This window comes from Frigoribacterium sp. UYMn621 (genome assembly GCF_040549525.1).
In the GTDB taxonomy this organism is placed as follows: Bacteria; Actinomycetota; Actinomycetes; order Actinomycetales; family Microbacteriaceae; genus Lacisediminihabitans.
In genome coordinates this window covers 168,171-215,160 of record NZ_JBEPTM010000006.1, presented here as the reverse complement: position 1 = coordinate 215,160, position 46,990 = coordinate 168,171, and the positions used below count along the sequence as shown (strand labels likewise).

General features: G+C 67.5%; 42 protein-coding genes and 1 tRNA gene (1 of these 43 running past the window's edge). 17 read left to right on the top strand and 26 right to left on the bottom strand.

The window, feature by feature from the left end; all coding sequences use genetic code 11:
- Positions 1-1,126, top strand: a 1,126-nt coding sequence (locus ABIB54_RS12220; protein ID WP_354575790.1) for an SPX domain-containing protein, incomplete at its 5' end; no start/stop codon positions are given.
- Between the two features lie 210 nt (positions 1,127-1,336).
- Here the strand turns inward: ABIB54_RS12220 and ABIB54_RS12215 are convergent.
- From ABIB54_RS12215 to ABIB54_RS12205, 3 genes are all read right to left on the bottom strand, one after another.
- A tRNA-Met gene (locus tag ABIB54_RS12215) sits at positions 1,337-1,410 on the bottom strand.
- Positions 1,411-1,448: 38 nt separating this feature from the next.
- A complete protein-coding gene (locus ABIB54_RS12210; protein ID WP_502917126.1) occupies positions 1,449-4,370 on the bottom strand; it encodes a UPF0182 family membrane protein in 2,922 nt (973 codons plus the stop codon).
- 74 nt (positions 4,371-4,444) lie between these two features.
- Entirely contained in the window at positions 4,445-5,563 is a 1,119-nt protein-coding gene (locus ABIB54_RS12205; protein ID WP_354575788.1) for a YlbL family protein, read from the bottom strand.
- A gap of 104 nt (positions 5,564-5,667) precedes the next feature.
- Here ABIB54_RS12205 and ABIB54_RS12200 point away from each other — a divergent pair, with 104 nt between their 5' ends.
- Positions 5,668-7,047, top strand: a complete 1,380-nt coding sequence (locus ABIB54_RS12200) for a zinc-dependent metalloprotease (RefSeq protein ID WP_354575787.1) — start codon at positions 5,668-5,670, stop codon at positions 7,045-7,047.
- Positions 7,048-7,108: 61 nt separating this feature from the next.
- Entirely contained in the window at positions 7,109-7,903 is a 795-nt protein-coding gene (locus ABIB54_RS12195; RefSeq protein ID WP_354575786.1) for a hypothetical protein, read from the top strand.
- On the opposite strand, the gene ABIB54_RS12190 is transcribed toward ABIB54_RS12195, so the two are convergent.
- From ABIB54_RS12190 to nudC, 3 genes are read right to left on the bottom strand one after another with little or no spacing between them, the layout of a single operon-like run.
- The gene (locus ABIB54_RS12190; protein WP_354575785.1) at positions 7,867-9,291 is read right to left on the bottom strand and encodes an MFS transporter; all 1,425 of its coding nucleotides are present in this window, start codon (positions 9,289-9,291) and stop codon (positions 7,867-7,869) included. The two genes, ABIB54_RS12195 and ABIB54_RS12190, sit on opposite strands and share 37 nt — an antisense overlap.
- Positions 9,288-10,979 (bottom strand): ATP-dependent helicase, encoded by a 1,692-nt coding sequence (locus tag ABIB54_RS12185; protein ID WP_354575784.1) that lies wholly within the window; start codon positions 10,977-10,979, stop codon positions 9,288-9,290. The genes ABIB54_RS12190 and ABIB54_RS12185 overlap by 4 nt, the downstream gene beginning before the upstream one ends.
- Complete coding sequence (nudC, locus tag ABIB54_RS12180; protein ID WP_354575783.1) at positions 10,973-11,956, bottom strand: NAD(+) diphosphatase; 984 nt, start codon at positions 11,954-11,956, stop codon at positions 10,973-10,975. The genes ABIB54_RS12185 and nudC overlap by 7 nt, the downstream gene beginning before the upstream one ends.
- A gap of 79 nt (positions 11,957-12,035) precedes the next feature.
- Here nudC and ABIB54_RS12175 point away from each other — a divergent pair, with 79 nt between their 5' ends.
- Entirely contained in the window at positions 12,036-13,031 is a 996-nt protein-coding gene (locus tag ABIB54_RS12175) for a phosphotransferase (RefSeq protein WP_354575782.1), read from the top strand.
- Between the two features lie 202 nt (positions 13,032-13,233).
- On the opposite strand, the gene ABIB54_RS12170 is transcribed toward ABIB54_RS12175, so the two are convergent.
- From ABIB54_RS12170 to ABIB54_RS12150, 5 genes are all read right to left on the bottom strand, one after another.
- Positions 13,234-13,794 (bottom strand): hypothetical protein, encoded by a 561-nt coding sequence (locus tag ABIB54_RS12170; protein WP_354575781.1) that lies wholly within the window; start codon positions 13,792-13,794, stop codon positions 13,234-13,236.
- Between the two features lie 36 nt (positions 13,795-13,830).
- The gene (locus ABIB54_RS12165) at positions 13,831-15,027 is read right to left on the bottom strand and encodes an ABC transporter permease (protein ID WP_354575780.1); all 1,197 of its coding nucleotides are present in this window, start codon (positions 15,025-15,027) and stop codon (positions 13,831-13,833) included.
- Positions 15,024-15,761 (bottom strand): ABC transporter ATP-binding protein, encoded by a 738-nt coding sequence (locus ABIB54_RS12160; RefSeq protein WP_354575779.1) that lies wholly within the window; start codon positions 15,759-15,761, stop codon positions 15,024-15,026. The genes ABIB54_RS12165 and ABIB54_RS12160 overlap by 4 nt, the downstream gene beginning before the upstream one ends.
- A complete protein-coding gene (locus tag ABIB54_RS12155) occupies positions 15,761-17,044 on the bottom strand; it encodes an efflux RND transporter periplasmic adaptor subunit (protein WP_354575778.1) in 1,284 nt (427 codons plus the stop codon). The genes ABIB54_RS12160 and ABIB54_RS12155 overlap by 1 nt, the downstream gene beginning before the upstream one ends.
- A 121-nt stretch (positions 17,045-17,165) precedes the next feature.
- Entirely contained in the window at positions 17,166-18,500 is a 1,335-nt protein-coding gene (locus ABIB54_RS12150; RefSeq protein ID WP_354575777.1) for an MFS transporter, read from the bottom strand.
- A 144-nt stretch (positions 18,501-18,644) separates the two neighbouring features.
- Here ABIB54_RS12150 and ABIB54_RS12145 point away from each other — a divergent pair, with 144 nt between their 5' ends.
- A complete protein-coding gene (locus tag ABIB54_RS12145) occupies positions 18,645-19,505 on the top strand; it encodes a LysR substrate-binding domain-containing protein (protein ID WP_354575776.1) in 861 nt (286 codons plus the stop codon).
- Positions 19,506-19,539: 34 nt separating this feature from the next.
- Here the strand turns inward: ABIB54_RS12145 and ABIB54_RS12140 are convergent, their stop codons facing one another.
- Both ABIB54_RS12140 and ABIB54_RS12135 read right to left on the bottom strand, forming a co-directional pair.
- Positions 19,540-22,728, bottom strand: a complete 3,189-nt coding sequence (locus tag ABIB54_RS12140) for an ATP-dependent helicase (RefSeq protein WP_354575775.1) — start codon at positions 22,726-22,728, stop codon at positions 19,540-19,542.
- A complete protein-coding gene (locus ABIB54_RS12135; protein ID WP_354575774.1) occupies positions 22,721-25,867 on the bottom strand; it encodes an ATP-dependent helicase in 3,147 nt (1,048 codons plus the stop codon). The genes ABIB54_RS12140 and ABIB54_RS12135 overlap by 8 nt, the downstream gene beginning before the upstream one ends.
- Before the next feature lie 110 nt (positions 25,868-25,977).
- Between ABIB54_RS12135 and ABIB54_RS12130 the strand changes: the two genes are divergently transcribed.
- Complete coding sequence (locus ABIB54_RS12130) at positions 25,978-26,202, top strand: DUF3107 domain-containing protein (protein ID WP_185201298.1); 225 nt, start codon at positions 25,978-25,980, stop codon at positions 26,200-26,202.
- Between the two features lie 3 nt (positions 26,203-26,205).
- Positions 26,206-26,496, top strand: a complete 291-nt coding sequence (locus ABIB54_RS12125; protein WP_354575773.1) for a hypothetical protein — start codon at positions 26,206-26,208, stop codon at positions 26,494-26,496.
- 17 nt (positions 26,497-26,513) lie between these two features.
- On the opposite strand, the gene ABIB54_RS12120 is transcribed toward ABIB54_RS12125, so the two are convergent.
- On the bottom strand, positions 26,514-27,233 hold the full coding sequence (locus ABIB54_RS12120; RefSeq protein WP_354575772.1) for a ferritin-like fold-containing protein: 720 nt from the start codon (positions 27,231-27,233) through the stop codon (positions 26,514-26,516).
- Between the two features lie 191 nt (positions 27,234-27,424).
- On the opposite strand from ABIB54_RS12120, the gene ABIB54_RS12115 reads away from it, so the two are divergent.
- Positions 27,425-28,891: a DEAD/DEAH box helicase gene (locus ABIB54_RS12115; protein ID WP_354575771.1), complete on the top strand. Its 1,467-nt coding sequence runs from the start codon at positions 27,425-27,427 to the stop codon at positions 28,889-28,891.
- 38 nt (positions 28,892-28,929) lie between these two features.
- Here the strand turns inward: ABIB54_RS12115 and ABIB54_RS12110 are convergent, their stop codons facing one another.
- Positions 28,930-29,781: a PHP domain-containing protein gene (locus tag ABIB54_RS12110; protein WP_354575770.1), complete on the bottom strand. Its 852-nt coding sequence runs from the start codon at positions 29,779-29,781 to the stop codon at positions 28,930-28,932.
- A gap of 33 nt (positions 29,782-29,814) precedes the next feature.
- Between ABIB54_RS12110 and ABIB54_RS12105 the strand changes: the two genes are divergently transcribed.
- Complete coding sequence (locus tag ABIB54_RS12105; protein WP_354575797.1) at positions 29,815-30,828, top strand: endonuclease/exonuclease/phosphatase family protein; 1,014 nt, start codon at positions 29,815-29,817, stop codon at positions 30,826-30,828.
- 31 nt (positions 30,829-30,859) lie between these two features.
- Here the strand turns inward: ABIB54_RS12105 and ABIB54_RS12100 are convergent, their stop codons facing one another.
- Complete coding sequence (locus ABIB54_RS12100; protein ID WP_354575769.1) at positions 30,860-31,492, bottom strand: TetR/AcrR family transcriptional regulator; 633 nt, start codon at positions 31,490-31,492, stop codon at positions 30,860-30,862.
- Between the two features lie 190 nt (positions 31,493-31,682).
- On the opposite strand from ABIB54_RS12100, the gene ABIB54_RS12095 reads away from it, so the two are divergent.
- Positions 31,683-31,907 (top strand): hypothetical protein, encoded by a 225-nt coding sequence (locus ABIB54_RS12095; RefSeq protein ID WP_354575768.1) that lies wholly within the window; start codon positions 31,683-31,685, stop codon positions 31,905-31,907.
- A gap of 62 nt (positions 31,908-31,969) precedes the next feature.
- Positions 31,970-33,442, top strand: a complete 1,473-nt coding sequence (locus ABIB54_RS12090; protein ID WP_354575767.1) for an aminopeptidase P family protein — start codon at positions 31,970-31,972, stop codon at positions 33,440-33,442.
- Positions 33,443-33,568: 126 nt separating this feature from the next.
- Here ABIB54_RS12090 and ABIB54_RS12085 read toward each other — a convergent pair whose 3' ends face one another.
- The gene (locus tag ABIB54_RS12085; RefSeq protein ID WP_354575766.1) at positions 33,569-34,054 is read right to left on the bottom strand and encodes a YflT domain-containing protein; all 486 of its coding nucleotides are present in this window, start codon (positions 34,052-34,054) and stop codon (positions 33,569-33,571) included.
- 46 nt (positions 34,055-34,100) lie between these two features.
- Between ABIB54_RS12085 and ABIB54_RS12080 the strand changes: the two genes are divergently transcribed.
- From ABIB54_RS12080 to ABIB54_RS12065, 4 genes are all read left to right on the top strand, one after another.
- Positions 34,101-35,417 (top strand): magnesium transporter MgtE N-terminal domain-containing protein, encoded by a 1,317-nt coding sequence (locus ABIB54_RS12080; protein WP_354575765.1) that lies wholly within the window; start codon positions 34,101-34,103, stop codon positions 35,415-35,417.
- A complete protein-coding gene (locus tag ABIB54_RS12075; protein WP_185201311.1) occupies positions 35,401-35,904 on the top strand; it encodes a DUF1003 domain-containing protein in 504 nt (167 codons plus the stop codon). The genes ABIB54_RS12080 and ABIB54_RS12075 overlap by 17 nt, the downstream gene beginning before the upstream one ends.
- The gene (locus ABIB54_RS12070) at positions 35,901-37,031 is read left to right on the top strand and encodes an Mrp/NBP35 family ATP-binding protein (RefSeq protein WP_354575764.1); all 1,131 of its coding nucleotides are present in this window, start codon (positions 35,901-35,903) and stop codon (positions 37,029-37,031) included. The genes ABIB54_RS12075 and ABIB54_RS12070 overlap by 4 nt, the downstream gene beginning before the upstream one ends.
- A 259-nt stretch (positions 37,032-37,290) precedes the next feature.
- A complete protein-coding gene (locus ABIB54_RS12065) occupies positions 37,291-38,205 on the top strand; it encodes a LysR family transcriptional regulator (protein WP_354575763.1) in 915 nt (304 codons plus the stop codon).
- Positions 38,206-38,220: 15 nt separating this feature from the next.
- Here ABIB54_RS12065 and ABIB54_RS12060 read toward each other — a convergent pair whose 3' ends face one another.
- Together ABIB54_RS12060 and ABIB54_RS12055 are read right to left on the bottom strand one after the other, a co-directional pair.
- On the bottom strand, positions 38,221-38,901 hold the full coding sequence (locus tag ABIB54_RS12060; protein ID WP_354575762.1) for an SDR family NAD(P)-dependent oxidoreductase: 681 nt from the start codon (positions 38,899-38,901) through the stop codon (positions 38,221-38,223).
- Between the two features lie 77 nt (positions 38,902-38,978).
- Entirely contained in the window at positions 38,979-39,374 is a 396-nt protein-coding gene (locus ABIB54_RS12055; protein ID WP_354575761.1) for a twin-arginine translocase TatA/TatE family subunit, read from the bottom strand.
- Between the two features lie 65 nt (positions 39,375-39,439).
- On the opposite strand from ABIB54_RS12055, the gene ABIB54_RS12050 reads away from it, so the two are divergent.
- Positions 39,440-40,066 (top strand): O-methyltransferase, encoded by a 627-nt coding sequence (locus ABIB54_RS12050; protein ID WP_354575760.1) that lies wholly within the window; start codon positions 39,440-39,442, stop codon positions 40,064-40,066.
- Positions 40,067-40,096: 30 nt separating this feature from the next.
- On the opposite strand, the gene ABIB54_RS12045 is transcribed toward ABIB54_RS12050, so the two are convergent.
- The 3 genes from ABIB54_RS12045 to dapE form a co-directional block, all read right to left on the bottom strand.
- Positions 40,097-40,273, bottom strand: a complete 177-nt coding sequence (locus ABIB54_RS12045) for a DUF3117 domain-containing protein (protein WP_354575759.1) — start codon at positions 40,271-40,273, stop codon at positions 40,097-40,099.
- A 129-nt stretch (positions 40,274-40,402) separates the two neighbouring features.
- Positions 40,403-41,590 carry a hypothetical protein gene (locus ABIB54_RS12040; protein ID WP_354575758.1) on the bottom strand — a complete coding sequence of 396 codons (1,188 nt, stop codon included), beginning with the start codon at positions 41,588-41,590 and terminating at the stop codon, positions 40,403-40,405.
- Positions 41,572-42,669 (bottom strand): succinyl-diaminopimelate desuccinylase, encoded by a 1,098-nt coding sequence (dapE, locus tag ABIB54_RS12035; RefSeq protein WP_354575757.1) that lies wholly within the window; start codon positions 42,667-42,669, stop codon positions 41,572-41,574. The genes ABIB54_RS12040 and dapE overlap by 19 nt, the downstream gene beginning before the upstream one ends.
- A 40-nt stretch (positions 42,670-42,709) precedes the next feature.
- On the opposite strand from dapE, the gene dapD reads away from it, so the two are divergent.
- Entirely contained in the window at positions 42,710-43,645 is a 936-nt protein-coding gene (gene dapD, locus ABIB54_RS12030; protein WP_354575756.1) for a 2,3,4,5-tetrahydropyridine-2,6-dicarboxylate N-succinyltransferase, read from the top strand.
- 88 nt (positions 43,646-43,733) lie between these two features.
- Here dapD and ABIB54_RS12025 read toward each other — a convergent pair whose 3' ends face one another.
- From ABIB54_RS12025 to ABIB54_RS12010, 4 genes are all read right to left on the bottom strand, one after another.
- Positions 43,734-45,035, bottom strand: a complete 1,302-nt coding sequence (locus tag ABIB54_RS12025; protein ID WP_354575755.1) for a citrate synthase — start codon at positions 45,033-45,035, stop codon at positions 43,734-43,736.
- A gap of 92 nt (positions 45,036-45,127) precedes the next feature.
- A complete protein-coding gene (gene dapC / locus ABIB54_RS12020) occupies positions 45,128-46,237 on the bottom strand; it encodes a succinyldiaminopimelate transaminase (protein WP_354575754.1) in 1,110 nt (369 codons plus the stop codon).
- A 2-nt stretch (positions 46,238-46,239) separates the two neighbouring features.
- On the bottom strand, positions 46,240-46,566 hold the full coding sequence (gene fdxA, locus ABIB54_RS12015; RefSeq protein ID WP_185201321.1) for a ferredoxin: 327 nt from the start codon (positions 46,564-46,566) through the stop codon (positions 46,240-46,242).
- Positions 46,563-46,990 carry the end of a PIG-L family deacetylase gene (locus ABIB54_RS12010; protein ID WP_354575753.1) on the bottom strand. Its footprint extends 772 nt past the window's final position, so the window shows 428 of its 1,200 coding nt (coding positions 773-1,200); the start codon falls outside the window, past its right edge — the gene reads right to left on this strand; its stop codon occupies positions 46,563-46,565. The genes fdxA and ABIB54_RS12010 overlap by 4 nt, the downstream gene beginning before the upstream one ends.

The window sequence follows — 46,990 nt, the reverse complement described above, 5'->3', positions numbered from 1 at the left end:
AAACTCACCCCGATCGAGTTTGAGACAATCAACATGGCCCTCAACGCCGCATAAAACCACTAACCCAACGAGTCAACTGAACTCGGGGCAGTCCCGTTGCCACAACCCTGGCGAATTTGTCGGGCACGCGGCCAACCTGACAGAGCACCACCAAAACCTCGGTTTCTACCAAATCACCTCAGTCGTCGATCGCGCATACAACTACGAGCGAATCGAAACGTTCCACCTCCCGATGGCCCGCCTTGGTGTCGAGCTTGTTTTCGACTACAAGGCCGAAGACCTCGGTCTCCAAAGCCACTTCAGCGATCTCATTCTGGTAGACGGCAGCTGGTATGTGAATTGGATGCCTACATCGCTCATCGAAGCCTCGCGGAAAGTCGCCGCAACAGAAGTAGCTCGAGACGAAGCCAAGATCATCGTCTATAAGACGGAACACCCCACCAAGAGAAAAGGCCCAAGCCTCGAAGACGTTCAGACCGCCATCAAAATCTTGGCTGAAAGTGAAGAAGCGCTCCCGAGCCTTCAGCAGAACATCGACGCACGCGAACCCTATCGAATGATCCCGAAAGGGCGGCGCGACGTCGACGGTTTCCAGCGGTTCAGCTACCCGCCGCTGAACAAGATGCTCGCGCAGCCCAAGGTTGCGCCAAGTGTGTCCAGCGTGACGATTCCACCGACTCTCCCGATCAACGAAACAGTGGCGTCCGGAAAACAATCCGGACGCAAGCCACGCACAGAGGACCCATCGGCCGCCCACTCCAAACGGCAGGCGATCAAATTCGGGCAGCACCTTCCGCACAAGACCGTCGAATGGCGTCGGCAATACGGAATGCGCAGCCTGGTCGAGAGCTCCAACAACCTCTTGAAAACTGACGCCCACGGCGATATTGGCAATCCGAAGAAGAGGTCGGGACGCGGCTATGCCGCCTTATACATAACGCTCGCATTCTCAGTGGTCACATCGAACCTCAGACGAATCGCGACCTTCTTCAAAGCTGAGGCTCACCGCCTCGAAGACGCAAATTCAGGCTCAGCCGTAAAGCACCGAACGAGGCGACGGCACGACGCGCTCGGTGCGCCGCTGGTTCGATCCCACGACGGAAACCCGCCCGGGCCAACCACCTAGTTCAGACGCAATACCCACGAAGAACCAACACAATTCGGCCTGCCCAGACGCAGGCCGAATTGCTGTTTAACGAGCGAAGACAGGGATTCAGCACCAAGATCACAAACGTTGGCGGCACAAAAAAAGGACCGGGACGACTTTTCAGTCGTCCCGGTCTTTCTTCGATCAATATCCGGAAATTATGACTTACATATCCGGAACGGCCCTCTGTTGCGGGGACAGGATTTGAACCTGCGACCTCTGGGTTATGAGCCCAGCGAGCTACCGAACTGCTCCACCCCGCGGCACGTATAAAAGCTTACCACGCGGGATGGATGTCGGTTTACTTCTCCAGTGCGAACACGTTGTTCAGAGCCGTCACCAGGGCGGCATCCGCCGTGGCGTAGGCGGTGAGGTCGCCCGACTTGAGTGCCGTAGCGCGAGCCGTCAGAGCGGTCTGCACATCGGCGAGTGCGGCCTTGAGCGCGGCGCTCGACACGCCGTTTCCGGTGCCGGGGTCGGTCGTGCCCGTGCCCGTGCCGGTGCCGGGATCCGGCGTCGGTGTCGGCGTGGGCGTCACGCCACCGTCACCCGCGCTCGCTCCGGAGTCTCCCCCGAACAGCGAGTTGAGGGCGGCATCCAGTGTGTCCTCGAACGCCACCTTGTCACCGAACGACACCAGGATCTTCCGCAGGATCGGGTAGCTCGTCTCCGCGTTCGACTTGACGTAGACCGGCTGCACGTAGAGCAGTCCGCCACCGACCGGCACGGTCAGCAGGTTGCCGAGATCGACCGTGGTGTTACCGCGCTGGAGCAGTGCGAGCTGGTTGGCCACAGCGGTGTCGGTGTTGAAGTTGCTCTGCACCTGCCCGGGGCCGGGCACCGAGTTCTGCTTGGGCAGGGCCAGCAGCGTGAGCTTGCCGTAACCGCTGGCCACTTTTCCCTTGGTGTTGCCGGCATCCGCGTTGGCCGCGAGGTAGCCGGTGAGGATGTTGCTCGTGCCGGCCCCCTTCGAGCTCGGGATGTAGGTGGAGTAGAGCGAGAACGCCGACTGCGATGCGCCCGGGAGCTTCATCGTGAGGTAGTACGGCGGCTGGAGGCGAGCCGTCGCGGCTGCCTTCGTCGGGTCGTTCGGCGTGATCCACGCATCGCTCGAGGAGTAGAAGGTGTTCGGATCGGTCACGTGATAGGTGCCGAGAATCTCGCGCTGCACCTTGAACAGGTCCGCCGGGTAGCGCACGTGACTCATGAGGTCGGAGGAGATCGCGCTGATCGGCTTCACCGTCGACGGGAAGATCTTCTGCCAGGTCTTGAGGATCGGATCCTTGTCATCCCAGGCGTAGAGCGTCACCTTGCCGCTATAGGCATCGACTGTCGCCTTCACCGAGTTGCGGATGTAGTTGATGTCATCCAGCGCGAGCTGCGGCGTGGGCGTATAGGTGTCGGCGATGGCGCTGCTGAGCTGTTGGACCGCCGAATACGGGTAGCTGGCGCTTGTCGTGTACCCGTCAACGATCCACTGCACACGACCGTCGACCACGGCAGGATACGGATCGCTGTCGAGCGTGAGGTACGGCGCCGCCTTCTGGATGCGGTCGACGGGGTTGCGCGTGTAGAGGATCTGAGATTGGTCGTTCACGCCGTTGGAGAGGAAGATCTGCTCCGACTGGAACTTGATGGCGTAGATCAGCTTCTTGAACACGTTGTCGAGCTTCGGCCCGCCGTTGCCCGAGAAGGTGGTTGTAGCGTTCTGGTTGGCGTTCGCATCCCCCGCCGGGTAGTCGAGTTCGACCTTGCTTCCGCCCTTCGGCCCGCCGACGATCGAGTACAACGGTGATTCCTCGCCGAAGTAGATGCGCGGCTCGAACTTTCCGAGGTCACCGGTGACGGGGATGCCCGACTCCAGGAAGACGGGAAGGCCTTCGCTCGAGCGCTGGTTGCCGTAGGCCGCGACCACGCCATACCCGTGGGTATACACCAGGGTGTTGTTGTACCAGCTCGGAGCGGCATTGGTGTTGGACTGGTTGAGCTCGCGCACGGCGATGACGGTGTCCTGCGACTTGCCGTTGATCGTGTAGCGGTCGACATCGAGGTACTTGTTGAACTGGTAGTACTGCTTGATGCGCTCGAGCTGGGCGAAGGCATCCGAGACGAGGGCTGGATCGATGATCCGGATCGAGGCGGTCGTCTCGGCGTCGTTGCGCAGCGCACCCTGCTGGGCGTCGGTCTTGGCCGAGTAGGCCTCTTCCTGCACGCTGGCGACACCGTAGGCATCCCTCGTCGCATTGATATTTCTTTGGATGTATGGCGCCTCGAGGGTGCGCACGTTCGGCTCGACCTGGAACTTCTGCACGACCCAGGGGTAGACCGATCCGATGAGCAACCCGCTCACGAGCAGAAGAGCCGTGCCGATGAGCGGAAAGCGCCAGCGGCCGATGACCGCGGTGATGACGAACAGGATCGCGACGACGGCGGCGATCCCGGCAAGGATCTGGCGACCGGGGATGACCGCGGTCGCATCCGCGAATGAAGCACCCTCGAAGAGCGTGCTCGAGGTCTTGGTGCTCAGGGTGGCGTACTGGTCGAGCCAGATGCTCACGGCCTGGATGGCGAGGTAGACGGCGCCCGTGACGGCGAGCTGCACGCGGGCGGTGCGCGAGATGCGCACCTCACGACCGTTGAATCGCAGAGCCCCGTAGAGGTAGCTTGTCGCGATGGCGGCGATGGCGGAGATCAGCACGACCGCAGAGGCGAAGGCGGCGACGGCCTGGTAGAACGGCAGCGCGAAGAGATAGAACGAGATGTCGAGCTTGAACTGCGGATCGACCTTGCCGGAGGGCACACCATTGATCCACTCGAGCGCCAACTGCCACCGGGCGGAGGTCGCGACTCCGGCGAAGAGTCCGAGCACGGCGGGGATTCCCCACATCGCGAGGCGACGAAGAGGTTCGATCACCTGCTGGTAGCGGTCGAGCTGCGCGTTGAGTTTCGCGTAGACCGGTCGACCGCGGAAAGCGATCTCGATGCTCACCAGCACGGGAACGGCCATGGCGAAGAACCCGATGAAGAACATGACGGTGCTGGCCACCCACTGGGTGGTGAGCACCTTGAGGAAGCCGAGCTGCTCGAACCACAGCCAGTCGGTGTAGAGGCTCGCGAAGATGAAGAAGAGGATGACGAGGACCGCGACGACAGCGAGCGTGATCAGGAGGGTCACTCGTGATCGCGATGCAGGGCGGCGTTCTTCGGTGGGGGTAGACGTCACGAAACTGCTCCTGGCTTATGGCGAATGCGATGCGTACCCATCTTAAGGGCTTGGTCTGGGAAGGCGCCTCGGCGTCACTTCGTCGAACAGCTGAGCAGCCCACTCGTGCTCGAGCCAGCCTTGATCGCCTTCAGTGCGGCGAGGGAGTCGTCGAGCGTCTTGACCGCGAGCACCCGGATACCGCTGGGGATGTGCCCGGTCACCTCGTCGCAGTTCGCATAGGGGGCGAGAAACCAGGTGGCGCCTGCGGCCCGAGCCCCGTAGAGCTTCTGGCGGATGCCTCCGATCGGCCCGACGACGCCAGCGCCGTCGATCGTGCCGGTGCCTGCGACTTTCGCGCCGCCGTTGAGAGTTCCCGGCGTCAGCTTGTCGATGATGCCGAGAGCGAACATCTGGCCGGCGCTCGGTCCGCCCACGTTCTCGAGTTGGATCTTCACATCGAAGGGGTAGCTGTAGACGATGGCCGGGAAGATGCCGACGATCGGCACGGAGTCCGGTCCGCCGCTCATCTCCGGTGTCACCTTCACGGTCTCCTGCACTCCCCCGCGCTCGATGACGATGTTCACCGGAGTGCCCGCACCGGACTTGGCGATGATCGCGCGGAGACCGAGCACGCTGTCCGTGGTCTGACCGTCGACGCTGACGATGGTGTCGCCCTTCTTCAGGATGCCGGTCGACGGCGACTTCGGCGACAGCCCCCCGACGGTGAGCGAGGCTGGCAGGGTGTAGCCGAGATGAGTGAGGGCCGCGGCCACGGCATCCTTCTGGGAGTTCTGCATGTCGACGGTCGCCTGCGCGTTCGACTGTTCGACGGAGGTACCCACCGGGTACACGGCATCCACCGGCAGCACGGCTTTGCTCGAGTCGAGGTAGGCCTGGGCCACCTCGAACCAGCTCGGCGGCTGCTCGCGGCTCCCGGCGATGTTCACCGTGAGCATGTCGAGCGACCCGGCAGTCGCGTAGGTCTTCTGGCCCGGGATCTCGATCATCGGCACCTGCTTGCTGCCGTTGGCGACCGTGCCGAGGGTGTTGAAGACCGGTCCCGGCTGCTCGATCACGTAGGGCGCGGGAACGAGCGTGAAGGCGAGGGTGCCGAACACGGCGGCTCCGAGCAGGATCCAGCCCAGCATGGTGATGCGACGTCGGGCCGGGGATCGCCCCTGACCCTGCCGGTCGTCGATGAACAGTGCCACCGGGGTCCTTTCTGTGGAGCTGTTCGCCACGGGCGCAGAGCAGCCTGACGCGACGAACTCGATACACACACCGCGCGCAGCGTGCAGCGGCTAGCGTAGTTGCCATGCCTGAAGATTCGGCCCAGAACCCGGAAGACGAATTCCGCGACATGCTGAGCCAGTTCCTCTCCGGAAACGGAGACATCGACCCCGCGCGCCTCGCCAGTGCCGCGGGGCTGCCGAACGACCCGGAGATGATCCGCAACCTCATCGGGCAACTGCAGAGCGCGATGCAGTCGAGCGGTGACGGGATCAACTGGGATCTCGCTCTCGAGCAGGCGAAGACGCTGGCCGCGAAAGACGTCGTGGCCACTACCCCGGCCGATCGCTCGTCGCTCGAGCAGGCCTTCCACGTCGCGGCGCTCTGGCTCGACGAGGCGACCTACGTCTCCGAACTCACCTCCACCCCGCGGCTGATGTCGCGCACCGAGTGGATCACCGCCACGATGCCGATCTGGACGCAACTGGCCGAACCGGTGGCACTCAGCATCGCCAACTCGCTCACCCAGGTGCTGCGCGACCAGGCGCCAGAAGAGATGTCCGGAATGATCGAGGGCGCATCCAAGCTGATGCGCAACGTCGGCGGCACACTCTTCGCGATGCAGCTCGGCCAGGTCGTCGGGCAGCTCGCCGGCGAGGTGGTCTCCGGGGGCGACATCGGAATCCCCCTGCTGGGCGCGCTGTCGGATTCCGACCAGCAGGCCGCGATCCTGCCACAGAACGTCGCTGCCTTCGGTGACGGACTCGACATCGAGCGTGACCAGGTGCAGCTCTACCTCGCGGTGCGCGAACTCGCCCACGCCCGGCTGTTCCGTCACGCGAAATGGCTGCGGCTGCAGCTGATGACCTCGATCACCGAGTTCGCCCAGGGCATCCGCATCGACACCGATCGACTCGAGCAGCTCGCCGCGGACTTCGATCCCTCCAACCCGGAAGAGCTGCGTGAGGCGATGGTGAGCGGAGCGCTCATCCCGCCGAAGTCCGAGTCGCAGCTCGCGGCCCTCGGGCGCCTCGAGACCGTCCTCGCCCTCATCGAGGGCTGGGTGGATGTCGTGACAGCCCAGGCCACCGCCCGCCTGCCGAAGTCCGATGCCATAGCCGAGACCGTCCGTCGGAGGCGCGCCGCCGGCGGGCCGGCAGAATCCGCGTTCTCCACGCTCGTGGGGCTGGAGCTGCGGCCTCGCCGCCTGCGCGAGGCCGCGGCGATGTGGCAGAAGATCACCGACGAGGTCGGCGACGAAAAGCGTGACTCGCTCTGGTCACACCCCGACCTCCTTCCCGGTTCCGAAGACATCGACGACCCGACCGCGCTCATCGCGAGGCTCTCCGGACCGGATGCCTCGGCCGACGACATCGACCAGGCGATCGAAGACCTGCTCAACGACGACCGCGACGATCGCCCGCACGAGGCCGACGACGGCACCGCGGAGGACCCGAAGCGCTGACTGTCGGCCGCCTGTGGATGGCGCGCGACGCCGAACCACCGGTCGGGGCACCATTGCGTGCATGGTCCTCAGACTCGATCCCCGCCTCCCGCTGATCTGGCGCACGCCCCAGAGCCTCCAGTTCGGCCTTGACCATCCTCGCGTGGTGCTCGAGGCGGTCTCCGCCGCCGATGAGAGGGTGATCGCGGCGCTCGTCACGGGGGTGAGCGGCCCGGGGGCCCGCATGATCGGTCGATCGGCGGGCCTGGACGACCCGGCCTTCGACGCCCTGATGCGCGCCCTCGCGCCGGCCCTCGAACGCCCGGCCCTCGAACATCCGGTCCAGAGGCCGTGGCCCGCATCGGCGCTGGTCAGCGGCGAGGGAGAGACCACGCGCCTCATCCGCGCCATGCTCGAGACCGCCGGGATGGCGCTGATCCCCGATGAGCAGGACGCCGAGCCGGAGATCGCGGTGATCGTGGCTCACTTCGTGATCGAACCGGAGGATCACGGCAGGTGGCTGCGCCGCGACATCCCCCACCTCGCCGTGGTGATCGGAGACGAGACCGTGCGCATCGGTCCGATCATCCGACCGGGAACCGGACCCTGTCTGCACTGCCTGGAACGCCATCACACGGACGCCGATCCGGCCTGGCCCGCCATGGCCTCGCAACTCTGGCATCGGCGCAGCGGTCTCGACTCCTCCCTCGTCGCCCACGAGGTCGCCTCGACCGTGGCGCGCCTCGTGCTCGCACAGCGGGTCGTGCACCGCATCGAACCGCTGACATCGATCGAGATCGATGCGGCGACGGGCGAACGGATGCTGCGGGAGTGGCAGACTCACCCGGACTGCGGCTGCGCCTCGCTCTCCGCCTGAGCCGTTCGCGGCACGACCCGCCTTGCCACCGCAACGGCACCGATGGCGAACAGCACCGCGATGCCGAAGCTGCCGGCGAAGGCGAGAGAGCCGCCGCCGGAGGATCCCGACCGGTCAAGAGCACCGAAGACGACCCCGGTGAGCGCGAGGGCGATGGCGGCGCCGAGAGAGTCCGAGATGGACAGCGCCGAGCTATTGAAACCCTGCTCCGCAGTGCGAGAGAGACCCAGGGTCATGACGCTCGTGCGCGGGTAGACGAGCCCCATGCCTCCGCCGCCGACAACCCAGCCCAGGATGATCACGGCCGGATTGAGATGAAGGGCCGCCGAGGCGAAGGCGACCATCACCGCCGCGAGCACCAGCCACATGCCGACGCTCATTCCCGTCGCCGGGCGCAGGCGATCGCCGAGGTGACCCTGGAGCCAGGAGGTGCCCGACCACGCCAGCGCCGATCCGGTGAGCGCGAGCCCGGCGAAAGTGGGCGAGAAGTCGTAGCGCTGTACGAGGAGGTAGGGAAGATAGACCTCTGCCCCGAGGAACGAGGCAGAGGCGAGGCCGCGCAGCAGGATGACGGTGGGCAGTCCTCGGCGGGCGGTGAGCGTTCCGCGCGGCAGGAGCGGGCGCACCGCCCCCACAGCAAGCAGCAGCGCCGCGAGCGGAACGAGAACGGCGGCGAGCCCGCCGATGTCGACCGACAGGTTGACCACGAGCACCGCGATCGCGGCGAGCACGGCCCAGCCGATGCGACCGGGGTTCCACGCGGCCGTGCCGGGTTCCGGCGGCTGAAGCCGCAGCATCCGCGCCGCCGGAGTGAGCATGACCACGGCGACGACCACGAGCCCCACGACCCCGAGGAACACCCAGTGCCAACTCCAGAGTTGGGCGACGAGGCCGGCGATGAACGGCCCGATGAGCGAGGGCACGATCCAGGCGGCGGCGAAGCTGGCGAAGATGCGCGGCATCAGCACCGGCGGATAGAGGCGGGCGACGACCACATAGAGCGCGACGGTCATCGCGCCACTCCCGAACCCCTGCACGAGACGACCCGCGACGAAGACTCCGATGGTGGGCGCGCTTCCCGCCACGAGCAGACCGAGACCGAAGAGCGCAGCGGACACGTAGAGCGGCAGCACCGGTCCCGAACGATCTGACCAGTTGCCGGCGATCACCATACCGATCACGGCGGTGGAGAGCGGACCGGCGAAGGCGAGGGCGTACAGGCTTGCGCCGTCGAGATCCCGGCTGATCACCGGCATGATCGTGGTGACCGCGAGGGATTCGAAGGCCGCGAGGAAGACGAGCGCGCTGCTGCCGACGGTCACCCAGAGATAATGGGCGCCGAAGATGCCCTCTCTTCCGGCGCGCCCGGTTCCCGCCAGCCGGCTCATGCGAGTCCGGCGAGAAAGCGGGACGCGCGGCGGTCGGGTCCGCGGCCGGACGAGCCGGACGACCACGACAGGTGCAGGCGGCGGCGGGCGCGCGTGATGCCGACGTAGAGCAGGCGACGCTCCTCTTCGACGGCTCGTTCCGTCTTCGCGTAGGTGATCGGCAGGTAGCCGTCACTCAGCCCAACGAGGTAGACGGTGTCCCACTCCAGCCCCTTCGCGGAATGCAGGGTCGCGAGGGTGACCGCGGCCATCGTCGGCTCATGCTGGCTGGCCGCGCGCTCGAAGAGCTCGTCGACGAACGACCGGAGCGACGTGCCGTCGGCGGATGCCTCGGCCAGCCCCATCACCGCGTTCAGGGATTCCCAGCGATCCCGCACCGCCCCTCGCACCTCGGGTGCATCCTGGGTCCAGCCGAGGGACCGCAGCACGTCGCTGACCGTCTTGAAGAGGGGTTCGCGCGTCGCGCCGACCACCGCGCCCTTCAGCATCATCAGCGCCTGCTTCACCTCTTGCTGTTCGAAGAAGCGGGTTCCCCCGCGCAGTTGGAAGCTCACCCCGGCGTCGGCGAGGGCCGCTTCGAGCGGCGCGGACTGCACGTTGATGCGGAAGAGGATGGCGATGTCCTGCGGACGAGCCCCACCCGCGATCGCCGCGGCAACCTGGTCCGCGATCGCCCGGGCCTCGGCGACTTCGCTCGGAAAGCTCGTGACCGTTGGCGTGGCCTTCGCTGCCGCCTCCGGGGTGCCGGTCGAGGCTCGAAGGGCCAATGCTCCGGGACGACCGCGCATCAGCTGGTTCGCCAGGCCGACGATGGGCGGGCTCGACCGGTAGTTCTGTTCGAGCCTCACGACCGCTGCCTCGCGAAAGCGAGTGGGGAATCCGAGGAGGAAGTCGGCGGATGCGCCGGCGAAGGAGTAGATCGTCTGGCTCGCGTCGCCGACGACGCAGAGGTCCTGCCGGTCGCCGAGCCAGAGATCGAGAAGCGACTGCTGCAGCGGCGAGACGTCCTGGTATTCATCGACGACGAAGAAGCGGTATTGCTCGCGCACCTGCTGCGCGACCCGCGGTTCGGCTTCGATCATGCCGGCGGTCGCGAGCAACACGTCCTCGAAGTCGAGCTGGCGGCGCTCATCCTTCACCGATTCGTAGGCGCGGTGGATGGCGACCATCTTGTCGGCGTCGAGGGCAGAGGGCAGCACGCGTTGAGGCAACACCGCCGCGTACTGGTCGAGCGTGAGACGCGACACCTTGCGCCACTCGATCTCCGCCGCGAGGTCGCGGAGCGTCGCTGTGTCGAGTTTGAGTCGGAGAGTCTCCGCGGCCTGGGCGATCACGCGGCCCTTGCTGTCGAGCAGCCGCGGCATCTGGCCGCCGATGACCTCCGGCCAGAAGTGGCCGAGCTGGGAGAGGGCCGTTGCGTGGAAGGTGCGCGCCGCGACACCGGTGGCCCCGAGCTGGCGCAGCCGTCCCCGCAGCTCCGCCGCAGCGCGGGAGGTGAAGGTGAGGGCCATGACCCGGTCGGGGGCGTAGACCCCCGTCGCGACGCCATAGGCGATGCGGTGGGTGATGGCGCGAGTCTTGCCGGTGCCGGCACCGGCGAGCATGCACAGCGGACCGAGCAGGGTCTCTGCGGCGATGCGCTGCTCGTCGTCGAGGGCTTCGAGCAGTGATTCGGCGGAGCTCACCACTGCCGGTGGTCGACGATGGGACCGCCATACCAGTGCTCGATGATCGCCCGGGCGATGGAGGTGTGGCCGGGAAGGCCGATGTCGTGGAGGGATGCCGCGAGCTCGTCCCGGCTGAACCAGCGCAGATCGAGGATCTCCGCGCCATCCGGCGTGAGGATCGACTCAAGGGCCGGATCGACCCTGGCCATGAAGCCGAGCATCAGCGAGGCCGGGAATGGCCACGGCTGCGACCCCAGATAGACGGGATCGACCACACGGATGCCCGACTCCTCGAACACCTCGCGCGCGACCGCACTCTCGAGCGACTCCCCCGGCTCGACGAACCCGGCGAGGAGAGAGTAGCGATTGGCCGGCCACATCGCGTTGTGGCCGAGCAGGATTCGGTCTTCGGCATCCACGATCCCCACGATGATGGCGGGGTCGGTGCGGGGGAACACCTCGCGCCCGTTCTCGGTGTCGGTGCGCACCCAGCCGCCCTGGCCGGAGACGGTCGCCATGCCGGTGCGCGGGGAGAAGCGGTGCGAGTCGTGCCAGTTCGCTAGCGCGAGCGCGGCAGTGAACAGTCCGGCATCGCGATCGCTGAAGGTGCTGCCGAGTGCTCGGAGGTCGCCCCAGCGCTCGGACTCCGGCGACGCGAAGGACTCCGCGGCGGCGTCGTCCACGATCACGGCGACCACCGGGTCACCCGGCGAGTCCGATCCGAGCGATCGTCCGAGGTACAACCGCAGTGCGGAGTCGATTTCGGCGTGGTGGGGGAGAAGATCGAGCGCGCCACTCGGGTCGAGCAGTGCCTTGCCCTTCCAGAGCACGAGCTGAAGCATCCGCGGATCGCGACGAAGGGTTTCGAACAGGTCGGGGTCGCTGCGCGAGAGATAGTCGCGATCGAGGCCGTGGCGTGAGAGCGGCAACGCCGACACGGGGAGGGGGGACAGGTAGGACGGCGAACCAGCGTCTGTAGACACAGGGTCGATTGACATGGGGCACCAATCATCGAAGGGGGCGGGAAAGGCGTGGCGTTCGGCACCGGCCGCCGGAGGACGACCTACCCTGTGAGGTATGGCCAGATCCCATCTCACTCTAGCCGCGCTCGCAACCTCGGCTGTTGCCGGACTCGATGTCGCTGAGGCCAGTGGTTTCGGGTCGGGTACCCACGGCGATTTCGAGTCGGCGCTGCTGACCACACGCGATGGCGCGCACTGGATCATCCGTGTTCCCACCTCCGAGCGCGCCGAAGCCGAACAGTCGGCAGACCTCGTCTCCCTGCGCGCGCTGAGCACCGGCGTGCGCGCGCGCCTGCCGTTCGCCGTATCGAGCTACGCGGGCCAGACGCCCATCGGGGGCACCCGTGCCGTCGTCTACGACTTCGTCTATGGATCTCCCGTCGACCTCGCCGCGATCACCGATGGCAGCCCCCTCGCCCCGTCTCTCGGTCGCGCCATCGCCGCGATCCACACCCTTCCGACCAGCTTCGTCGCGGACGCCGGTCTTCCCGTGCTCAGCCCCGCGGAGATCTTGCGCTCGACGATCACCATCATGGATCGGGCGAGCGCGACGAACCTGGTGCCGGCCGCGCTGCTCGGTCGATGGGAGAAGGCCACGGAAGACGGTCCGCTCTGGCAGTTCGCCCCCACCGTGATTAACGGCGGACTCTCGGCTGAATCCTTCCTCAGCTCCGACGAGGAGGTCACCGGCCTGCTCGGCTGGCAGTCGCTGAGCATCGGGGATCCGGCGCGCGACCTGTACTGGCTCCTCGGCGCGAGAGGCGGATATGTCGCCGAGGCTGCCTTCGATGCGTACAACGAGGCGCGCGGATCGAGTGACCGCCAGGTGAAGCATCGCGCGATGCTCTATGCCGAGCTCGAGATCGCCAAGTGGTTGCTGCACGGCACCCAGGAACGCAGCACCGAGATCGTGGATGACGCGGTGCAGATGCTGCACGGCCTGGTCGACACCGTGCAGAACGACCTCGACCAGACCCTCAGCCATAACACCATGCCGGTGATGGCCGTCGATGAGGTCGAGGCCATGCTGGATCGCGACCAGCGCTCCTGAGCCTGCCGCGGCGTTCGGAGCGGTCTCCCCTCGCCCCCCCCCCCCCCGAATCCGCCGCTCCCCGGATCGACTCGGGAGTTGTTGCGACTTTTCAGTCGTTGAAGTCGTAACAACTCCCGACTCGATTCGCTCGAGCACTCGAAAGGTGAGGGCCTCGATCCCGAAGCGCCGTAGCGTGCCTGCCGCGGCACGGATCGCCTCGTTAGCCGTTGCTGCCGCCCGCGCCGCCGGCTCCAGTCCCGCCGGCACCGCCCAACCGGCCGCCGATGCCGCGGGTACCCTCCGAGACGCTGGTCGCCGCGATGTCTCCGGTGGAGCCCGTCGCGCCGATGACCGTGACCGCCTGGCCGGCCTTGAGGTCGGACACACTGGCGGTCGAGGTCTTCGTCACGCGGGTGCTGTTCGAGATCGTCACGGTCTTCTGGGTTCCGTCCTTGGCCTTCACGACCATCGTGGTGCCGGAGATCGAGACTATGGTGCCCGAGGTGAATCCTCCGCCGGCGAATCCCGCGCCGCCGGCACCGCCGGTCCCGCCGTTGAGGCCGCGAGGGAATCCGCTCGCCGCGGCGCCCTGGGCGGATGACGATGACGCGGTGGCGTGTCCGATCAGCACCCCTCCGAAGACCCCCACCACCAGCACCGCGATGAGGGCGAGCGTCGGCGTGAGCCACTTGCGACGCGCCGTTGGCGTGGCTGCTCCCGCCGAAAACGCAGGAGATTCGCCGGCAGGAGCGGGGTTTGTCGGCGGAATGGTGTCAGTCATGGCGAAAGTCCTTCGTTTTGGGTGGGATGGGGTGGGTCAGATCGCGCGGAGGGCCTGGATGGGTCGCATCGCGGCGGCGCGCGCCGCGGGATAGACCCCGAAGAACACGCCGATGGCGACGGAGACTCCGAGCGCCAGCGGGATCGAATACGACAGCACGACCGGTTGCGTGCCGTTGACCGGGAACTGTGCCCCGATCAACGCGACGATGACACCGAGCACGCCGCCGAGCAGGGTCAGCGTCGCCGCCTCCGCGAGGAACTGGCCGAGGATCGCCCCGCGAGTCGCCCCGAGAGCCTTGCGGATTCCGATCTCACGGGTGCGCTCGGTGACCGTCACGAGCATCACGTTCGTCACCCCGATGCCCCCGACCAGCAGGCTGATCGCCGCGACGGCGCCCAGGAGAACCGTGAAGCTCGCCGCGCTGGTGGCTGCGGTCTGCAACAGGGAGCCCTGGTTGATGATCGTGTACGGCTCATTCGCCGTGGTCGTTCCGAGAAGCTGGTTGAGCATCACCTCGACCTCGCCCTGGGCCGCCGTGACCGCATCGGCGCTCTTCGCCTCGACGGTCAGCGAACTGACCGCGCCGTATCCCGTGAACGAGGCCTGGATGCGGCTGATCGGAGCGATGATCACCGAGTTCGGGTCGGTGAATCCCACGCTGCCCTGTTGGGCGAGGATTCCGACGATGGTCAACGGGGTTCCCCCCACGGTCACCTGTTGGCCGAGGGGCGAGCCAGAGGGGAACAGCTGGGTGGCGAGCGTCTGCCCTATCACCGCAGTCTTCGCCGACGCGGTGACGTCGGCCGCCGTGAACGCCGAGCCCGCTGACACCGAATTGGTGCCGACCGTGAAGTAGGCGGGCGTCGTCCCGATCACCGAGATGGAGGTCTCGGAGGCTGTCGAGGAGGCCACGGTGAGGCTGCCCGCCACCTGCGGGATCACCTCCTTCACGTGCCCCAGTTTCGCGGCCTGGATCTGCGTGCCGACCGTCGTGGTGATCTGCTTCGTCGAGCTTGCGCCGCTCCCCCCTCCCGTCGGGCGCACGGTGAGGGTGTTGGTACCCAGTTGCGAGATGGCGGAGTTCACGGTCTGGGCGGAACCATTGCCCACCGCGAGGAGCAGGATCACGGAGGCGACACCGATCATCACGCCAAGCAGAGTGAGGATCGATCGCAGCTTGTTCGCCGTGATGCCGCGGAGGGCGGAAAGGATCATCTCGGCGACGCTCACGGTCGCACCCCCGCAGCGTGGATGCGCGCCGAGGTGCGGTCGGCCACGATGAGGCCGTCGCTGAGGGTGATGACCCGGTGGGACTGTTCGGCGACATGAGCCTCGTGGGTGATGACGATGATCGTTCGCCCCTCGAGCGCCAGCAGGTTGAACATCTCGAGGATCTCGTCGGTCGAGGTGCTGTCGAGGTTTCCGGTCGGTTCGTCGGCGAGCACGAGAGTCGGGGAGGTGACGAGAGCCCGGGCGATGGCGACGCGCTGCTGCTGCCCTCCCGACAGCTCCTGCGGTTGATGGCTGGCGCGCGATCCGAGACCGACAGCCTCGAGGGCGTCGAGGGCCCGCTCCCGGCGTTCCGCCCGGCCGACCCTGGCGTAGACGAGAGGCAGTTCCACGTTCGCGAGCGCCGACATCCGCGGCACCAGGTTGAATGACTGGAACACGAAGCCGATCTGCTGGTTGCGGATGCGGGCCAAGGCGTTCTCGTCGAGTGTCTTCACGTCGTTGCCTGCAAGCGTGTAGGTACCGGATGACGCGACATCCAGGCATCCGAGCACATTCATCAGGGTGGATTTGCCCGATCCTGAGGGTCCCATGATCGCCACGTAATCGCCTTGCGCCACGTCGAGACTGACGCCGCGAAGTGCGTGCACCGCGGCATCCCCCGTGCCGTAGACCTGGGTGATGTCGGCCAGCTGAACGACGGGATCCGCGGCGCGGTCATCGGAGAGCGACATCAGTTTCCTCCCCGGTTGCCCGTGCCGCCGGTCCCGCCCGTACCGCCGCCGAATCCGCCGCCTCCGGTACCCGTGCGGGTTCCGAAACCGCCACCTCCGCCGCCGAACCCGGTGCGACCCGTGCCCGCGGTGCCGGTCGTCGTGGGGATGACCACGCCGAGCGAGACCGTCTGGCCCGCTTTCAGACCGGTGAGGACCTGCGTGCCCGCGTTGCCGACGATGCCGAGGGTCACGGTGACCGGGGTGACCTTTCCGGTGCTGCCGACGACCTTGACACTCGACACTCCGTTCGCGGTGGTGATCGCGGCCGCCGGAACGTAGAGCGCATCCGCCGCAGAGCTCTTCGTGGTGATCGCGACCGACGCCGTCTGGCCGAGCCGCAGGCCGGTGGGGATCGAGGCGAGGGTGATGGTGGTCGCATAGGTCACCACCGAGTTGCTCGTCGTCGCGGTCGGTGCGATGGCCGTGACCGTGGCGTCGGCCGTCTCCCCCGGCACGGCCGGGAAGGTCACCACCGCCTTCTGGCCGACGGTGACGGCGGCGATGTCCGCCTCGGCGATGCTGGCGCTCACGGTCATCGCCGAGACATCGGCGATCGTGGCAAAGCCCGCGCCAGACGCGGAGCCCGACGAGGAGCCAGACGAGGAGCCCGACGAGGAGCCCGACGCGGAGGTCGACCCGGAACCCGCGGCCTGCCCGACCGAACCGCTGAGCGAGACGACCAGTCCCGCGATCGGAGAGCTGAGAGTCGCGGCCGCCAGATTCGCCTCATCCCTCACGAGGTTCTGGGAGCTCGTCGTCACCTGGTCGAGAGCCGTGGCCACCTGCTGCTTGGCACTGTTGACGCTCGAGACCGCCTGGGCCGCGGAGGTGGTGGGAGTCGACGGCGCGGACTCGGTCGCGGTGAGCGACGCCACCGCGTTGGCGTATTGCGACTTGGCCTGCGAGTACAGCGTCGAGTCGTTGTTCACGGTCTGCTGCAGCGGCGCCGTCTGCAGCGTGCCGAGCACCTGGCCGGCGGTGACGCTCTGGCCCAGCGAGACATTCACCGAGGCGATCGTGCCAGAGACGGCGAAGGAGGCGGTCGCCTCCGACACGGGTGCCACCGATCCGCTCGCCGTGATGGTGTTGCTGACCACGCCCTGCTGCACCGTTGAGGTGAGCTGGGTCGCTGTGCTCGAAGAACCGGCCACCGGGAACACGAAGAAATACGCGCCGACGAGTGCGCCGATGATCACCACGGCGAGCACGATGTTGATCACCACGGGTTTGCGAATTGTCATTTTCGCAAACTGGTCGCTCAAGCTATGAAAGCTGTATGAGCAGGCTGAGTGCGCTGCGAACGTTTCTGAGAGAACGCAGAGAAGGGTGGCGGCGACCCCGACGAGGTTCGCTCGGTGTTGCTCAGGCGGCTCGGCGCCGCTGTTCGATCGCGACGAACCTGCCGGAGCGTCGGATGCGGATGCGGAGCGCCAAGCGCCCCGACCGCGCAAGCACGACAGCGATGACGATCGCGGCGATCGCCGGCATCACTCCGGCGACCGTCATCGCGGTCTGCACCCCGAATCGGTCGGCGATGGCGCCGCTGACCGGTCCGCCGAGAGCCTGGCCGCCGAGCATCACCATGGAGTACAGGGACATCACCCGGCCCCGGATGGCACGGTTGGTGGAGAGTTGGACGATCGATTCGGCTCCGGTGGCGAAGAGCAGCCGGGTGACACCGATGCCCATGAGGAAGACGAGGAAGAGCGGCTCCCAGGGTGAGTTGCCGGCGAGCACCAGCGCGAGGCCGAAGAGGCCGGCGGCGAACATGATCGTGCGCAATCTCACGTTCATCCGCCGCGTCGACAACACGGCACCGGTGAGCGCGCCGACCGCCGCAGCGGAGCTGTAGAGCCCGTAACCCGCCGCACCGGTCTGATAGACGTTGTCGGCGAAGGCGACCAGCAGCACGGGCAGGGTCATTCCGAAGGTCGAGACGAAGGCCAGCATCACCATCGGCCAGAAGATTGTCGGCTTGCCGATCACATATTTCACGCCCTCGCGGATCTGGCCCTTCGACCGGTTGGCCCGTGGCGAGGGCAGCAACTCGCGCACCCGCATGCAGCCGAGGGTCACCACCACCACGATGGCCGCGACCGCGTTGACACTGATCGACCAGCCAGAGCCGACCAGGACGATGAGCACGCCGCTGATCGCCGGACCGAGCAGACCGCCGAGGTGGAAGATCGACGCGTTCAGGCTGATGGCGTTGCGCAGGCGGCGATGCCCGACCATCTCATTGACGAAGGCCGAACGCGCGGGACCCTCGACGACGGCGACCATCCCGAGCAGGAAGGCCACGCCCCACACCTGCCAGACCTCCACTATTCCGGAAATCGTCAGGGCGCCGAGGACCGCACACAGGAGCGCCGTCGTTGACTGGGTCACCATCATGAGCCGCCGCTTATCGACCCGATCGGCGATGACGCCGCCCCAGACGCCGAAGAGCAGAACCGGAGCGAACTGCAGGAACACGGTGACTCCGACGAGAGCGACGTTGTGTGTCAACTCATTGACGAGCCAGTCGGTCGCGATCTTCTGCATCCAGCCAGAGGTGTTGGAGAGCACCTGCGAGATCACGTACAGGCGATAGTTGAAGACCCGGAGCGAATCGAAGGTGTCGCGCCAGCGTGGTCGTTCGAGAAGCACCGGGATCGGTTCGGTGGGCGGGATGGCGGTAGACGTCTCGGTGGTCACGCGGAAAGGGGTCCTGCACTGCTCGACAAGGTTTCGTATGGTCGCCCTAACGCTACGGCGGGGTGCAGTCATTCGGGAATAGAATCGAGACTATAAGTCCCATTCGATTTATCAATGACATAGTCGACGGCCCCGGAGGTGCGGATGTTCGACCCGGTGCTGCTCCGCACCTTCGTCACTGTGGCGGAGACGCTCAATTTCACGGTCACCGGCCAGCTGCTCGGCCTGAGCCAGCCGACGGTGAGCCAGCACATCCGCAAGCTCGAGGTGGCCGCTGGTCGAAACCTCGTGCTGCGGGACACCCGGGAGGTGCGGCTCACGGACAACGGCGACGCGATGCTCGGCTTCGCCCGATCGATCCTCGCCGCGCACGACCAGGCCTCGAGCTACTTCACCGGCTCCGCGATGCGCGGTCGGCTGCGCTTCGGATCGGCCGACGATCTCGCCCTCACCCAGCTGCCCCAGATCCTGCGTGACTTCCGGCAGCTGTACCCCCACATCAACCTCGAACTCACCGTGAACCAGAGCGGATTCCTCACCCGTCGGCTGCTCGCGGGCCAACTCGACCTCGTCTTCGTGAAACAGGAGCCCGACATCCCGGGAGGTCGCCTCGTGCGCCGCGACCGGCTGGTCTGGGTCGGGCATCGAAACCTCAGTCTCGAAGCCGGCCAACCCGTGCCGCTCATCGCCTATCAGGCACCGAGTCTCAGCCGCACCGCCGCGATCACCGCTCTCGAGTCGGTCGGACGCACCTGGCGCATCACCTGCAATGTGCGGGAGATCAACGGAGTGCTCGCCGCGACCCGTGCCGGAATCGGGATCGCCGCCTTCCCGCAGAGCCTGATCCCTCCCGACCTCGTGCAGCTTCCGAGCTCGTTCGCACTGCCGGAGCTCGGCGACATCGACTTCCGTCTGCTCGACAACCCGACATCCGCCCGCGAACCGATCGACGCCCTCGCGGCCGCGATCGTGGCGAGGCAGAGCCAGGTCTCGCCGGGTCCCTGACCAGCCGGCGCGCTCACGCGGCCCGGTGCGATCGTCAGCGGGCGACGGTACGCCAGAGCGCGACGAGCTCGTCGCGGTCGTAGATGCGCTCGGGACGGATGATGCGGTCCTCGGTCACGTAGTAGAACACCGCGTCGATCACGAGGGGGTCGATGCCCTTCCACTCCGCGAAGGCCTGGCGGTAGAGCGCGAGCTGCAGCTGCTTCGACTCGAGGTCCGCCGCATCCCGCGGCGCTTTTCCGGTCTTCCAGTCGACCACGCGATAGCGCCCGTCGATCCGGTAGACCGCGTCGAGTTTGCAGACGATCACCTCGCCATCGAGGATCAGATGGATCTCGATCTCGACCTCTTCGGGGGTGAGCGTCGCGAACTCGGAGCGCTCGAAGGTCTCCCGGAGCCCGGAGAGCCCGTCGGGCTCGACCCGGTCGCCCGGCACCGATTCGTCGCCGTCGAGCTCGATCGCGACGGCATCCAGCTCCTCCGCGGTGCCGTGGACCCCGTAGCGCTGCTCGACCCATTCGTGGAAGAGCGTGCCGAGCCGGGTGGCACGGTACGGCCGCTCCGGCATCGGACGGCGCAGGGATGCCGCGACCCCCGCCGGGTCGCTCACGAAGTCCTTGAATCGGGATGCCGAGACCCGGGTGGGCAGGTCGACGACCCCGGCCGCGTCGATGCGCCGCTGCCGCTCCTCGAGCAGGAGGGTGAGCTCGACTCCCCACGAGCCCTCGGCTCCCGGCACCGACTCGCGCACCAGGCGAGCGGCCGCTTCGACCGCGTCGCGGCGACCACCGAGGGGATCCATCGGCCAGCGGAACAGGTTCGCCTCGTCGCCAAGGGGATTGTCCGTGTGCTCACTCTCGAGCGGCAGTTCAGCGATCACTCCCCCGGCCTCGAGCTCCCGAAGGAAAGGGCTCGGACGGCGTGGGCTGGACTGGGTCGCCCAGAAGGATGCCGTGAGCAGCAGGGAGTGCCGCGCGCGGGTGACGGCGACATAGGCGAGGCGGCGCTCCTCCTCGTCGTGACGCTCCCGGACTTCGGCCCTGAACACCGCGCGGCTGTCGAGGAGTTCCTTGCGAGTCGTGGCCGTCGTCCAGTCGAAGCGCGGCAGCTCTCTGGCATCGCCGCGGAAGTCGTAGGGCAGCATGCCGAAGCCGAGCCATCCGTTCGATCCCTCGCGAGAAGATCCCGGAAGCTCGCCCTCGACGAGGCGGGGAACCACCACGAGATCCCACTCCAGGCCCTTCGACCCGTGGATGGTGAGCAGCTGAACCGTGCCCGGCTCGGGGTCTTCCGGGCGCGGCGCGAGGTTGTCGCGCCATTCGGCCTCCCGGAGCCAGGACAGGAAGCCGCCGAGGCTGGCCGACTCGTCGACGGCGAGATAGCCGCCGAGGGCGTCGAAGAAAGCCTCCATGGTCGCGGCTCCGAGCGATCGGGTCTCATTGGCCGCGACCTCGATGTCCAGCATCAGATCCTGCTCGACGAAGGTGACGAAGTCGAGCAGGTCGAGCCCCGCGCGCGCCCGCAACCGGGCGAAGGTGCGGCCGGCATCCCTCAGGCGGTCGAGGCCCACCGCGCTGAACCGCTCGAGCTGGCTGTGCCCGGGGCGCGCAGTCGCGATGAAATCGAGGGCGTCGACTATCGACCCGCCCTCCGATTCGGCGACGGATGCCCGCAGCGCCTCCTTCACATCGTCGTCGAGGGCGCGCTGGGCATAGTCCCTGTCCCGCAGCCAGGAGGCGACCCGGCCGAGACCGTGCAGGTCTTTCGCGCCGAGGCGCCAACGCGATCCGGCGAGCAGTCTCACCAGCTCGGAGCCGGCGGTCGGGTCGTTGACCACGGCGAGGGCAGAGACCAGGTCGGCGATCTCGGGCTCGGCCATGAGGCCGCCGATGCCGAGCACGTGGAACCTCACCCCGTTGCGCCGCAGCGCCTCGATGAATGCGCCCTGCGTCTTTCGTGCACGAAACAACATCGCGGCAGTGGGCGGAGTAGTGCCGTGAGGCACGTCCAGGTGCTCCCGCAGCCACCGGGCGGCGGCTTCCGCCTCCTCGGGAAGGGTCTCCTCCACGATGACACGCACCGGTACGGCGGTTGCCGAAGCCCCGGCCTCCAGCCGATCGACGCCGGTGCGGGCCGCAGCCCCTGCGCTGCGGAAGGGTTCCACTATCGCGTTGGCGACGGCGAGGATGTCGTGCCCGTTGCGCCAGGACGTGGTGAGCGCGAACTGTGCGTCGGCAGCGGCGTGGAACTGGCGGGCGAAGCCATCCAGATTCGCGGCGCTCGCCCCCCGCCATCCATAGATCGACTGATTGGGATCGCCGACCGCCATGACGGGCAGCCCGGCGAAGAGTTCGGAGAGCAGCAGGGTCTGCACCACGCTCGTGTCCTGGTACTCGTCGAGCAGAACGACCCGGTACTGCTCGCGGAGTTCGTCGGCAATCCGCGGAACGTCACGCACGACGGTGAGGGCGAGCGAGACCTGATCGGAGTATTCGACGAAGCCACGGCGTACCTTTGCCTCGTCGAACCGGGCCACCAGGTCGACGAGCACGGGAAGCGCCCCGACGGTGGAGGCGAGCACGGCGACGTCCTCGTAGGCGCCACGGCCGCCCGGCGGCAGGTCGACGAGCCCGGCGAAGCGGGAGGCGAAGCTCGTGACATCCGTCGGGTCGACCAGGTTCTCGCTCATCGCGTGGGCGAGGGTGAGCACCGCCTTCGTCACGGTGTCGACGCTCTTGCCGAGGCCCGGCAGGCGGTCATCGGTCGACGCGATCACGACAGTGCGGGCCAGCTGCCACGCGGATGCCTCGCCAAGCACCGGCCCGTCGCTCTCCCGGCCGAGCAGGATGGCATTGTCGCGATAGATCCGGTTGGAGAAGGAGTTGTAGGTCGCCACGTTCGGCGGATCGAACTCGTCGTAGTCCTCGGAGAGCAGGCCGGCGTGATGCAGCTGGTCGATGCGCTCCCGGATGCGCACCGAGAGCTCCCCCGCGGCCTTGCGGGTGAAGGTGAGTCCGAGGATCTGCCCCGCCGCCACCCGACCGTTGGCGAGCAGCCAGAGCACCCGGTTCGCCATGGTCTCGGTCTTGCCGCTGCCTGCGCCGGCGACGACCAGCGCCGGGGCGAGCGGGGACTCGATCACCCGGCGCTGCTGGGCGGTCGGCCGAGGGCGGCCGAGGGCATCCGCAATCTCGTCCGCCGATACGTACGGCGCCTCAGTCACTGGCAACCGACCTCACGCGATGCAGCTTCTTCGTACCGACGTCGAAAGAACCCCAGGCGTCCAGGTCGAGGGCACCGTCGAAGGCCGCGGCCGCCATGCCGATGGCCGCCTGGCGAATGCGGGTGCGGAATCCCTCGAGCTCTTGCTCGTCGAGCGGCGCCTGGCTGCCCTCTCGATAGAGCTTGCCTCGGGTTCCCTTCTTCACGAAGAGCAGCTTCGCCCCGCCCGCCCGGTGCTCACCCAGTTCGTCGAGGAATTCGTCGAGAACGCCCTGCACATAGGCGAGCTGATAGGTGCCGAGCTGCGGATGCGCGTCGATCTTCGGCTGCGGCACGATGGGATTGCCCGTCTTGAGGTCCACGATCACCACCGAGCCGTCGGCCGACCGCTCCACCCGGTCGATCGACCCGTTCACTGTTGCCCGATCGATGTCGATCGAGAACCGGCTCTCCGCCCCCACCAGGATCTTGCCATCACGGGCGAAGTCCACGAGGTACTCCGCGACCCCGGCAGCAAGGATCCGCGCTGCCCGCTTCTGCTGCTCGGCGAGCCACGGCGACTCGAAAGCGAGTTCCCCCCAGCGACCCTCGATAGCGCCCCAGACCGCATCAACGGTCGGATCGGTCGCCGTCTCCATCGCCCAGTGCACGATGGTTCCGAGCCCCATGGCTGTGCTCGACTGGGTGCCGGACACCGAGTCGATGAACCAGTCCACCGGCGAGTCTTCGAAGGCCTCCAACCGCGAGGGGGAGACCGGCACCTGCTCGTCGGCGGCGAAGACGGGATCCGCCGTCGAGACCTCACGGAGCCCGTGCCAGTCCTCGGGATCGGCGCCGGGGATCCGCTCCCGGGCCAGCCGGGAGAGAGCGGATGCCGCGGCCGCGCGCTCCGCCGGGGTGCGCCGGCTCGTCGCGAGCTCGCGCCGGAGGCGGCCGGTGAGGGCCCGGAGCGAGAGCGGTCGCAGTGCTGCGGTTTCCACGGTCTCGGCGTCGCCCGGTGCCAGGGAGAAGAGCACGCTCGCCGATTCGTCCTCGTTGTCGACGGCGGCGAGGATGACCTGACGGCGCGCGCGGGAGACGGCGAGCGCGAACATCCGCAGCTCGTCGTCGCGCACCTGTCGTCGCTCGTCGAGCGACACCTCCCCGAGGCCGGTCATCACCCGCACGAGCTCCTGCGGGTAGAGCAGCGAGCCGCGAAGGCGCAGGTTCGGCCAGACGCCATCCTGCAGGGCCGCGACGACCACGACGTCGAACTCCAGACCGACGGTTCCGGAGGGGGTGGTCACGAGCACGGCGTCGGCGAGCGATTGCGGAGAGAGGGTGTCTTCTGGCACCTCCGCGTCGAGCACACCGTCGAGGAACACCTGTGCGGCGGTGCCGGGCTGTCGCTCGACGAACCGCTTGGCCGCGGTGAAGAGGGCGACGACGCCGTCGAGATCACGATTGGCCTCGTCGGCGGCGATACCCTCGCTGGTGGCGCGGGCGAACCACTCGGGTGCGAGACCGCTGCGATCCCAGGCCAGCCAGAGCAGCTCTTCGATGGTGGCCCCCTCCGATCCCGCGACGCCGATGGCATCGAGGGTGCGGGCGAGTCGATCGGCGTTGCGTCCGACGCGATGGTCGATGGTGGCGAACCGGCCCGGCGCCCCGAGCGCTTCGACGAGAAGCTCATCACTGGATCGCGTGCCGGCCCCGGCCAGTTCCTCGGCCCGGAGGGCGAGACGCAGCCGCCGCACCGCGAGTTTGTCGAGACCGCCGAACGGGCCGAGAAGAAGCTCCGCGGCGATCGACGGATCGAGCGGGGTACGGCCGATTCCGACATCCACAACGGTGAGAAGTCCCCGGGCGGCGTGGTCGTCACGAAGCGCACGACCCCCCACCGAGGTGCGGGTCGGCACCTCGGCGAGCGCGAGGGCCCGGGCGATCTGGGGCACGGAGGATCCACTGCGCACGACGATCGCCATGCGGTTCCACTCGACCCCGTCCAGCAGATTCCGCTCTCGAAGCTGTCTCGCGATGGCAGCCCACTGGCGTGCCGGACTCTCGGCGAGAACCTTCAACACCGGCGCGAGAGGGGCTCCCGCCGCAGCGGACCTCTGAGCGGCGGAGAGTGCCTCTCGCTGACCGAACACACCGGAAGTGCCGATCCGATCGGTGATGCGCCGGGTGAACTCCCTCAGCGCCGGCTCCTGCCGGTGCACCGTCGACAGGGTGAGGGTGGCGAGGTGGGGCAGGCCGAGCAGGATGCCGAGGCGGGCGAGAGAGTCCGGCTCCCCCCCGCGGAAGGCGTTCGCCGCGACATCCGGATCCCCCAGGGCGATCACCGACACCCCTCGGGCGGCGAGGGCGGCGAGCAGCCCGATCGTGGAGCGGGTGGCCTCCTGGAGGTCGTCAACGATCACGAGGCGAAGCCGATCGACAGCCGCACCGCCCTCCCCCCGCCCGAGCGCCGCGATCGCGAACTGCACGAGCTCCGTCGAGTCGAGCTGGTTGGATCGGGAGCTGCTCACGACGGTGAAGTAGTCGGCGAAGAAGTCCGCGGCGGCGACCCATTCGGGCCGGTCTCGCTCCACGCCGAGTGAGCGGAGACGCTGCGGCGAGACACCGTACTCGGTGGAACGCCCGAGCAGTTCGCGAAGCTCGGTGCGGAATCCGCGCAGGCATCGAACCGCCGGGCCGAGCTGGTCGGGCCAGGACGGACCCGATCCGTCCTCGAGGTGGCCGTCGACGAGTTGGGCGATGTCGCTGTCCTGGTCACCGCCGGTCGCCAGGCGCGGCGCCTCGACCCCGGCGGCACGAGCGGCGTTGCCGACGATCTCGAAGGCGAGGGAATTGACGGTCCGGGCGATCGGACCGTTGGTCGGCACCCCGATCCGCAGCGCCAGGATGTCGCGCAGCCTCGTCGCCGTCGTGCGGCTGGACGTGAGCACGAGAAGCTCCTCCGGAGCGAAACCGCGGTGCGCCACACGCTGGGCCACCAATTCCACGAGCGTTGCGGTCTTGCCCGAACCCGGCGCGCCGATGACGGCCGCCGAGGCGGCGTCTGGAAGGTCGAGAACCGTCTGTTGTGACGCATCGAGGTGGAGCGGTGCGGTGCGGGAGGACGGCGCCGTCGCCTGCCGAAACCCCCTGATAGCCATCGACCCACGGTAGCGCGGCCCGGCGACATCACCGCGCCAGTGCGGTCGCGCCGTTGCGCCCAAAGAGAACGGGGAGATTCGAGCCACCCCAACTGTCGTAATCTGTGCACGTGGACATACGAATCGGCATCACCAACAGCCCCCGTGAGATCAACCTCGAATCGTCGCAGTCGGCGGCGGATGTCGAAGGCATCGTCACCGCGGCTCTCGCCTCGGACGCGAAGTTCTTCAAGCTCGTCGACCAGAAGGGCAACGTCTACGTCGTTCCCGTTGCGACCTTCGGCTACCTGGAGATCGGTTCGGAAGAGTCCCGTCGCGTCGGTTTCGTGGCCTGACCGATGGAACTGCTGTTCGTGACGCTCGGCGGGGCCATCCTCGGCCTCGCGGCGCGGTACGGCGTGCCGAAGCGCGACACGCACGGCGCACTCCTCGTTCCGGGGATCGGTGCGGTCGTTTCCGCCGTGGTCTGGGCCGCCCTCACCTGGCTGGGCTGGAGATTCGACGGCGGATGGATCTGGGTGGTCAGCCTCGTTGCGGCGGCAGTCGTCGCCGTTCTGGCGAGCGTGTTCCTCGGGCGCCAGCGCACGGAACAGGACGCGGAGCTGCTCTCCGCTCTCAGCCGCGCCTGAGCGCGGCTGCCGCCGACTCAGGCGGTCAGGCCGAGGGCATCCATTCGTCGCGTGTGTGACGCGATCAACTCGGTGAAAGCCGGCTCGAGGCGGGCTTCATCGCGCTGCGTGTGACCGATGTTCGTGAGCGAGGACCGGGCGATCAGCAGGGTGTCCCCCACGAGCCGTCGTCCCCACATCGCCAGCCGGGACGCGAGCTTCGGGTTGGCATCGATGGCCGACCGCAGCTCGTCGACGAGCATCGCGTGCCCGTCGTCCCCGGAGAGCAGCGGGATGATCCGTGCCCGGGCGTCGGCGGAGAGCCCGGCCGCGAGCTGCACCTGGAAGTCACCGAGCAGTCCGGCGGTGAGATAGGCCGTCACGAGCATTTCGTACCAGTCGGCCCCGAGCGTCGTGTGGGCGTACTCGTCGATTCGGGCGGCGAAGGGGGCCATGGCCGGGCCCGGCTCGTGTCCGAGTCTCTTGATCTCTGCCGCGAGGCCGTGATGCTTCGCCAGCGCAAGGGCCGCCACGCGGCTGACCGCGACCTTGGAGTCTGCGGTCGGCGCCACACTCACCGCGCGGCTGAGAGTCTCGAAGAGGGCGAGCTGCACATAGGCGGCCTGCCCGAGATACGGGAGAAGCTCGGGAGTCAGTTCGGCGAGGTCGACGCGGTCGACCTGCGCGACGGGCTCGCGCCGCGGTTTGAGGCGGGGAGCATCAGTGCGCCGGGGACGTCGAGAAAACAAGGAGACCACGGGCACAGCCTATCCGCGACAGGCCGCTGACCGCCGCGAAAGCGCTCCCGGGGCGACAGGCGGCTAAACTGGTGGTAATGCCTCCCATTTCTGGTGGAGGCTCAGCACGCCCCAGGTCAAAGCGGGCGTAGCCGCTTTTTAGACAGGGCATCATCATCACTACATTTTCAGATCTCAACATCGACCAGGATATGGTCGACGCTCTCGCCACGAAGGGCATCATCTCGCCCTTCCCGATCCAGGTGCAGACGATCCCCATGGGGCTCGCCGGCCAGGACATCATCGGACAGGCCAAGACCGGAACGGGCAAGACGCTCGGCTTCGGACTCCCCCTCCTCCAGTCGCTCGGCCTCAACCCCGAGCCCGGCGTCAAGGCTCTCGTCGTCGTGCCGACCCGCGAGCTGTGTGTGCAGGTGGCCGAAGATCTCGTGCTCGCGGCATCCAACCGCGGCACCCAGGTCGCCGCCATCTACGGCGGCAAGGCCTACGAGGGCCAGGTCGAGCAGCTCAAGGCCGGCGCACAGGTGGTCGTCGGAACCCCCGGTCGCCTCCTCGATCTCGCCAGCCAGCGAATGCTGTCGCTCAAGGACGTCAAGGTGATGGTGCTCGACGAGGCCGACAAAATGCTCGACCTCGGCTTCCTCTCCGACATCGAGAAGCTCTTCGCCCAGACCAGCCCGACCCGCCACACCATGCTCTTCTCCGCGACGATGCCCGGCCCGATCGTGGCCCTCGCGCGGCGCTTCATGAACCGGCCCATCCACATCCGCGCGACGGACCCGGACGAGGGCCGCACCCAGGCCAACATCAAGCACGTCGTCTACCGCGCCCACTCGATGGACAAGGACGAGGTCATCGCCCGCATTCTTCAGGCCGAGGGACGCGGCAAGACCGTGGTCTTCACCCGCACCAAGCGCGCCGCGGCCAAGCTCGTCGAAGAACTCAACGACCGCGGCTTCAACGCCGCCGCCGTGCACGGCGACCTCAACCAGGAGCAGCGCGAGCGTGCCATGGCCGCGTTCAAGGCCGGCAAGAAGGACATCCTGATCGCCACCGATGTCGCGGCTCGCGGCATCGATGTCAATGACGTGACACACGTGATCAACCACACGATCCCGGACGACGACGACACCTACCTGCACCGTGCCGGACGCACCGGTCGCGCGGGAAAGACCGGCATCGCCGTCACCTTCGTCGACTGGGACGACATGCACAAGTGGGCCGCCATCAACAAGGCGCTCGACATGGGCCAGCCGGAGCCGGTCGAGACCTACTCCTCGTCGCCGCACCTCTTCACCGACCTCGACATCCCCGAAGGCACCAAGGGTCGCCTCGCGTCCGCCGGCCCCGTGCGGGCACGCGAGCCGCGTCCGGCCGACAGCGACCGTGGTGGTCGCTCGGGTGGTGGCCGGGACAGCAACGGGGACCGCAGCCGCTCCGGCGATCGTGGGGGACGCTCCGGCGACCACGGCGGCACCGGGCGCAACTCGGGCCGCCCAGCGGGAGCCACCGGCGGACGTCCTCCGCGCGAGGGATCGACCGACGTCGTGCGCGAGAGCGCCGAGGGCGGCGGAACCCACGACGGCACCTCGCCGACGCGTCGTCGTCGCACGCGTTCGCGCCGTGGCGGTGCGGGAAACACGCCTCCCGCCGCCTGAGCATCGGGGTCTGAACCGGGGGCCCCAGAACCCGGGCGTCAGCCGCGGTAGGGCGCCGAGCCCGAACCGGCTGCCACGATTCGCTCGAGCGCCTCCGGCTCGGTGCTGTTCTCGGCGAGACGGTTGGGCTTGCCCTCGCCGTGATAGTCGCTCGAACCGGTGACGACGAGGTCGTATTTCGTGGCGAGCTCGTAGAGGCGCAGCTTGCCATCATCGGTGTTGTCCCGGTGGTGGATCTCGAGCCCGACGAGGCCCGCCGCCACCAGCTCAGCGATCGCGCGCTCCTCGATCACCCGGTAGCGTCCGTGGGTGGCCGGGTGCGCGAGCACCGGCACTCCCCCGGCCGCGACGATCATGCGAACGCCCTCGAGCGGGGACGGGGCGTAGTACTTCTCGTAGTAGCCGCTGCGCCAGTGCAGGATGCTCTCGAAAGCGGCGCTGCGGTCGCTCACGAGACCCTTCGCCACGAGGGCGTCGGCGATGTGCGGCCGCCCGAGCGTTCCACCGTCCACCGACTGGGCAAGCACATCGGCCCAGGTGATGTCGTAGTCGACGGCGATGCGCTCGACGATGCGCTCGGCACGGTGCATGCGTCCGTCCCGGATCCGCGCGGTCTCGGCGATGATCGTCGGGTCGGCCGGGTCGAAGAGGTAGGCGAGCATGTGCACGCTCGCCGGGCCGTAGTTCGTGCTCAACTCCATGCCCGGGATCACGGTCAGGCCGGTTCCGGATGCCGCGGCGAAAGCCTCCTGCCATCCCGCGGTCGAGTCGTGGTCCGTGATCGCCACAGTGCCGAGGCCGGCTGCCACCGCGGCCCGCACGAGCTCTGTCGGCGTCTCGGTGCCGTCGGAGACGCTGCTATGGGTGTGCAGGTCGATCAATCCGGGCATCCTGCAACTCTATTCCCGTTAGGGTTGGTGACGATGTTCCGCCGCCTGCTCGCTGCCCTGATCCTGCTCGTGGGGGCAGCCGGGGTGCTCATCCTCGGCTGGCCTCAGCTCTTCTCGCTTCACCGGGCCCCCGGAGTAACGCAGCTCGTCTCGTTCCGCGCTGCCGGAGCCGCGGGTGGCGTCGTCATCCTGCTCTTCCTGGTGGTTCTCGCCGCCGCCAACCCGCGTTTTCGACGGCTGGGCCTGTCGCTTTCTGCGCTCGCCCTCGTCTTCGTCCTTCTCAACGCCGCTGTGCTCTCCAGCCGTGGCTTCGGAGTCGACGCCCTTCCTGCCAGGGCCGGTGCCGACGTCACCGTCGTCTCGTGGAACACCCTCGGCGGCGCTCCGGGGGCTGCGGTGATCGCAAAGCTCGCCATCGAGTCGGATGCGGATATCGTCTCGCTCCCCGAAACCACCGAGCAGACGGCGACCGCTGTCGCCGTGCTGATGACCGCGGCGGGACTCCCGATGGTGCCGCATACCGTGGCGCACGGGCACATCTCCAAATCGCGCTCGACCTCTGTGCTCATCAGCACCGCCCTCGGGGCCTACCACCTGGACGAATCCGCCGGCTCCACCGGCACCCTCCCGAGCCTCGTGATGGTGCCTGACAGCGGATCCGGTCCGACCATCGTGGCGGCCCACCCGGTGGCACCGCAGCCGACGGAGCTCGAGAACTGGAGGTCAGACCTCCACTGGCTCGCGGGAGCGTGCCCCGGCGGAAACGTGATCCTCGCCGGCGATTTCAATTCGACTCTCGACCACCTCGCGGGCTTGGGCACCGCACCGGGCACCACCGTCGGCGCGTGTACGGATGCCGCCCTCCGCGCCCATTCCGCTGCTGTCGGCACGTGGCCGACATTCGCTCCCGCCCTCCTCGGCACCCCCATCGACCATGTGATGACGACCGCGAACTGGTCGATCGTGGGCGTGCGAGTGGTCGAGAACCTCGACCGAGCGGGAAGCGACCACCGACCGATCGTGGTTCGGCTGCGGCCGGCCGGCTGATGCTCAGTTCACGTCGGCCCGAGCTCCCGGTCTAGTTCGAGGCGGCAGCCCGATTCGCCGCGATGACCAGTTCGCCCATGGTGCGGGCGCGACGGGCGGCACGCGGGTCGCCCGCTGCCGCCTGCACGATGCATCCCTTCATCAGGATGAGCCACGACCGGGCGAACTCCTCCGGCTCGGTGAGACCGGCTTCGGCGGCGAAACCGGCCACGATGCTGCTCACCGTGGCGAGATGTGCGAAGCTCGCGCGGCCGAGCGGATGATCCGCTCCCATTTCCAGAATCACTTTGACAAAGGTGCAGGCCTCGTAGTCTTCACGCTGGAACCAACCGTCGAACACCTCGAAGATGGCGAGCAGTCGGTCCTCTGGCTGGTCGCAGAGGGATCGCACCCCGCTGTCGATGATGCCGAAGGTCCAGTCGGTCTCGCGGCGCTTCAGGATGGCGAGAACGAGGTCGTCTTTCGTGGGGAAGTGTCGGTACAGCGTTGCCTTCGCGACTCCCGAGGCGAGAACCACCTCGTCCATCGCGACATCCCGGATCGCCCGCCGGCAGAACAGCCGGTAGCCGGCGTCGATGATGCGCTCGTGGGAATCGGCGAATGCGGGAGCCCGGACGGCTGGTGTCGCGGCCGCGAAGACCGGGCTGGGGGCGGCGATGGACATGGTTTCACTCCCGAACAGGCCTGCGGGGTCTGAGCAAACCTGGGTGCGCGCCACGTGCGCGTGCATACTCGCTCGATCGTAGTGCGTCAAGGACTTCGGCGAGTCGTAGACAAGACAGTGCAGTCTCTGTTTGGATGAGGCAAGCCGGGTCAGAGGTGACGAAGGCACAGGCAGGGGCAGGGGCACAGCAATGAAGAGTTTCGAGGATGTCCTCCACAACTTCGACACGTCGCAAACGGCGATCGACACTCAACTCGACACTGCGACCATCGTGCTCGACGAGTCGGTGTTGCCCGCGCCGGTCTCGTCCTTCGAACACGTCGCGCGCTCGACGGCGAGTCGTGAATCGCTGGTTCCGCCCAAACCCCTGTGGCCCTTCGGGCTTCGCACCCATCCCCACCGTCAGGCCAGCTGAGACCCAGGGTCTTTCGCCGCTCTTCGTCGCGGTGACGGAAGGCCGCGGTGGAGAATGGATGCATGGCTGACAAGAATGTATCCGCGCCCCGCGCCACCTCGAACCGCTCGACCGTGCCGGTCTCCGACACCTTCAAGCAGTTCATCTCGAGCGAATGGGCCGAGCATACCGAGTCCGAACCGCGCCCCCGTGAGCAGGCGGAGTGGGCGGCGGCACGCCGGGCCCGCGTCTCGGCGCTCTACGCGGGAAAACGTCTGATCATCCCCGCCGGTGCGGCGAAGGTGCGCTCGAACGACACGGACTACGCCTACCGCGCGCACTCCGCCTTCTCCCACCTCACCGGCTGGGCTGGCGACACCGTCGCGGGCAGCGTGCTCGTGCTCGAGCCGACGGAAGAGGGACACACGGCGACCCTCTATTTCCGAAAGGCGGCCGGACGCGACTCCGACGAGTTCTACGCCAACCCGGAGATCGGCGAATTCTGGACCGGCCCGCGCCCCTCCCTCACGCACGTCGCCACGGACCTCGGCCTCCTCACCGCCGACCTCGCCGAATTCGGCCGGGTCCTGGACAGTGTCGACTCCGGCACCATCATCCTGCGCGACGGCGATCGGGATCTCACGGACCAGATCGATGGTCGTCGACTCCTCGCGGCCGATGCCGACAGCCTCGAAAATGATGCGGACACCGAATTCGCCCGCGACCTCTCCGAACTGCGCCTGGTGAAGGACGCCTATGAGATCGAGCAGATGCGGAGAGCGGTCGCGGCGACGAAGAAGGGATTCGACGACGTGATCGCGGATCGTGACGCGATCATCGCCCACGAGCGGGGTGAGCGTCTCGTGGAGGGCACATTCAACCGCCGTGCCCGTGCCGAAGGCAATGCCGCCGGCTACGACACGATCGCCGCTTCCGGTCCGCACGCCTGCATCCTGCACTGGACGCGCAACGACGGCCCGGTCGTGCCAGGCGACCTGATCCTGATGGATGCCGGGATCGAACTCGACAGCCTGTACACCGCCGACATCACCCGCACACTCCCCGTGAACGGCGTCTTCGCCGAGACCCAGCGGCTCGTCTACGAGGCCGTGCTCGAGGCCGCCGACGCCGCATTCGCCATCGTGCGCCCGGGAATCCGCTTCCGTGAGATCCATGCGACGGCCATGGCGGTCATCGCCGCGAAGACGGCGGAGTGGGGTTTCCTGCCGGTGAGTGCCGAGGAGTCGATGAAGCCGGAGAACCAGTTCCACCGGCGCTACATGGTCCACGGCACCTCCCACCACCTCGGCCTGGACGTGCACGATTGCGCCCAGGCGCGTCGCGACCTCTATCTCGACGGCGTGCTCGAGCCCGGAATGGTCTTTACCATCGAACCGGGCCTCTACTTCCAGCCCGACGACCTCACCGTGCCGGAGGAGTTCCGTGGCATCGGCGTTCGCATCGAAGACAACATCCTCGTCACCGAAGCGGGTGCCGAGAACCTGTCCGTCGGCATCCCTCGCACCGCGGATGACGTGGAGGCCTGGCTGCGCTGATCAGCCCGCCGCACAGTGCGGCCTCTGATCCACGATGCCCGCTGCACGCCGGGCGATGGCGGACAGTCCGGGCCGGCATGCCGGCCCATCCGGACCGCATTCGCCCGCCTGAGGCGGGGCGAGCCCTCAGGACGTGCGCGAGAGCACGTCCTGGGCCTTCGTGAGCAGGTTGGGGTCGACGATGATCTCGTAGCGGCTCGCGAGCACCTGGTGGGTTGAGGTGAAGTCACGGGTGCGACGCGTGACGGCGGTCGCGGCGATTCCGAAGAGTGCTCCAAAACCGGCGCCGATGATGAGCGCCGCGATCACGTACTGCAGAACAGTGCCGGTGCCACCGAACGTGAAGAGCACTCCGATGAAGAGGCCGAACCAGGCGCCGCTCGCCGCCCCGGCGCCCGCGGCACGTCCGTAGGTGAGCTTGCCGGTGACCCGCTCGACGGTCTTCAAATCGCTGCCGACAATGGAGACCTGCTTCACCGGAAAGTCGGCCTTGGCCAGTCGATCGACCACGGCCTGGGCTTCGAAGTAGCTGTCGTAGGTGCCGAGCACGTCGCCCTTGGGAAGGGTCGGGATGAGACGGCCACGAGGTGCGAGGGGGCTTTGGTTGGTCATGCCCCCATTATCCTCTCCCCCCATTCGGAAGGTCTAAGTTAGACCTGTGAGCGCCGCAAGAGTCTTCGTCGCCCGACTTGCCGGGTGCTCCGTTTTCGACCCCGCCGGCGACAAGGTGGGCCGAGTTCGCGATGTGCTCGTCGTCTACCGCCAGAAGGAGCCGCCGCGAGTCGTCGGACTCATCGTTGAGGTGCCCGGAAAGCGCCGGGTATTCCTGTCGATCGGGCGCGTCACGAGCTTCGGATCCGGCCAGGTCATCACCACCGGACTGATCAATCTGCGCCGCTTCGAACAGCGTGGCGGTGAGGTGCGCGTGATCGCCGAGATGCTCGGCCGCGAGGTGACCATCATCGACAAATCGGGCAGCGCCACGATCGAGGATGTGGCGATCGAAGAGAGCGGTCCGGGCGAGTGGGCGGTCAGCGAGCTCTTCCTGCGCCGGCCGAAGACCAGTTCGTCCCCCTTCGCCAAGGGCCAGACCGTGTTCTCCCCCTGGGCGGGGATGCGGGAACGATCGACCGGGGAGGCCCAGTCCGCCACCCAGCTGCTCGCCACCTACGAAGACCTGCTGCCCGCCGACCTCGCCAACGCGATGCTCGACCTTCCGGAACAGCGGATGCTGGAGGTCGCCGAGGAGATGAGCGACGAACGCCTCGCGGATGTGCTCGAGGAGATGCCGGAGAGCGAGCAGGTCGACATCCTCAACCAGCTCGACGACGACCGCGCCGCCGATGTGCTCGACCAGATGCAGCCGGATGACGCTGCCGACCTCATCGCGCAGCTCAGCGACGAGCGGGGCGAGGTACTGCTCGACCTCATGCAGCCGGAAGAGGCCGAAGACGTGCGCATGCTTCTCGCCTACGCGCCCGACACCGCCGGTGGACTCATGACCCCGGAGCCGATCATCGTGTCGGCCGACGCGACGGTCGCGGAGGGCCTTGCGCTCATCCGGCGCCACGAGCTCGCGCCGGCGCTCGGCGCGGCGGTGTGCGTGACGCTCCCGCCCTATGAGCCGCCCACCGGCAGATTCCTCGGCATGGTGCACTTCCAGCGGATGCTGCGCTACCCGCCGATGGAACGGCTCGGCACCCTGCTCGACCAGAAGCTCGAGCCGGTGAAGGCGAGTGCCTCCGCCGCAGAGGTCGCCAGGACCCTGGCCAGCTACAACCTGGTCTCGCTTCCCGTTGTCGACGACAACCACCGACTGGTCGGGGTGGTGACCATTGACGATGTCCTCGACTACCTCCTGCCCGATGACTGGCGAAGTCACGACGACGATCCCGCGCCGGCGAATGCCGACACCAGCACCATCCCCGTAATCGCTTCTGCCGGAAGGAGGTCGCCAAGTGGCCCGTCGTTCTGATTCGCTCGATACGCCCAAGGGCCTGCGTAACCGATTCGTGCCGCGCATGGGTGGGCGCGACCGGGTAGGACGATTCTCCGAGGGATTCGCCCGCGCCATGGGCACCTCATACTTCCTCGTGGGAATGACCGCCTTCGTCGTCGCCTGGTTGGCCTTCAACAGCTACGCGCCGACCGGATCGCAGTTCGACCCGATCAAGACGAACTTCACCCTGCTCACGCTGATCCTGTCGCTGCAGGCCTCGTATGCCGCGCCACTCATCCTGTTGGCCCAGAACCGCCAGGACGACCGCGACCGGGTGCAGTTCGAGCAGGACCGCCAGCGCGCCGAGCGCAATCTCGCCGACACGGAATACCTCGCCCGCGAGGTCGTCTCGTTGAGGCTGGCCGTGCGAGAACTCGCCTCGAAAGACTTCATCCGCGCCGAGCTTCGAGCACTGCTCGAGGAGCTCGAGAAGGAGCGCAAGCCCGACGGGGCCGCCGGTTGAGCGTCGCGAGTGGCCTCGACGAACGAGTGCGTGACGCGCTCTCCCGGGTGATCGACCCCGAGATCCGCAAGCCGATCACGGAACTCGACATGATCGGCGGCGTCACGAGCGGCCCCGATGGCGCCGTCACCGTCGGGCTCACACTGACGATCGTCGGATGCCCCGCCGCAGACACCATCGAACGCGATGTTCGAGAGGCCGCGGCATCGGTCGACGGGGTCACCGCCGTGACGGTAGATGTCAGCATCATGACACGGGAGCAGCGCACCGCTCTCACCGAGAAGCTCCGGGGCGGGAGGTCGCGCGAGCTGCAGTTCGGACCGCAGACTCTCACCCGGATCATCGCCATCACGAGCGGCAAGGGCGGCGTTGGCAAGTCCACGATCACCGCCAACCTCGCCGTCGCTCTCGCCGCGCGCGGACTGGCTGTCGGGCTCGTGGACGCAGATGTCTTCGGGTTCTCGATCCCGGGCATCCTCGGACTCGCCGGGGCGAAGCCCACGAAGGTGGGAGAGATGATTTTGCCGCCGATCAACTACGGCGTGAAGGTGATCTCGATCGGCATGTTCGTCGAGGACAATGCCGCGGTGTCCTGGCGCGGACCGATGCTGCACCGCACGATCCAGCAATTCCTCACCGACGTGTATTTCGGTGACCTCGACGTTCTCCTCCTCGACCTCCCGCCGGGCACCGGGGACGTGGCGATCTCGCTCGGCCAGTTGCTCCCCCACGCCGACGTCATCGTGGTCACCACACCCCAGGGTGCCGCGGCAGAGGTCGCCGAACGCAGTGCGACCGTCGCGCGCCAGACCGGCCAGCGCGTGATCGGAGTCATCGAGAACATGTCGGGACTCGTTCAACCCGACGGCAGCGTGCTCGAACTCTTCGGTTCAGGAGGCGGTGCGGATGTCGCGGCACGGCTGTCGGCGGGGCAGGAGCAGGCCGTGCCTGTGCTCGCCGCCGTGCCGCTCAGCGTCCCGCTGCGCCAGGGTGGGGACGCCGGGGTGCCCATCGTGCTCTCCGACCCACTGGACCCGGCATCCGTGGCGATCCTCTCGGTGGCCGAACAACTCGCGCGCGGCGGTCGTGGACTCGCCGGGCGCAAGCTCGGCTTCACCGTGAGCTGAGCCACCGTGGCGGTCGAGCCGCTGGACCTGGGGCGGCTCAGACCTCGCGGGTCGGCGCCTGGCGGTATCCGTCGCGAAGGCTCACGACGATGGCGGAGGCGATGCCCCACACGGAGAGAACGGCGATGGCGGCGGGAACGATGACGGCGTACATGATGACCTCGGGCTACAACTGCGGATGATTGATTGTCTCCATTCCACACCCCTTCTCTCTGAAGCACAATCAAATAGAAATGGACTGACTGTGTAGTCTGGCTACATGGATGTGCATCGCCTCGAGCTGCTCCGAGAACTCGCCGAGCGGGGAAGCATCACGGCCGTCGCCCTGGCCACCAACCGCACGGTCTCGGCGGTCTCGCAGCAGCTCAAGGTGCTGGAACGCGAGGCCGGCCTGCCCCTCACCGAGCGCTCGGGGCGAGGCATCGTGCTGACCGGAGCCGGCCGGATGCTCGCCCAGACCGCGACCGATGTCGCGATCGCCCTCGAGCGCGCCGACGCGGTCTGGAAGGAATTCACCCTCTCCCCCCGCGGCGAGGTCACGCTCACCACCTTCCCGACCGGCGGCCAGATGCTGCTGCCTGGACTGCTCGACGCGGTCGCCGAGATCCCCGATCTCACGCTCGTCGCGAGCGATCAGGATCCGCTGCATCCCGACTTCGCCGATCTCACCCCCGACTACGACATCGTGATCGCCGACGCCCCCGGTCTGATGCCGTCCTGGCGCGAACGCGGCCTCGCCGTCGTGAAGCTCATGGACGAGCCACTGGACATCGCGCTGCCGGAGGGGCATCCCCTCGCGGCCAAAGCGAGCCTCTCGGCGAAGGACCTCGTGGACGTCAGCTGGATCGGTGTGCCCCTCGGCTTCCCCTACGACCGCATCCTGCGCCAGCTGGAGGCCATCACCGGCGTTCCGGCCACCATCGGGCAGCGATTCCTCGACAACGGCATTGTCGAGGCTCTGGTGGCGACAGGGCACGGCATCGCGATCCTGCCGCGCTTCACGACCCGCGACCACGAGAACGGGCTCGTCACCCGTCCGCTCGCCGGCATCCGATCGACCCGGCAGATCTCGGCCCTGATGCGCCCCGACCGGGCCGAGCGCCCGTCGGTGCGCCTGGTCGTGCGCGCCCTCCAGGAGGTGGCGAGCGGCGTCGCAGCACAGCACCAGGGGTGATCCCCACCCCGAGGGTCAGAAGGCCGTACTCGGCAGGTCCTTCTCGTCGTCACGGATGGCTCGCACGATCCGTTCCGCGACCGCCACAGGATCGAGGCCCGCGGGAAATGCCGGTGCGGTGCCGGCGATGGCTCGGGTCGCAAGGCCGGTCTCGGTATGGCCGGGCCGAGCATCGAGCACCCGGATGCCCGATCGCCGCAGTTCGCGTGACGAAGCCTGCACGAAAGCCGCCAGAGCGGCCTTCGAGGCGGAGTAGGCGGCCAGTCCAGCCGTCGGAGACTCCGCGACGATGCCGCTCAGCGTCACGATGAACGGCTTTCCGCCGGCCGCTCCCGAGGCCGCCAGGTGGGGGGTGGCCTCACGGATGAGCCGCATCGGCGCGAGCGCGTTGATCTCGAAAAGCTGCCGAAGGGTATCGTCGCGCACTTCGCCCGCCGGGCCGAATGCCACGACCCCGGCGGCGATGACCATGCCATCGAGCCGGCCGTGCGCTGCGAGCGCGGCCACGACGATCGCTGCGGCTGCCGCCTCGTCGGTGAGATCGGCGACAAAGGCATCGGGACCGCTCAGTCGCTCCGCACGTCGCCCGGCGCGAATGACGGTCGCGCCCTCCGATTCCAGCTGCCGCGCGAGCTCAGCGCCCAGCACACCGGACGCTCCGACCACCAGCACAACCGCACCGTTCACATCGCTCATGGCGCGATCCTAGATGGCCGATCTGGGATGCCGCCTGAGGAGTGCCCGGGTGTAGGGCGCGATGCCCGCAGTCGGCTTCAGGTGGCTTCCGTGTCGAACGGTGCCTCGACGACCGCTCCGCCCGTGCTGCTCTCGGCCATCAGCCGTTTGCGCTTCGCATAGGCGGATTCGCCGTTCGGCTGCACGATCGTCAGGGGGACCTCCGGGCGATCATCCGAGTCCTCGAGAAGGGCCTCGCGGATGATGCGGCGCGGGTCGTACTGGCGGGGATCGAGCTTCTTCCAGTCGACGTCGTCGAAATCCGGGCCCATCTCCTCGCGCAGGCGCTCTTTCGCGCCATCCGCCAGGTCGCGCACGTTTCGCACGAGGCGCCCCAGCTGGGCCGCATAGTGCGGAATCCGCTCCGGGCCAAGCAGAAAGACCGCGATCACGAGGATCACGAGGAACTTATCGATAGTCAGGCCGCCGAACACTCGTTCAGACTAACGCTCCCAGCCCCAAACCCTCCCTTACGCTGGGCTGTGAACGAGGAGCAGAATTGGCAGACAAAGAGTCGAGCTGGAAGTTCGCGGAGGACTTCATCGTCGAACGCGAGCACATTGCGCAGGCGCGACAGCATTCGATCGAGCTGGGAATCGATCCGGTGAGTCCGGCGATGGGCGCGCAACTCGCGGTCATCGCGGCAGCGACGGCGGCGACCAACATCATCGAGATCGGCACCGGGGTCGGCGTCAGCGGGCTCTGGTTGCTCTCCGGCGCGCCCGAAGCCACACTCACCTCGATCGACTTCGAGCTGGACTACCAGCAGTCCGCGAAGAAGGCATTCCTCGAGGCTGGCGTGCCCGGCAACCGGGTTCGGCTCATCGCCGGGCGTGCCATCGACGTGCTTCCGCGCATGAACGAACAGTCCTACGACGTCGTGCTGGTGGACGCCGACCCGCAGTCGGTCATCCAGTACGTGGAGCACGGCCTTCGGCTCGTGCGCACGGGCGGCACCGTTCTGGTTGCGCACGCTCTTTGGCGGGGCCGGGTCGCCGATCCGGCGCAGCGCGACGACACCGTCACCGGGTTCCGCTCGCTCCTGTCGGAGATCGCCGAATCCTCCGCGGTGATCAGCGCACTGTCACCGGTCGGCGACGGACTTCTCCAGCTGACCAAGCTCTAGAGAGCCCGGCCGGTGGTGTGACGAACGGCCCTAGCTGGCCGCGGCGACGACCCCGGCTAGTGCGTCGTGCAGTTCCTGCGCCTCGGCATCGTTGACCGAAACGACGAGGCGACCCCCACCCTCGAGCGGGACGCGCACGATGATGAGGCGACCCTCCTTAACAGCCTCCATTGGTCCGTCTCCGGTCCTCGGCTTCATGGCTGCCATGATGGATCCCCTTTCGTGGAATGACTTCCCATTATCCCGTAACGGGGCGTTAACCCGAAAACGGGGGCTCCCCCCGCCTCGTTACGGGGGTGTCCAGTCGTAGCCGTCGACCCACCAACACAGCGAGAGCTAGGCGAACTGGCCCACGATGCAGGCGACAACGAGCGCGACCCGGTAGGGGACGGATCGAGGCTGGGCAATGGCCCCGAGCAGGGGAAACATCGGCACGAGCAACCGGAACGTGCTCGTCTGCGGAAAGAACACGGCCAGGAGGTAGAGCGCATAGCTCGCCGACCAGAAACGCAGGTCGGGTCCGAGTCGGCGAACCGCGGGAAGGAACAGCGCAGCGGCGAATCCGACGACGAGAAGAGCAAGGGCCACGAGGGGGACGGCGCCGAGGTGCCACAGCTCGCCCCAGAATCGCGCGGCCTGCAGCCATGGCGCGAAGGGCTGGAGCTCGAGGTAGCCGATGTACGCAGACCGCCAGGCGAGTTCGGTGTCGGTGTAGGCAGAGGGGGATCCCGTGACCGCCCAGGCCACGAGGGGCCACGCCAGGCCCATGACGACGCTGAACGCGGCGAGTCCGGCCGCGAGCATCCGCTCCCTGACCGGGAACGGATCGCGGGCGCGGGTGAACCATCGGTACCCGAAGTGCAGCGCGAGCGCCAGCGCGAAGGCGAGCCCGCTCGGCCGCGTGAGCGACATGATGGCCACCACGGGAAAGAGCACCGCATACCGGCGTTCGAGAAGGAGGTAGAGCGCGAGAGCGAGGAAGAAGGCGTGCATCGACTCCGCATAGGAGACCTGCAGGATGGGCGAGAGCGGAGCGACGCACCAGAGCACGACGGCGAAGAGCGCGGTCGCCGCGGGGAGTCGCAGGAGGAAGAGCCGGTAGATCATGAGCGCGGTGAGCAACGAGAAGACGAATGAGACGGCGACCGACACCGGCTCCCACGGAAGTGTTGTCAGCGCCATGACACCCCGCACCAGCATCGGATACGCCGGAAGGAAGGCCCAGGCGTTTTCCGCGACGTGTCCCGAGGCGGTCAGCGGGAGCGTCGCCGGATAGCCGCTGACGGCGACGATGTGGTACCAGGTGCTGTCCCAGAACTGCGCGAACTGGAGGTAGCCCGGATTCGCGCCCGACCAGGGATTCGGTGCTTGGCGTGCCGCGAAGTAGAGCAACAGGCCCGTGCTGACCAGTCGTGAGGCCGCCCACACCGCGACAACCTTCACCCACCACGGGGTGAGGCGGTACCGCACGCGGAGGGAGGGTGACGTCGATCGCTGCCCGGCGGTCAGCGCTTCTGGAGCCACGCCCGCAGACCCCGCTCGCATTCCGTGATCTGGTGCACCGCGACGCGCTCATCATCCGCATGGGCGAGGAGCGGATCTCCCGGCCCGTAGTTGACCGCCGGGATGCCGAGGGCAGAGAAGCGCGCGACATCCGTCCACCCGTACTTCGGTCTCGCTTCCCCACCGACCGCGGTGAGGAACTGCTGGGCGAGGGGAGCATCGAGGCCGGGGCGAGCGCCCTCTGCGCTGTCGGTGACCGTGAGGTCGACTCCGGCGAAGACCTCGCGGAGGTGGGCCTCTGCCTCTTTTGCACCCTTGTCGGGGGCGAATCGGTAGTTCACCGTGACGACGCATTCGTCGGGGATCACGTTGCCCGCCACTCCCCCGCTGATCGCCACGGCATTGAGGCCCTCTCGGTAGACCAGGCCGTCGACCTCGATCGATCGAGGCTGGTAGGCGGCGAGGATGTCGAGTATCGCGGATGCGGCATGAATCGCGTTGATCCCAACCCAGGCCCGAGCGGAGTGGGCCCGCCTCCCGGTCGTGCGCAGCTCGACGCGCATCGTGCCGTTGCAGCCGCCCTCGATGAGGGAATTGGTCGGCTCACCGAGGATGGCGAAGTCCGCGGCGAGCAGTTCGGGACGGTGGGCCGCGAGTCGGCCGAGCCCGTTGAGCTCGGAGGCCACCTCCTCGTTGTCGTACCAGATCCAGGTGAGATCCACCGCGGCATCCGTGAGCTCTGCGGCGAGTTTGAGCTGCACCGCCACGCCGGCCTTCATGTCGACTGTTCCCCGACCCCACAGGTAGTCGGTGCCGTCCTCGGTCTCGAACCGGGTCGGCAGGTTTCCATTGAGCGGGACGGTGTCCGTGTGTCCGGCGATGACCACGCGCCGGGCGCGACCGTGGGTCGTGCGGGCGACCAGCGCATTGCCATCCCGGGTGACCTCGAGGTGTTCGAAGGGGGCGAGAGCGGCCGCGATGGCCTCGGTGATGGTGCGCTCACCGCCCGAGACCGATTCGATATCGCAGAGCTGCCGGGTGATCTCGATCGACGATGCCGCCAGGTCGATCACGGGAAGGGTCGATTCGGCGGTGGGCATGCGGTCAGTTTATAAGTCCCCCTCTCGCTAATCTTGAGGCATGACTGATCGAGCAGCCTGGGGCTACGGACTCGCGACCATCGCCGGCGACGGCACGGTGCTCGACACCTGGTTCCGCGCGCCGGCCCTCGGCTCGTTTCCGGCCGGGCGAGACCCCCACATCGCCCCCGCCGACTTCGCCTCGGTCGTCGGCCGCGACGCGCGTCGCAACGTGACCGTGGACTTCGTGATGGTGCAGATCGACCTGGATGCGCCCCCCGCCTCCACGCCGGACGCCTACCTGCGCCTCCACCTGCTCAGCCATCTGGTGGTGAAGCCGAACAGCATCAACCTCGACGGACTGTTCGGCCACCTGCCGATCGTCGCCTGGACGAACGCCGGCCCGGTGCATCCGCACGACTATGCGGACCAGCGACTCACTCTGCAACGGCTCGGGATCTCCGCGCACTCGATCGACAAGTTCCCCCGCCTCACCGACTACGTCTCGCCCGACCGGGTTCGGATCGCGGATGCCTCGCGCGTGCGTCTCGGAGCCCACCTCGCGCCGGGCACGACGGTGATGCACGAGGGCTTCGTCAACTTCAACGCTGGCACGCTCGGGTCATCCATGATCGAGGGCCGGGTCTCGCAGGGTGTCGTGATCGGCGACGGTTCGGATGTCGGCGGTGGCGCCTCCATCATGGGCACCCTCTCCGGCGGCGGCACCGAGCGGGTGACGGTCGGCGAGCGGGCGCTTCTCGGGGCGAACTCCGGCATCGGAATCTCGATCGGTGACGACTCGGTCGTCGAGGCCGGGCTCTACCTCACGGCGGGCACGAAGCTCACCGTGCTCGGGGACTCCCCGCGCACAGTGAAGGCCGTCGAGCTGTCGGGTGTCGCCGGGCTCCTCTTCCGACGCAACTCGCTCACCGGGGCCGTCGAGGTGCTCGCACGCAGTGGTCGCGGCATCCAGCTGAACGCCGCCCTCCACGCCTGAAGGCTCGACAGCGGGCCGTCGCGGACCGAACGGGCCGGCACGCCGGCCCGGGGTGTCCGCAGACGCCCGGGTTCGACGCCGGACCCGTCTAACGCGCGGGCCAGTCCCGGCGCGGCTCCCCGACGTAGAGCTGCTGAGGACGACCGATCTTCGTGGAGGGGTCGTTGTTCATCTCGCGCCAGTGGGCGATCCAGCCGGGCAGGCGTCCGATCGCGAACAGCACGGTGAACATGCGCGGCGGGAATCCCATCGCTTTGTAGATCACACCGGTATAGAAGTCCACGTTGGGGTAGAGCTTGCGCTCGATGAAGTAGTCGTCGGCGAGAGCGACGGCCTCGAGCTCCTTGGCGATGTCGAGCAGGTCGTCCTTCACCCCGAGGGCGGCGAGCACCTCGTCGGCGCTCTCCTTCACGAGCCTGGCGCGCGGGTCGAAGTTCTTGTAGACCCGGTGACCGAAGCCCATCAGGCGGATGCCGTCTTCCTTGTTCTTGACACGCTCGACGAACTTCTCCACGGACTCGCCGGATTCCTTGATCTCGCCGAGCATCTTGAGCACCGCCTCGTTCGCGCCGCCGTGAAGCGGCCCGTACAGGGCGTTGATGCCGGCCGAGATCGAGGCGAACATGTTGGCCTCGGTGGATCCGACCAGTCGCACCGTCGAGGTGGATGCATTCTGCTCGTGGTCCTCGTGCAGGATGAGCAGGCGCTCGAGGGCCCGGGAGACGACCGGGTTCACCACGTACGGCTCGGCCATGTTGCCGAAGTTGAGCTTGAGGAAGTTGTCGGTGAAGCTCAGTGAGTTGTCCGGATAGAGGAATGCCTGGCCCAGCGCCTTCTTGTGCGCATAGGCCGCGATGATCGGCAGCTTGGCCAGCAGACGGATGGTCGAGAGCTCGACCTGCTCCGGATCGTGAACGCTGAGCGAGTCTTCGTAGAAGGTCGAGAGCGCCGACACCGCGCTCGAGAGCACCGACATCGGGTGCGCGTTGTGGGGAAGCGCGTCGAAGAAGCGTCGAAGGTCTTCGTGAAGGAGGGTGTGGCGACGAACCCGGTCCTCGAAAGCCTCGAGCTCTGATGCGGACGGCAGCTGCCCGTAGATGAGCAGCCAGGCGACCTCGAGGTACGTGGAGTTGGCCGCGACATCCTCGATGGCGTAGCCGCGGTAGCGCAGGATGCCCTTGTCGCCGTCGATATAGGTGATGGCGCTCTTCGTTGCTGAGGTGTTGACGAAGCCCTGGTCGAGCGTCGTGTACCCCGTCTGGCGGGTGAACGTGGAGATGTCGATGGCCGAGGCACCATCGACGCTCGTCACGACCGGGAACTCGGCGGTGCCGCCCGGGAACCGGAGGGTGGCCTTGTCGGCGGCAGGGTCATTTGCGGCAGCATTCACGACTACAGCCTAATTGCCCCACCGCACACCCTCGGTACGCCCGTCGACAGCGCTATCCACCAAGGAACCGAGAGAGCAGTTGGAGGAAGGCGCTAATTTCTCGATGCGGCCAGCCGACGGACGGCGGAATCGATGGCGGCGTCGGTGGCCGTGAGCGCGACGCGCACGTGCTGCGAGTTCTCCGCGCCGTAGAACGTGCCGGGCACGACGAGGATGCCGAGGCCGGCCAAGCGATCGACCGCGGCCCACGCGTCGCCCCCCGCCGTCGCCCAGAGGTACAGGCCTCCCTCGCTGTCGTCGATGCGGAAACCGGCGGCCTCGAGAGCCGGTCTCAGCCGGTCGCGTCGCGCGCGATAGAGGGCCTTCTGGGCTCGCACGTGGTGGTCATCGCCGAGCGCGGTGACCATCGCGGCCTGGATCGGCGCGGGCGGAAGGGTGCCGAGATGCTTGCGCACGGTGAGCAGCTGACCGATGAGCGTGCTGCATCCGGCCACGAATCCGGCCCGATAGCCGGCGAGGTTGGACTGCTTGCTCAGCGAATAGACGCACAGCACCGAACTGCGATCGTCCGCGATGACCCGGGGATCGAGGATGCTCGGGGTTGCGACCCGGTCGAATTCGTCGCTCCAGCCGAGCTCCGCGTAGCATTCGTCGCTCGCGATGACGGCTCCGAGTTCCCGTGCCCGGGCGACGGCCGCGGCCAGCTGGTCGACAGAGAGGACTCGACCATTCGGATTTCCCGGACTGTTGATCCAGATGAGCCGAGTGCCCTCCGGCCAGTCGGCCGGATCGTCGCTCGAGACGACGGTCGCCCCGACCAGCGCTGCACCGACCGCATAGGTGGGGTAGGCGAGGGAGGGCTGCACAACGGTGTCATCGGGCCCGAGACCGAGCCAGAGCGCGAGGCCGGCGATGAACTCCTTCGAGCCGATCGTCGGAAGCACATTCGCCACGCCGAGATCGTCGACACCGCGACGGCGACCGAACCATTCGACGATCGCCTCCCGCAGCGCCGGCGTTCCCGCGGTGAGGGGATAGGAGTGGGCATCGGTCGCCGCGGAGAGCGAATCCCGGATCAGAGCGGGAGTCGGGTCCACCGGCGAACCGACGGACAGGTCGATCAGCCCCTCCGGATGCGCCTTCGCACGGGCCGCATAGGGCTCGAGAGCATCCCAGGGCCAATCCGGCAGGCTGAGCGCCATTGTCAGGCCGCGGGACCCTGGGGCGGGAGAGCGTTGATGATCGCGTGGTCCTTGTGGATGACGCCGACCTTCGCAGCTCCGCCGGGCGAACCGACCTCGTCGAAGAACTCCACATTGGCCTTGTAGTACTCGGCCCACTGCTCGGGCACATCGTCTTCGTAATAGATCGCCTCGACGGGACACACCGGTTCGCACGCACCGCAGTCGACGCATTCATCGGGGTGGATGTAGAGCATGCGGTCGCCCTCGTAGATGCAGTCGACGGGACATTCGTCGATGCACGCTCGATCTTTGACATCCACACACGGGAGGGCGATGACGTAAGTCACTGTCGGTTCGGTCCTTTCGATTCAGGCCTTGATCCAAGCCTATCCCGCGAAAACGTGCCGAAATTCGGCCACGCGAGAGCGAGTCCGGCGATGGCGAGTGATCCATAGGTGAGGGCATACCCGGCCGCGTTCGCGGGCACGAGAACGGACCCACCGGTCGACCTCACCGAGAGCACGCCGACGGCCAGCAGGAGCCCCAGCGCGGCGCATCCCGCCACCACTCGGCCGGAGAAGACGATCCGCAGGCCGACCAGGAGACTGGCGATGATGAGCAGCGAGACGACGATGCCCACCGGAGCGGTCAGGCCGAAGATCTGCGGGGCGAACTGATGGTTGACGACGGTGATCCCCCCGAGCGCCGCACCGACAAGGGCGGCGATGACCCAGGCGAAGATCTTCACCGACAGGCCCTGGTCCGTCCATG

Bases quoted from the DNA above. Each gene is read 5' to 3' on its own strand.
- ABIB54_RS12175 (WP_354575782.1), top strand. From the start codon at position 12,036: ATGGCCAGATCCCATCTCACTCTAGCCGCGCTCGCAACCTCGGCTGTT.
- ABIB54_RS12090 (WP_354575767.1), top strand. From the start codon at position 31,970: ATGGCTGACAAGAATGTATCCGCGCCCCGCGCCACCTCGAACCGCTCG.
- ABIB54_RS12125 (WP_354575773.1), top strand. From the start codon at position 26,206: ATGGAACTGCTGTTCGTGACGCTCGGCGGGGCCATCCTCGGCCTCGCG.
- dapE (WP_354575757.1), bottom strand. From the start codon at position 42,669: ATGCCCACCGCCGAATCGACCCTTCCCGTGATCGACCTGGCGGCATCG.
- dapC (WP_354575754.1), bottom strand. From the start codon at position 46,237: ATGGCGCTCAGCCTGCCGGATTGGCCCTGGGATGCTCTCGAGCCCTAT.
- ABIB54_RS12115 (WP_354575771.1), top strand. From the start codon at position 27,425: ATGGTCGACGCTCTCGCCACGAAGGGCATCATCTCGCCCTTCCCGATC.
- ABIB54_RS12045 (WP_354575759.1), bottom strand. From the start codon at position 40,273: ATGGCAGCCATGAAGCCGAGGACCGGAGACGGACCAATGGAGGCTGTT.
- ABIB54_RS12135 (WP_354575774.1), bottom strand. From the start codon at position 25,867: ATGGCTATCAGGGGGTTTCGGCAGGCGACGGCGCCGTCCTCCCGCACC.
- ABIB54_RS12190 (WP_354575785.1), bottom strand. From the start codon at position 9,291: ATGAGCCGGCTGGCGGGAACCGGGCGCGCCGGAAGAGAGGGCATCTTC.
- ABIB54_RS12195 (WP_354575786.1), top strand. From the start codon at position 7,109: ATGGTCCTCAGACTCGATCCCCGCCTCCCGCTGATCTGGCGCACGCCC.
- ABIB54_RS12170 (WP_354575781.1), bottom strand. From the start codon at position 13,794: ATGACTGACACCATTCCGCCGACAAACCCCGCTCCTGCCGGCGAATCT.
- ABIB54_RS12095 (WP_354575768.1), top strand. From the start codon at position 31,683: ATGAAGAGTTTCGAGGATGTCCTCCACAACTTCGACACGTCGCAAACG.
- ABIB54_RS12100 (WP_354575769.1), bottom strand. From the start codon at position 31,492: ATGTCCATCGCCGCCCCCAGCCCGGTCTTCGCGGCCGCGACACCAGCC.
- dapD (WP_354575756.1), top strand. From the start codon at position 42,710: ATGACTGATCGAGCAGCCTGGGGCTACGGACTCGCGACCATCGCCGGC.
- ABIB54_RS12065 (WP_354575763.1), top strand. From the start codon at position 37,291: ATGGATGTGCATCGCCTCGAGCTGCTCCGAGAACTCGCCGAGCGGGGA.
- ABIB54_RS12085 (WP_354575766.1), bottom strand. From the start codon at position 34,054: ATGACCAACCAAAGCCCCCTCGCACCTCGTGGCCGTCTCATCCCGACC.
- ABIB54_RS12110 (WP_354575770.1), bottom strand. From the start codon at position 29,781: ATGCCCGGATTGATCGACCTGCACACCCATAGCAGCGTCTCCGACGGC.
- ABIB54_RS12060 (WP_354575762.1), bottom strand. From the start codon at position 38,901: ATGAGCGATGTGAACGGTGCGGTTGTGCTGGTGGTCGGAGCGTCCGGT.
- ABIB54_RS12105 (WP_354575797.1), top strand. From the start codon at position 29,815: ATGTTCCGCCGCCTGCTCGCTGCCCTGATCCTGCTCGTGGGGGCAGCC.
- ABIB54_RS12155 (WP_354575778.1), bottom strand. From the start codon at position 17,044: ATGACAATTCGCAAACCCGTGGTGATCAACATCGTGCTCGCCGTGGTG.
- ABIB54_RS12160 (WP_354575779.1), bottom strand. From the start codon at position 15,761: ATGTCGCTCTCCGATGACCGCGCCGCGGATCCCGTCGTTCAGCTGGCC.
- nudC (WP_354575783.1), bottom strand. From the start codon at position 11,956: ATGTCAATCGACCCTGTGTCTACAGACGCTGGTTCGCCGTCCTACCTG.
- ABIB54_RS12145 (WP_354575776.1), top strand. From the start codon at position 18,645: ATGTTCGACCCGGTGCTGCTCCGCACCTTCGTCACTGTGGCGGAGACG.
- ABIB54_RS12200 (WP_354575787.1), top strand. From the start codon at position 5,668: ATGCCTGAAGATTCGGCCCAGAACCCGGAAGACGAATTCCGCGACATG.